Genomic DNA, 57671 nt, shown 5'->3' with positions numbered 1-57671 from the left:
GCCGCGGAAATCGTTGCGCACAAGGTGACCCTCGCCGACTTGCCGGCGGCGTATTGGTATTTGCTGGCGCGTGAATGCGCCAACGGCACCGTCGCCGGGCTTGGCCAGTTGCGTCAGGTGCACGTCGGTGGCGAGGCGATGTCTGTCGAAGGCCTGCGCCTCTGGCACGAAGCAGGTCTGAGCCATGTGCGTCTGATCAACACCTACGGTCCGACCGAGGCAACGGTGGTGTCCAGCGTGCATGAATGCCGTCTGGAAGATGCCAACGACACCTTCGGCATACCGATTGGCCAGGCCACGGCGGGCCGTGCGTTGTACGTGCTGGACGCGGCGGGCGAGTTGCTCCCGGCCGGCGGCGTCGGCGAGTTGTGCATCGGCGCGCAGGCGTGTCTGGCGCAGAGTTATTTCGATCGCCCGGCGCTGACCGCCGAGCGTTTCCTGCCCGATCCGTTCGCCAGCGAGCCGGGTGCGCGCCTGTATCGCAGTGGCGACCTGGCGCGTTACAACGCGGCTGGTGCGCTGGAGTACGTCGGACGTATCGACCATCAGGTGAAGATTCGCGGTTTCCGTATCGAGATGGGTGAAATCGAAGCCTGTCTGCAAGCCCTTGATCAGGTGCGCGAAGCTGCCGTGATCGCTCAGGACGGCCCAAGCGGCGCGCAACTGGTGGCGTATGCAGTCGCGACCGACGCTGCGCTGCTGACGGAGGAACCGGAGGCCCAGGCGGCGTGGCTCGACCAGCTGAAAACAGTGCTGCGTCAATCCTTGCCGGAATACATGGTGCCCGCGCATCTGCTGTTGCTGGCCGCGCTGCCGCTGAACAACAACGGCAAGCTTGATCGCAAGGCGTTGCCGAAGGTCGATCTGAATAAAAGCCAATACGCTTACGTGGCGCCGCAAACGGCGCTGCAACAACAGTTGGCGGCGATCTGGGAAGCGGTGCTGCAAGTCGCGCCGATTGGCCTGGCCGATCATTTCTTCGAGCGCGGCGGTCATTCGTTGCTGGCCACCCAGGTGATTTCGCGGGTGCGCCATGAACTCGAACTCGACGTGCCGTTGCGCGTGTTGTTCGAACAGCCGAACCTCGTTGGTTTTGCCGAGGCCTGCGCGGCGCTGCAAACCAGTCACGTGCTGCCGATGGTCGCGCTGGAGCGTGGTCAGCCGATGGCGTTGTCGTTTGCTCAGGAACGTCAATGGTTCCTCTGGCAACTGGAGCCGGACAGCGCGGCGTATCACGTGCCGACCGCGCTGCACCTGCGCGGGCAGTTGAATGTCGCCGCGCTGGATCAGGCTTTCCAGGCGCTGGTGGCGCGCCACGAATCGCTGCGCACAGTGTTCGTCGAGCAACCGACGCAAACCCTGCAGGTGATCCGCCCGGCCGAGCGGCTGCTGATCGAGCAGGCAAGTTTCGATGCGCAGGGCAACGCAGCTGCGCTGAAGGCGCGGGTCGAGGATGAAATCCAGCGACCGTTCGATCTGCTCCAGGGGCCGTTGCTGCGGGTGCTGTTGCTGGAGTTGTCCAGCGAACATCACGTCTTGGTCATTACCGCCCATCACATCATTTCCGATGGCTGGTCGATGCAGGTCATGGTCGATGAACTGGTGCGCCTGTACGCCGGTTTCAACGAGGCGCGCGAAGTGCCGTTGCCACCGTTGGCCTTGCAGTACGCCGACTATGCGGTGTGGCAGCGTCAATGGATGGACGACGGCGAAAGCGCCCGGCAACTGGCCTACTGGCGTGAGCGTCTGGGCGGCGAGCAACCGGTGCTGGAGTTGCCATTCGATTTCCCGCGTCCGGCACAACAGAGCTTCCGTGGCGCACGTTTCGACTTCGATCTGCCGGCCGATCTGGCGCAAGAACTCAATGCTCTGGCGCAGCGCGAGGGCGTGACGCTGTTCATGCTCTTGCTGGCTTCGTTCCAGACCTTGTTGCAACGCTACAGCGGCCAACGCGACATCCGTGTCGGCGTGCCGGTGGCCAACCGCAATCGTCTGGAGACCGAGGGCCTGATCGGCTTCTTCGTCAACACTCAAGTGCTGCGCGCCGAGATCGATCCCGAGCACGGTTTCAATCAACTGCTGCAACAGGTTCGGCAGTCGGTGCTGGATGCCCAGGCGTATCAGGACCTGCCGTTCGAGCAACTGGTGGACGCGTTGCAGCCGCAACGCAGCCTGAGTCACAGCCCGTTGTTCCAGGTGCTGTTCAATCACCAGAACCTTGAACGTCAGCCGGTCGGGCTGGCCGATTTGCAGATTGAAGGGATTGCCTGGGACAGCGCCGCTGCACAGTTCGACCTGACGCTGGACACCGCAGAAGTGCAGGGCGGCTTGTCGGCATCGCTGACCTACGCCACGGACCTGTTCAAGCGCGAGACCATCGAACAACTGGCGCGGCATTGGCTCAATGTGCTGCGCGCGGTAAGCCGCGAGGCGTCGCGATCCATCGGCGATTTGCCGTTGCTTGATCAGGCCGAACAGCAACTGATCATGGCCGACTGGAACAGTCTGGAATTGCCGCAGTCGACCGATTTCACCTTGCAGGCGCTGGTCGAGGCGCAAGTCGCGGCGACCCCGCACGCGCTGGCGATGATCTGCGGCGAACAGCAGCTGACTTATGAGCAGTTGAACAACCGCGCCAATCGCCTGGCCGTGCAACTGCGCGAGCACGGCGTCGGTGCCGAAGTGCGGGTGGGCGTGGCCCTGCCGCGTTCGGTAGAGATGATTGTTGCGCTGCTGGCGGTGCTCAAGGCTGGCGGCACCTATGTGCCGCTTGATCCGAGTTACCCGGCCGAGCGCCTGAGCTACATGCTCGAAGACAGCCGTGCGGTGCTGTTGCTGGTCGGTGCCGACGAGCAGTTGGCTTCGCTCGCGGCGCCGAGCCTGCGCGTGTTGGCCGTCGCGACGGAGGCGGATGATGTGCCGCCAGTCGACAATCTGCCGGCGCTCAGCGGCGCGGATAACCTCGCCTACGTGATCTACACCTCCGGTTCCACCGGCAAGCCGAAAGGCGTGGCGATCACGCATCGCAACGCGGCGGCGCTGATCCAGTGGGCGCACGGCGTCTACAGCCAGGCGGATCTGCAAGGGGTGCTGGCTTCGACCTCGATCTGCTTCGACCTGTCGGTGTGGGAACTGTTTGTCACTCTCGCCGGTGGCGGTTTCTTCGTCCTTGCACAAAATGCGCTGGAACTGCCGGACTTGCCGGCGCGTGATCGCGTCAGCCTGATCAACACCGTGCCGTCGGCAATTGCCGCACTGCATCAGGCCGGGCAGATCCCGCCGAGCGTGCGCATCATCAACCTCGCGGGCGAGCCGCTCAAGCAGCCGCTGGTCGATGCCTTGTACCGCCAGCCGACGCTGCAACATGTCTACGATCTGTATGGCCCGTCGGAAGACACCACCTACTCGACGTATGTGCGACGTGAAGCGGGGGGCCAGCCGAGCATCGGTCGGCCGCTGGCCGGCACCGACAGTTTTGTCCTTGATGCGCGCCTGCAACCGGTGCCGTTGGGTGTCGTCGGCGAGTTGTATCTGGCCGGCGCGGGTCTTTCCCGGGGTTACTTGCTGCGCCCGGACCTGACTGCCGAACGCTATGTGCCGAACCCGTTCAGCACCACTGGCGAGCGCATGTATCGCACCGGGGATCTGGTGCGTTATCAGGCGGACGGGCAAATCGAATACCTTGGCCGCGTCGACCACCAGATCAAGGTGCGTGGTTTCCGTATCGAACTCGGCGAAATCGAAAAACGCCTGCTCGCCCACACTGATGTTCACGAGGCTGTGGTGGTTGCTCGCGAGGGCAACAACGGCACGCAACTGGTCGGTTATGTGGTGAGCACTGTCGATGCGCGGGCGCTGTCGCTGGATGAAGTGTTGCGTGGCTGGCTCAAGGAAATCCTGCCCGAGTACATGTTGCCGGCGCAGTTGATGTTCCTTGAACAGCTGCCGCTGACGCCGAACGGCAAGCTCGACCGCAAAGCCTTGCCGGAGCCGGATTTCAGCACCGCGCAAGCCACTTATCAGGCACCGCGCAATGCGTTGGAGCAGGCGCTGGTGGCGATCTGGCAAGACGTGCTCAAGCTCGCGCAAGTGGGGATCAGCGACAATTTCTTCGAACTCGGCGGCGACTCGATCGTGTCGATTCAAGTGGTCAGTCGTGCGCGCGCAGCAGGGATTCATTTCAGCGCCAAAGAACTGTTCCAGCACCAGACCGTACAAGGTCTGGCGCGAGTGGCACGGCAGACCGAGGCCGTGGCGCTCATCGATCAAGGGCCGGTTCGTGGCGCGACGCCGTTGTTGCCGATCCAGCATGATTTCTTTGCCCAGCCGATTGACGAGCGTTCGCACTGGAACCAGTCGTTGTTGCTGCGTCCGGCGCAAGCGCTGAATGCTCAGGCACTGGAGCAGGCGTTGCTGGCGTTGCTTGAGCATCACGATGCCTTGCGTCTGAGTTTCGAACAGGCGGTGCACGGTTGGGACGCACTGCACCTGCCGTCGGATTGGCAGGAAAGTCTGCTGTGGCAGGCGGATGTCGCCGACGCGGCGGCGCTCGAAGCCCTCGGCGAAAAAGCTCAGCGCTCGCTGGACATTGAACGCGGCCCATTGCTGCGCGCAGTGCTGGCGCGGATGGCCGACGGTTCCCAGCGTCTGCTGTTGGTGATTCACCACTTGGCGGTCGACGGTGTGTCGTGGCGCATCCTGCTGGAAGATTTGCAGACCGCTTACGGCCAGCATCTGGCCGGTAAAACCGTGCAACTGCCGCTCAAGACCAGCGCCTTCAAGGCGTTCGCCGAGCGCATGCAGCAGTACGCCGTGACCGCGCCGTTGCAGGCCGAACTCGGTTACTGGCAGGCGCAAGGTGCATTGGCGGAACTGCCGTGTGACAACCCGGCAGGCAGCCTCGAAAACCGTCATGCCGTGGTGGTGCAAAGCCGCCTCGATGCGGACCTGACCCGGCAATTGCTGCAAGACGCGCCGAGCGCGTATCGCACTCAGGTCAACGACCTGCTGCTGACCGCACTGGCGCGGGTGGTCTGCCGTTGGACCGGGCAGCCGGCGACCTCGATCCAGCTCGAAGGCCACGGCCGTGAAGAGTTGTTCGATGACATCGACCTGACCCGCACTGTCGGCTGGTTCACCAGCCTGTTCCCGTTGCGCTTGACCCCGCAAGACCGCCTCGACGAGTCGATCAAGGCGATCAAGGAGCAACTGCGCGGCGTTCCGCACAAAGGCCTCGGTTTCGGTGCCTTGCGTCACTTGGGCGACGCCCGGGCGCAGGCGACACTGGCCGAAGTGGCGATGCCACGCATTACCTTCAACTACCTGGGCCAATTCGACAGCCAGTTTGATGAGCGCGCGCTGTTTGTCCCGAGCGCTGAGAAGGCCGGCGCCGAGCAAAGCGCTACTGCGCCGCTGAGCAACTGGTTGTCGCTGAATGGTCAGGTGTATGGCGGCGAGTTGAGCCTGGACTGGAGCTTCAGTCGCGAGATGTTCGACGAGGCCACCGTCCAGCGTCTGGCCGATGATTACGCCACTGAATTGAGCGTGCTGATCGCGCATTGTGTCAGCACCGAGCACGGCGGCTTCACGCCATCGGACTTCCCGCTGGCGCCGCTGCAGCAGACGCAACTGGACGGTCTGGGGCGGGTCGCCCGTGACATCGAAGACATCTATCCGCTGTCGCCGATGCAGCAGGGCATGTTGTTCCACAGCCTGTTCGCCGAAGGCAGTGGCGATTACATCAACCAGATGCGCGTCAGTGTTTACGGCCTCGATGTCGAGCGTTTCCGTGACGCCTGGCAAGCCACCGTGCAGGCCCATGAAGTGCTGCGCAGTGGTTTCATCTGGACCAGCGAGCAGGCGCAACCGGTGCAAGTGGTACAACGTCAGGCACTGCTGCCGTTCAGTGTGCAGGACTGGCGCGGTCAAACCGGGCAGGCACAAGCGCTGGAGGATCTGGCCAGCGCCGAGCGCGCTCACGGCTTTGAATTGAGCGCGGCGCCACTGCTGCGTCTGGTGCTGGTGCGCACGGCCGACGATTGTCATGAACTGATCTACACCAGCCATCACATCCTGATGGACGGCTGGAGCAATTCGCAGTTGCTCGGCGAAGTGCTGCAACGCTATAGCGGTCAGGCTGTGCCGAACCGCGTCGGTAGCTATCGCGATTACATCGGCTGGCTGCAACGCCAGGATGCGCAGGCCGGGGAAGCCTTCTGGAAAACTCAGCTGAGTTTGCTCGATGAGCCAACCTTGCTCGCACGCGTCTGGGCTGACGGTGCGGCGACTGCTGCGAGTGGCCATGCCCGCCACACGCAATTGCTCGACAGTCAGCAGACTCGCCACCTGAGCGAGTTCGCCCGACGCCAGAAAGTCACGGTCAACACCGTGGTGCAAGGCGCGTGGGTGTTGCTGTTGCAACGCTACACCGGTCAGTCGGCCGTGGCGTTTGGCGCAACCGTTTCGGGGCGTCCGGCCGATTTGCCGGGTGTCGAGCAACAGGTCGGCTTGTTCATCAACACCTTGCCGGTGATTGCGGCGGCCCGTCCCGAACTGGCGCTCGGCGCATGGCTGCAAGCCTTGCAATCGCAGAACCTGGCATTGCGCGAGTACGAACACACGCCGTTGTTCGATATCCAGCGCTGGGCCGGTCAGGGCGGTGAAGGGTTGTTCGACAGCTTGCTGGTGTTCGAGAACTATCCGGTGTCCGAGGCCCTGGACAAAGGTGCGCCGCAAGGCATGCGCTTCGGTCAGGTGTCGAGCCATGAGCAGACCAACCTGCCGCTGACCGTGCTGGTGGATCTGGGCGACACGCTGTCGCTGGAGTTCGCTTATGCACGTCAGCACTTCAGCGCCGCGGTGATCGAGCAGATCGCCGGACAAATGCACAACCTGCTGCTGCAATTCAGCGCGGCATCGGCCGAAGGGCTGGTCAGCGACGTGCAACTGATGGATGCCGCGCAGCAGCAAGCGGTGCTGCGCGATTGGAACCGCAACAGCGCGACGTTCGCGCCAACCGCCAGCCTGCATCAACTGATCACGGCCCAGGCGCATCGTGCACCGCAGGCCATTGCGCTGAGTCTCGACGAACAGCAACTGACCTACGCCGAGCTGAACAGCCGCGCCAACTGTCTGGCCCATGCGCTGATCGAGCGCGGTGTCGGCCCGGACGTGCTGGTGGGCCTGGCGGCCGAGCGTTCGCTCGAGATGATTGTCGGCCTGCTGGCGATCCTCAAGGCCGGCGGCGCTTACTTGCCACTGGACCCGCAATACCCGGCCGAGCGTCTGCAATACATGGTCGAGGACAGCGGCATCAACCTGTTGCTGATGCAACCGGGCGTGCTGGCGCATGTTAGGCTGGCGGACAGCGTCGAGACCTTGCTGCTAGGCGAGGCGGGCGCCGGGTATCCGACGACCGATCCGCAGGTGACGGTCGACAGCGACAACCTCGCCTATGTGATCTACACCTCCGGCTCCACCGGCAAACCGAAGGGCACGCTGCTCGCGCACCGGCAGGTCTTGCGCCTGTTCGATGCCACCGAGCACTGGTTCAACTTCGGCCCCGAGGACAGCTGGACGCTGTTCCACTCTTACGCGTTCGACTTCTCGGTGTGGGAGATCTTCGGTGCGTTGCTGCACGGCGGACGTCTGGTGATCGTGCCGCACGCGGTCAGCCGTTCGCCGCAAGAGTTCTACGAATTGCTCTGCCGCGAGCAAGTCACCGTCCTCAACCAGACACCGTCGGCGTTCAAGCAACTGATGCAAGTCGCCACGGACAGCCGCCAGACCGAACAACCGGCGCTGCGTTACATGGTGTTCGGCGGCGAGGCGCTGGAGGTCAAGAGCCTGCGGCCATGGTTCGAGCGCTTTGGCGACAGCGCGCCGCAACTGATCAACATGTACGGCATCACCGAAACCACTGTGCACGTCACCTACCGGCCATTGTCGCTGGCGGATTTGCACAACGAGGCAGGCAGCCCGTTGGGCGAACCGATTCCGGACTTGTCGTGGTACGTGCTGGACGCCGATCTCAACCCGGTCGCCAAGGGTTGCATCGGTGAACTGCACGTCAGCGGTGCCGGTCTGGCACGGGGTTATCTGAACCGCGCCGACCTCAGTGCCTTGCGTTTCGTGCCCAACCCGTTCAGCGCCAGCGGCGAGCGGCTGTATCGCACCGGTGACCTGGCGCGCTACTGCGCCGACGGCCGGATCGAGTACAGCGGCCGGATCGACCATCAAGTGAAGATCCGTGGTTTCCGTATCGAGCTGGGCGAAATCGAGGCGCAACTGCTCGCTGTGCCGGGCATTCGTCAGGCGGTGGTGCTCGATCAGCCGGGACCTGCGGGCGTGCAACTGGTCGCCTATATCGTCGCCGCACAGTCGGTCGATCCGGCAGAGCAGGGCGCGTGGCGTGATCAAGTGCGTCAGGCGCTCAAGGGCAATCTGCCGGACTACATGGTACCTGCGCACTTGTTGTTGCTCGACAGCCTGCCGCTGACCGCCAACGGCAAACTCGACCGCCGGGCCTTGCCGCAACCGGATGCACAACTGTTGCAAAACGCCTACGTGGCGCCGGTCAGCCCGTTGCAACAGCAGATCGCCGACGTCTGGGGCGAGGTGCTGAAGCTGGAGCGGGTGAGCCTCACCGACAACTTCTTCGAACTCGGCGGCCATTCGTTGCTGGCGACTCAGGTGGTGTTGCGTCTGCGTGAGCTGCTGGGCTTCGAAATCCCGCTGGCGAGCCTGTTCGGCAGTGCCGATCTGCAAGCGTTCAGCGACGCCGTACAAGCCCTGCAACCTGATTTGCAGCCCGTTCATGATGTTTTGGCTAAATCCTTGGAGGCTCTCAATCGTTTATCAGCAGATGAACTTGAAAAACTGATTTCCTAACGAGGACCACGGCATGCAGGAGTTGATTGAATCGGTAGGCGCGCTTTCTCCCGAGAAACGCAAGGCGCTGGCGATTCTACTGGGCAAACAGGGAGTCAACCTCTATGGCATCGCCCCGGTTTTCCGGCGTGGTGCCGATGAGCCCCTGTTGCTTTCCTATGCCCAGGAGCGGCAGTGGTTCCTCTGGCAAATGGAGCCACACAGCGCGGCTTATCACATTCCGACCGCCCTGCGTCTGCGCGGGGCGCTGGACCTGTCGGCATTGCAGGCAAGCTTCGTGGCGCTGATCGAGCGTCACGAAAGCCTGCGCACCGGCTTCGTCCTCGACGAGCAGGGCAAGGTGCTGCAAAGCATTCATGCACCGTTCGAACTGGCGTTGCCGGTGCAGGACGTGCAAGGCATTGATGACGCGGCGTTGAAGGCGCTGATCCAGGCGGAAATCGCCCAGCCGTTCGATTTGCTCCAGGGCCCGCTGCTGCGGGTGCAGGTGCTGCGCGTGGCGCCTGAGGAACATGTGCTGGTGGCGGTGCAGCACCACATCGTTTCCGACGGCGTGTCGATGCAGGTCATGGTCGATGAGTTGATTCAGCTGTATGCCGCGCTCAGTCGTGGTCACGCGGTGACGTTGGCGCCGCTGCCGATCCAGTACGCCGACTATGCGCTGTGGCAACGCAGCTGGATGGAGGCGGGCGAGCGCGCGCGGCAATTGGCTTATTGGACTGAACGCCTCGGGGGCGAGGCGTCGGTGCTGGAATTGCCGCTGGATCATCCGCGTCCGGCGAGCCAGAGTTTCCGGGGTGGCAGCCTCGACATCCATCTGCCGGGAGCCTTGAGCAAAGGTTTGCAGGAGGTCGCCCGTCGCGAAGGCGTGACCTTGTTCATGTTGCTGCTGGCGTCGTTCCAGACCCTGTTGCATCGCTACAGTGGTCAGGGCGACATCCGTGTCGGCGTGCCGATCGCCAACCGTAATCGCGGCGAAACCGCCGGTCTGATCGGCTTCTTCGTCAATACCCAGGTGTTGCGTGCCGAACTCGACGAACAGCTGCCATTCCGTGAGCTGTTGCAGCAGGTCAAGCAGCATGCCCTCGGCGCCCAGGCGCATCAGGACTTGCCGTTCGAGCAGTTGGTCGAAGCGCTGGCACCGACCCGCAGCCTGAGCCGCAGTTCGTTGTTCCAGGTGATGTTCAACCACCAGACCGCAGCGCCAGCCGAGCAGAAATCGTTGCAGATGCCGGGGCTGAGTGTCGAGCCGGTGAGTTGGGACAGCCACACTGCGCCGTTCGACCTGACCCTCGATACGTACGAATCCGCCGCGGGCCTCAGTGCCTCGTTGGTGTTCGCCACTGACCTGTTCGAAGCCGCAAGCATTTCGCGCATGGCTGATCACTGGCAGAGCCTGCTGGCCGGCATCGTCGCCGACAGTGGCCAGCGCATCGGCGAATTGCCGATGCTCGGCCGTGACGAGTTCGCGCAACTGCAACAGAGCAACGCGCTGCTGCCGATGGAACGGTTGCCGGTGCACGAGCGCTTTGCGCGCATCGCCGCGACCCAGCCGCACGCCGTGGCAGTGCGTTGTGGCGAGCTGCAACTGAGCTTCACCGAACTGGACGCCCAGGCCAATCGTCTGGCCCGGCGTCTGCAAAGCGACGGGGTCGGGCCGGAAGTGCGCATCGGCATTGCGCTGCCGCGCAGTCCGAAAATGCTCGTGGCGATGCTCGCAGTGCTCAAGGCCGGTGCGGCTTATGTGCCGTTGGACGCCAGTTATCCACGCGAGCGTCTGGCCTATCTGATCGAGGATTCGGGGATTGCCCTGTTGCTCACCGATTCGAGCCTGATCGCTCAGTTGCCGTTGCCTGCGGGTCTGGCGAATCTTTGCCTCGACACGCTGGATACCAGCGCATTCGCTGACACTGCACCCGCAGTCGAGGTGCATGAGCAAAGTCTGGCGTACGTGATTTATACCTCTGGCTCGACCGGTCAACCCAAGGGTGTGTGCGTGGCCCACGGCCCGCTGGCGATGCATTGCCAGGCCATCGGTCAGCGCTATGAAATGACCCCGGACGATTGCGAACTGCATTTCATGTCGTTCGCCTTCGACGGTGCTCACGAGCGCTGGATCACCCCGCTGACTCACGGTTCGAGTCTGCTGCTGCGTGACGACAGCCTGTGGACTGCCGAGCAGACCTACCGTGCGATGCAGCGTCATGGCGTCACCGTTGTCGCATTCCCGCCAGCCTATTTGCAGCAGTTGGCGGAGTTCGCCGAGATCGAAGGCAACCCGCCGAAAGTGCGCATCTACTGCTTCGGCGGCGATGCCGTGCCCAATGACAGCTTCGAGCGCGTGCGTCGCGCCCTGGCCCCGCAGCACATCATCAACGGTTACGGTCCGACTGAAACCGTGGTCACGCCACTGCTGTGGAAAGCTGACCGCGACACCTTGTGCGGCGCGGCTTATGCGCCGATCGGCCAGCGCGTCGGCGAGCGCAGCACCTGGGTGCTCAGCGCCGAACTCAACCCGGTACCGCAAGGCGTGGCCGGCGAGTTGTACCTCGGCGGCTATGGCGTTGCCCGGGGTTATCTTGATCGTCCGGCGATGACCGCCGAACGTTTCGTGCCGGACCCGTTCGGTGTGCCGGGCGCGCGTCTGTATCGCAGTGGCGATCAGGTGCGCCTGCGTGCCGATGGCGTATTCGACTATCAGGGTCGGGTCGACAATCAGGTCAAGGTGCGCGGTTTCCGCATTGAACTGGGCGAGATCGAAGCGCGACTGATGTCTCTCGATTCGGTGCGCGAAGCGGTGGTGCTGGCTCAGGACGGGCCGAACGGCGCGCAACTGGTCGGCTACGTCGTCGCCGCGCAGCCTGTCGATGCCTCGCAGCACGGTGCCTGGCGTGAGCAGATTCGCGCCAGCCTCAAGCACAGCCTGCCGGATTACATGGTCCCGGCCTACCTGATGGTGCTGGAGCAGATTCCTCTGACGCCGAACGGCAAGGTCGACCGCAAAGGCCTGCCGAAACCCGACGCCAGCCTGATGCAGCAAAGCTACGTTGCGCCGGTCAGCGAGCTGGAGCAGCAAACCGCGCAGATCTGGGCCGAAGTGCTCAAGCTTGAACGCGTGGGCATGACCGACAACTTCTTCGAACTCGGCGGCCATTCGCTGTTGGTCACCCAAGTGTTGTCGCGAGTGCGCCAGACCTTGCAGCGTGACGTGCCGCTCAAGGCGCTGTTCGAACACAACACACTGGGCGCTTTCTGCGCCTATCTGATCGAGGCGCAAAAGGCTGCGCAGCAACCGCCGCTGTCAGCGCTGGGACGTGGCGCACCGATGGCGTTGTCCTACGCCCAGGAACGTCAGTGGTTCCTCTGGCACATGGACCGCCACAGCTCGGCGTACCACATTCCGACCGCGCTGCGCCTGCGCGGGCCGCTGGATCAACCGGCACTGCAACACAGCTTCGACACGCTGATCGAGCGTCACGAAAGCCTGCGCACGCGTTTCCTGCAAGACGCCGACGGCACCCGACAATTGATTCTGGCGCCGTTCAGTCTGCCGATCGACACTCAGGTCCTTGCCGCCGACAGCGATGACGTTGCGCTCAAGGCTCGGGTCGAAGCCGAGATCAGCCGACCGTTCGACCTGCAGCAAGGCCCGCTGCTGCGCGCCACTTTGCTGCAAATCAACGCCGAAGATCATGTGCTGGTGCTGATCCAGCACCACATCGTCTCCGATGGCTGGTCGATGCAGTTGATGGTCGATGAGCTGATTGCTCTGTACGCCGGGTACAGCCGTGGCGATGCCGTTCAACTGCCGGCGCTGCCGATCCAGTACGCCGACTATGCGGTTTGGCAGCGCCAATGGATGGAGGCGGGCGAACGCCAGCGTCAACTCGATTACTGGCTGACCCGATTGGGTGGCGAGCAACCGGTGCTGGAGCTGCCGCTGGACCATCCGCGCCCGGCCACGCAAAGTCTGCGCGGCGGACGTTTCGAACTGGCGTTGGATACGCGATTGAGTGAGACGTTGACCAACGTTGCCCGCCGCGAAGGCGTGACGCTGTTCATGTTGTTGCTGGCGTCGTTCCAGACGTTGCTGCACCGCTACAGCGGGCAGGGCGATATCCGCGTCGGTGTGCCAGTGGCCAACCGTACCCGCGTCGAGACCGAAGATTTGATCGGCTTCTTCGTCAACACTCAGGTGATGCGCGCTGACGTCAGCGGCGGGCTGCGTTTCAGCGACTTGCTGCAACAAGTCCGGCAAGCGGCGCTCGGTGCGCAGGATCACCAGGACCTGCCGTTCGAGCAATTGGTTGAAGTGCTGCAACCGGAGCGCAGTCTCAGTCGCAGCCCGTTGTTCCAGGTGATGTTCAACCACCAGGCCAAGGCCCGTCGCAGCACGGCATTGGCGCAACTGGACCGCTTACAGATCAGCGAAGTGAACTGGGACAGCTTGATGGCCCAGTTCGACCTGACCCTCAACACCGAAGAGTCCGCTGACGGCATCTTTGCCTCGATGGTGTATGCCGCCGACCTGTTCGACGCAACGACCATCGCGCGCATGGCCATGGATTGGCAGGCATTGTTGCGCGGCATCAGTCAGCAGCCGCAGCAACTGATCGGCGAGTTGCCGATGCTTGAGCAAACGACGATCCAGCAGAATTTGCGCGACTGGAACCCGGCGCCGCAGCGCTGGAATCCGCAGCAGTCGTTGCACCGCTTGATCGAAGCGCAAGCGCACAAGGCGCCGGACGCAATCGCCGTGAGCCTTGATGAGCAGCAACTGAGCTATGGCGAACTCAATCGCCAAGCCAATCGTCTGGCCCACGCGCTGATTGCCCGTGGTGTCGGCGCCGACGTGCTGGTGGGGCTCGCGGCCGAGCGTTCGCTGGAGATGATTGTCGGAATGCTGGCAATCCTCAAGGCCGGTGGCGCCTACCTGCCGCTGGACCCGCAATACCCGGCTGAGCGCCTGCAATACATGATCGAGGACAGCGGTATTCAGCTGTTGTTGAGCGGCGCGGGCGTTGTCGATCACGTTGCGATCGGTGCACACGTGACTCGTTTGTCGCTGAGTGAAGGCGGCGAAGGGCAGCCGGACGCCGATCCACAGGTCAGCGTCGATACCGCCAATCTCGCTTATGTGATCTACACCTCCGGTTCCACCGGCAAACCCAAGGGCACGTTGCTCAGCCACGACAATGCGCTGCGCCTGTTCGCGGCAACGCAAGAGTGGTTCCAGTTCGGCCCTGACGATTGCTGGACGCTGTTCCACTCGTATGCGTTCGACTTCTCGGTCTGGGAAATCTTCGGCGCGTTGCTGCATGGCGGGCGTCTGGTGATCGTGCCGCAGGACGTCAGCCGTTCGCCGCATGATTTCTACGCCTTGCTCTGCCGCGAGCAGGTCACGGTGCTGAACCAGACACCGTCGGCGTTCAAGCATCTGATGCAGGTCGCTTGCGAGTCATCGCCGGCGTTGCAACCATCGCTGCGCCATGTGGTGTTCGGTGGCGAGGCGCTGGAGGTCAAGAGCCTGCGGCCGTGGTTCGAACGCTTCGGCGACCGTGAGCCACGACTGGTGAACATGTATGGCATCACCGAAACCACCGTGCACGTCAGCTATCGACCGCTGTCGCTGGCCGATCTCGAGAATGCCGTCGGCAGCCCGTTGGGTGCGCCGATTGCGGACTTGTCGTGGTACGTGCTGGATGCCGACCTCAACCCGGTAGCCCGTGGTTGCATCGGCGAACTGCACGTGGCCGGCGCCGGTCTGGCCCGTGGTTATCTGAAGCGCACAGACCTCACTGCACTGCGTTTCGTGCCGAACCCGTTCAGCGCCGGCGGCGAGCGGCTGTATCGCACTGGCGACCTCGCACGCTACTGCACTGACGGGCGCATCGAGTACCGGGGGCGCATCGACCATCAAGTGAAGATCCGTGGTTTCCGCATCGAACTGGGCGAAATCGAAGCGCGCCTGCTGGCGCTGCCGGACGTTCGTCAGGCCGTGGTGCTTGATCAGCCGGGTGCCGGTGGCGTGCAGCTGGTGGCGTACATCGTCGCCGCGCAGCCACTTGATCCGCTGGAGCAGGGCGCCTGGCGCGAGCAGGTACGTCTGCGCCTGCGCCAGGATCTGCCGGATTACATGGTGCCGGCGCATCTGTTGCTGCTCGAACAACTGCCGCTGACCGCCAACGGCAAGCTCGATCGCAAGGCGCTGCCGACGGCCGATGCCAGTCAGTTGCAGCAAGCCTACGTGGCTCCGGTCAGCGATCTGGAGAAACAGGTCGCGGCGATCTGGAGCGATGTACTGAAACTTGATCAGGTCGGCCTGACCGACAACTTCTTTGAACTGGGAGGTCACTCCCTGCTGGTGATAAACATTGTGTCGCGCATTCAACTTGAACTCGGTATGAAGCTGCTCCCGCAAACCATTTTCCAGTACCCGGTACTGGGCGATCTGGTGGCCCAACTGCAAGGTAACGGCGAACAGGTCACGGCCTCGAAACTGAGCCTGCTCGAAGACCTGCTCGACGAAATGGAGGGCGCGTGAATGGACATTAACGTCGCCACGCGGATTGCCCGCCGTTTCATCACCCTGCCGCTGGAAAAGCGCAAGGAATACCTCGGCAAGATGCTCGCCGAGGGTGTGTCTCCGGCCAATCTGCCGATCCCCGAAGTGCAGTCGGCGTTCGACACCCTGGGCCTGAGTTATGCGCAGGAACGTCAGTGGTTTCTCTGGCAACTGGAGCCGAGCAGCGCCGCGTATCACATTCCGATGGCCCTGCGTCTGCGCGGCAAGCTCGACGTGATGGCGCTGCAAAGCGCCTTCGACAGCCTGATCGAACGTCATCAGACCTTGCGCACGGTGTTCGTCCACGACGGCCAGCGTCCGCAGCAAGTGATCGTCGAAGACGCGTTGCTGAGCATCGTCCGGCAGAATCTGCCAGCCGATACCAGTGATGCCGATTTGCAGCGGCTCATCGAAGCCGAGATCCAGCAGCCGTTCAACCTCGCCGATGGGCCGTTGCTGCGGGTAAAACTGCTGCAACTGGGCGCCGATGACCATGTGCTGATCCTGATCCAGCACCACATCGTCTCCGATGGCTGGTCGATGCGGGTGATGGTCGATGAACTGATCGGCCTGTACGCCGGTTTTAGCAGCGGTACGCCAACGACGCTGCCGGCCTTGCCGATCCAGTACGCCGACTACGCGCTGTGGCAACGCAGCTGGATGGAGGCGGGTGAGCGCGAGCGGCAACTGGCTTACTGGGTCGAGCAACTGGGCGGTGAGCAACCGGTACTCGAATTGCCGCAGGATCGTGCTCGGCCAGCGGTGCAAAGCTATCGCGGTGCACGTCTGGATCTGGAGCTCGACGCTGACTTGAACCGTGGCCTGCAAGCCATCGCCCGGCGTGAGGGCGTGACCCTGTTCATGGTGCTGCTGGCGGCGTTCCAGACGTTCCTGCATCGCTACAGCGGGCAGGGCGATATCCGCGTCGGTGTGCCCAACGCCAACCGAAACCGCACTGAAACCGAAGGCCTGATCGGTTACTTCGTCAACACTCAGGTGCTGCGTGCGCAGCTCGATTCACGGCTGCCGTTCAACGCCTTGCTGCAACAGGTCAAGCAAGTGGCGATGGGCGCGCAGGCGCATCAGGAGCTGCCGTTCGAACAACTGGTCGAGGCGCTGGCGCCGGAGCGCAGCCTCAGCCGCAGCCCGCTGTTTCAGGTGATGTTCAACCACCAGACTGCCAGCCGCGAACAGGGTTCGAACGCCTCGCTGGCGCAGTTGCAGGTCGAACCGATGACCTGGGACACCCATCAGGCTCAACTCGACCTGACGCTGGAAACCCACGAGTCGGCGGATGGCATCGGCGCTTCGTTGATCTACGCCACCGACCTCTTCGATGCCTCGACCATTGAGCGCATGGGCCAGCACTGGTTAGCGCTGTTGCAGGCGATTGTTGCGCAGCCGGAGCAGGCCATCGGTGAAATGCCGATGCTCACCGCGCAGGAACGCCAAGCCATCCTGCAAGGCTGGAACGACACGGCGGTGAGCTACCCGCTGACCTCCAGCGTTCAACAATTGATTGAAGCGCAAGTCGCCAAAACCCCTGACGCCCCGGCGTTGGCCTTTGGCGAAACACGTCTGAGTTATGCGCAACTCAACGCCCGAGCCAATCGTCTGGCGCATCGCCTGATCGAAATCGGTGTTGGCCCTGAGTCGCTGGTGGGCATTGCGCTGGAGCGTTCGATCGAAATGGTCGTCGGTCTGCTCGCGGTACTCAAGGCGGGTGGCGCCTACGTGCCGCTGGACCCGGATTATCCGCAGGAACGCCTGCGCTACATGATCGAAGACAGCGGCGTGCAACTGCTGCTGACCCAGGCCGCGCTGCTCGACAGCTTGCCGCTGAGCGCCAACGTGCAGACCCTGGCGCTGGACACGGTTGGCGAACTGGAAGGTTATGCGGCGACTGATCCGCAGGTCGCAGTAGACGGTGAAAACCTCGCTTACGTGATCTACACCTCAGGCTCCACCGGTAAACCCAAGGGCGCCGGCAACCGGCATTCGGCCCTGACCAACCGGCTCTGCTGGATGCAGCAGGCCTATCAGCTGGGCGCTGGCGACAGCGTGTTGCAAAAGACGCCGTTCAGTTTTGACGTGTCGGTCTGGGAGTTTTTCTGGCCGCTGATGACCGGCGCACGGCTGGTGGTCGCGGCGCCGGGGGATCACCGTGATCCGGCGACACTGGTGGCGCTGATCAATCGCGAGCAAGTCACCACGCTGCACTTTGTACCGTCGATGTTGCAGGCGTTCCTGCAGGATGGCGACGTGTCCAGCTGCGCCAGCCTCAAGCGCATTGTCTGCTCGGGCGAAGCGCTGCCGGCCGATGCCCAGCAGCAGGTGTTCGCCAAACTGCCGCAGGCCGGACTGTTCAACCTCTATGGCCCGACCGAAGCGGCCATCGACGTGACCCACTGGAGCTGTGTCGAAGAGGGCCGCGACAGCGTGCCGATCGGTGAGCCGATCGCCAACCTGGCCTGCTACATCCTCGACGATGAACTGCAACCGGTGCCGGTCGGTGTTCTAGGTGAGTTGTACCTGGCGGGCGAGGGCCTGGCCCGTGGATATCACCAACGACCAGCGCTGACCGCCGAGCGTTTTGCCGTCAGCCCTTATGGCAATGGCGAGCGGATTTATCGCACCGGTGACCTGGCGCGCTACCGCGACAATGGCGTGATCGAATACGCCGGGCGCATCGACCATCAGGTCAAACTGCGTGGCTTGCGCATCGAAATGGGCGAGATCGAAGCGCGCCTGCTCGAACACGAAACCGTGCGCGAAGCGGTGGTGCTGGTCATCGACGGCAAGCAGTTGGTGGCGTACGTGGTGCTGACCGAAGAGGCTGCCAATTGGCGTGAAGCGCTGGCTGCGCACGTTCAGCAACAACTGCCGGAATACATGGTGCCGACGCAGTGGCTGGCGCTGGAACAGATGCCGTTGAGCCCCAATGGCAAACTTGACCGCAAAGCCTTGCCGAAACCCGATGCGAGTATCGCGCAGCAGCAATACCAGGCACCGGGCAACGCCATGGAACAACAATTGGCGGGGATCTGGCAGTCGGTGCTGGGCCTTGAACAGGTTGGCGTCAGCGACAACTTCTTTGCCCTCGGGGGCGATTCGATCATTTCGATTCAGGTGGTCAGCCGAGCGCGTCAGGCCGGGCTGCATTTCACCCCGAAAGACTTGTTCCAGCACCAGACCATTCGCAGTCTGGCGACGGTCGCCACACTCGGTGAAGGCGCTGTGCGCATCGATCAGGGCCCGGTGACCGGCAGCACGCCGCTGCTGCCGTTCCAGCAGCTGTTTTTCGCTACCGAAATTCCGGAGCGTCATCACTGGAACCAGTCGTTGCTGCTCAAACCCGCGCAAGCCTTGCACGGCGAAACACTGGAACAGGCGCTGCAAGTGTTGGTTCGCCACCACGACGCCTTGCGCCTTACATTCACTGCAGATGCGCACGGATGGAGTGCCACGCACCGTGCCATCGATGCCCAACAGACCCTGTTGTGGCAGACCGCGCTGAACCATGCCGATGAAGTCGAAGCGGCTTGCGAAGAAGCGCAGCGCAGTCTTGATCTGGAAAACGGGCCGCTGTTGCGCGGCATGCTGCTGAACCTTGCCGATGGCAGTCAGCGTCTGTTGCTGGTAATCCATCACTTGGCCGTCGACGGTGTGTCGTGGCGCGTGTTGCTGGAAGACCTGCAGGATGCTTATCGCCAGTTGCAGGCCGGACAACCGTTGAAACTGCCGGCCAAGACCAGCGCGTTCAAGCACTGGGCCGAGGGCTTGCAGGCGCACACGGTCAACCTCGCGGGCGAGCTGGATTTCTGGCGTGGGCAGTTGCTCGACGCACCGCAGGACTTGCCGCGCGACAATCGCGACGGTCGCCTCGACAACCATCAGGCACTGAGCGTGCGCACTCAGCTCGATAAGCAGCTGACGCGCAAGCTGCTGCAACAGGCCCCGGCGGCGTATCGCACCCAGGTCAACGATTTGTTGCTGACGGCTTTGGCGCGAGTGATCTGCCGCTGGACCGGCGACACCTCGACGTTGATTCAACTCGAAGGCCATGGCCGCGAAGAGTTGATCGACGGCATCGACCTGAGCCGCACCGTCGGCTGGTTCACCAGCCTCTACCCGGTGCGCCTGACCCCGCAGGCGCCGCTGGCCGACTCGATCAAGCAGATCAAGGAGCAACTGCGCGCGATCCCCAACAAAGGTCTGGGTTTCGGTGCCTTGCGTTATCTGGGCGATGACGCTGCCCGTGCCGCACTGGCGGACTTGCCGGACGCACGAATCACCTTCAACTACCTCGGTCAGTTCGACAGCCAGTTCGACGAAGCGGCGCTGTTTGTACCGGCGGCAGAAAGTGCCGGTCGCGAGCAGAGTCCGTTGGCTCCATTGAGCAACTGGCTGGAAGTCAGCGGCCAGGTGTATGGCGCCGAACTCAAGCTGAGCTGGACCTTCAGCCGCGAGATGTTCAACGAGGCGACGATCCAGCGTCTGGCCGATGACTATGCGCTCGAACTGGCAGCGTTGATCGAGCATTGCTGCGCCCCGGGCAACAGCGGTATCACGCCGTCGGACTTCCCGTTGGCGGCGCTGACGCAGGCGCAGCTCGACGACTTGCCGCTGGCGGTGGCCGAGATCGAAGACATCTATCCGCTGTCGCCGATGCAGCAGGGCATGTTGTTCCACACCCTGTCCGATGATGGCGATGACCTGTACATCAACCAGATCAACCTGCCCGTTGACGGCATGGACCCGGAGCGCTTCCGTCGCGCCTGGCAGCATGTGATCGGGCGTCACGCGATTTTGCGGACTTCGTTCCACTGGCAGGGCGGGCAGACTTCGCCGATTCAGGTCGTGCAGCATCACGCCGAGGTTGATCTGCAAGTGCTCGACTGGCGTGGCCAGGACATTGGCGAGCAGCGTCTGGCCGAGCGTGCCCGCGAGGAGCGTGCGCGCGGTTTCGAGCTGCACCGCGTGCCGTTGCAGCGTTTGCTGTTGATCCGCACCGGCGAAGACAGTCACCAACTGATCTGGACCAGTCACCACATTCTCATGGACGGCTGGAGCAGTTCGCAGCTGTTCGGTGAGGTGCTGCAGCACTACGCCACTGGCGAAGTGGTCGGTGAAAGCGGTCGTTACCGCGACTTTATCGAGTGGCTGCAAGAGCAGGATCAGGGGCGTCTTGAACAGTTCTGGCGCGGCCACCTGCAAACCCTGGCCGAGCCGACGGCGCTGAGCCAGGCAATGCACCCGCGTCACGTCGAGACCACGGCCGGTCACGAAGCGCTGTATACCAAATGGGACGAGCAGCAGACCAGCCGTCTGCAACAGCATTGCCGGGCGCACGGCATCACCGCCAACACGCTGATTCAGGGCGCATGGCTGTTGGTACTGCAACGCTACACCGGGCAAAGCAGCGTGGCTTTCGGTGCGACAGTGGCGGGGCGTCCGGAAGGGCTGGCCAACGCTGACAGCATGCTCGGCCTGTTCATCAACACCTTGCCGGTGATCCAGACCCTGCAACCCGCGCAACGCCTGAGTGACTGGCTGGCGCAGTTGCAAGCCTACAACCTTGACCTGCGTGATCATGCCCACGCACCGCTGGCGGATATTCAGCGCTGGTCGGGGCAGGGCGGGCAGATGTTGTTCGACAGCATCATCGTGTTCGAGAACTACCCGATCGACCGTCGTCTGGAAGAAGCCAAGGGCGGCTTGCGATTTGGCGCTTCGGCCAACCATGACGTGACCAACTTCCCGATGGACCTTGCGGTGCATCTGAACGAAGAGCTGTCCATCGAGTACCTGTTCCTGCGCGATTGCTTCAGTGTCGAAGCGGTGCAGCGAATCCGTGAAACCATGGAAATCACCCTGCAGGCAATGCTCGATACGCCGCACGAATACCTCGGCAACCTGCAACGTCTGGCGCCACAGCAATGGCAGGCTTTGCAAGCGTGGGGCAGTGAACCGGCGCCGCGTGACCAGCGCGAATGGCTGCCGCTGATGATCGCCGAACATGCGCGCAAGCGTCCGCAGGCCCACGCCGTCGAATGCGCCGGGCAAGTGCTGAGCTATGCCGAACTGGATAGCCAGGCCAACCGTCTGGCGCACCATTTGATTGCTCACGGTGCAGGCCCGGAAGTGTTGATCGGCGTGGCGCTGGAGCGCTCGCTGGACATGCTCGTGGCCCTGCTCGCCGTGTTCAAGAGCGGCGCTGCCTATGTGCCGCTGGACATCGAATACCCGCGTGATCGCCTGGCGTTCATGATCGAAGATTCGGGCATGGCGCTGATGATCAGCCGCGCTGAATTGTCTGCGCGTCTGCCTTTGCCTGAAGGCTTGCCACTGGTTGACCTCGATGGTTTTGACGGCAATGCCTACGCGGACTCGGCGCCGCAGGTGGCCGTGTGCGAAGACACCCTGGCTTATCTGATCTACACCTCCGGCTCCACCGGTTTGCCGAAAGGTGTGGCGGTCACCCATGGCCCGCTGAGCATGCACTGCCAGGCGATTTGCCAACTGTATGAGATGGATCACACCACCCGTGAATTGCACTTCATGTCGTTTGCCTTCGACGGCGCTCATGAGCGCTGGCTGACCACGTTGGCATTCGGCGGCACGCTGGTGCTGCGCGACAACGAACTGTGGACGCCGGAGCAGACCAGTCACGCGTTGCAGACTTTGTCGATCGACATTGCCTGCTTCCCGCCGGCCTATCTCAAGCAAGTCGCCGAGTATGTGCAGGCCAGTGCTTCGAGCGCGCCGACAGTGCGCATCTATTGCTTCGGTGGCGACGCAGTACCGGAGCAGACGCTGCAAGAAGTGCGCAGCATCCTCCGTCCGCAGTACATCACCAACGGCTATGGCCCGACCGAAACCGTGGTCACTCCGATGCTGTGGAAAGCCGCCAATGACGAACCTTGCGCGGCGGCCTATGCGCCGATCGGGCGCGTTGTCGGTCAGCGCTCGCTGTGGGTCCTGGACGATGATCTGAATCCGTTGCCGGCGGGCTTTTCCGGGCAATTGCACATCGGTGGCTACGGGGTTGCCCGTGGTTATCACGGCCGACCTTCGGTTACCGCTGAACGCTTCGTGCCGGATCCGTTCGGTGCACCGGGCAGTCGTCTGTATCGCAGCGGCGATTTGGTACGCCTGCGTGATGACGGAGTGATGGATTACGTCGGCCGCGCCGACCATCAGGTCAAGGTGCGGGGTTTCCGCATCGAGCTCGGCGAAATCGAAGCCTGCCTGCGCTTGCAGGACGGCGTCACCGACGCGGTGGTGATTGCCCGCGACGGCGTGTCCGGCAAGCAACTGATCGGTTATGTGGTCTGCGACAGCGATGATGAGACGCGCACTGTCGAGCGGCTCAAGACCGAACTGCGTGCGCGTCTGCCGGATTACATGGTGCCGGCGCAGATCATGTGCCTGGAACGCCTGCCGATTTCGCCCAACGGCAAACTCGATCGCAAGGCGTTGCCGGAGCCACAGTTCCAGGTTGAACAGTACGTCGCACCGCGTACCGAGGAAGAAGCCTTGCTCGCGCAGATCTGGTCCGAAGTGTTGCAGGTCGAGCAAGTGGGCCTGAGCGACAACTTCTTCGAACTCGGTGGCGACTCGATTCTGAGTCTGCAAGTGATCTCCCGGGCGCGTAACCATCCGCAGCTCAAACTCGATCTGAAGCTGCGCGACCTGATGCGTTACCAGACCATCGGCAATCTGTTCGACCAGCAAGTGGTCAACCGTGCCGCCGAGGAGCAGACGCACGTGGTGCGTGAGGGCGCGTTCCCGCTGATTCCGATCCAGCAGTGGTTCTTCGACGAGGAAATGACGGCGCCGCACCACTTCAACCAGGCGTTGATTCTGCGTTCGCGACAAGCGCTCGACGCGGTGGCGCTGGAGAAAACCCTGATGGCCATGTTGGTGCAGCACGATGCGCTGCGCCTGCGTTTTGTCCGCGAGAGCGGGGTCTGGACCCAGCATTACCAGAGCCTCGACGAATGCCGGCAGCAGGCGCAGCAATCGCCATTGCTGTGGGTGCATCAAGTGGCTGACAAGGATGAACTGGAAGTGCTCGCCAACCAGGCGCAGCGCAGCCTGAATCTGGGCGCAGGGCCTTTGGTGCGCGGTTTGCTGGCGACGCTGCCGGACGGCGAGGCGCGGCTGTTGCTGGTCATCCATCACCTGGTGATCGACGGCGTGTCGTGGCGAGTGCTGTTGCAGGATCTGCAAACCGCTTACGACGCTTATTGCCTTGGCGAAGAGCCGCAACTGCCAGTGCGTACCAGCAGCTTCCGTGACTGGGCGGAAAACCTCAGTGCGCACACTCGTACGCTGATCGACGAGGAGTTGGATTACTGGCTGCAAACCCTCGACCAGCCCGGCAAGGAGATGCGTTGCGATAACCCGCGTGGCAAGAATCTGGTGCGCCATCGTGCTGAAGCGGTGATGAACCTGGATGAGGCGTTTACCGCCAGCCTGCTGAAACAGGCGCCGGCGGTTTACCAGACGCAGATCAACGATCTGTTGCTGACGGCACTGGGCCGTGTGCTGTGCCGCTGGAACGACGAATCGTCGGTGCTGGTGCAACTTGAGGGGCACGGTCGCGAAGACCTTTTCGAAGACCTCGACCTGAGCCGCACGATGGGCTGGTTCACCACCATGTTCCCGGTGCGTCTGGCACCCGGGCACGATACCGATATCGGTGAGGCGATCATCACTGTCCGCGATCAATTGCAAAGCTTGCCCAACAAAGGTGTTGGCTACGGCGCGTTGCGGCACATGGCGGGCGCGCCGCTGGCGCAGCGTCTGGCAGCACTGCCGCAGGCGCGGGTGACGTTCAACTACCTGGGGCAGTTCGACCAGAGCTTCGACGAGCAGGCGTTGCTGGTACCGGCCGATGACAACATCGGTGACAGCTACGACATGGATGCCGGCATGGCCAACTGGCTGGAGCTGGTCGGGCAGGTCTACAACGGTCGTCTGGCGTTCCGTTGCATCTACAGCACCCGACGTTACCGGACCAGCACCGTCGAGCGGCTGATGGATGATTACCAGCGCGAGCTGCAAGCGCTGATCGACCACTGTCTGGCGCAGTCGGCCTGAACCTTTTTCAACCTTCGATAAAGGTGCGGCCCACGGGCCGCATCAGGATGTCCTTAATGTCTTTGAATCCGGAAATCGGTGCGTTTCTCGACTTGGTCGAGGCCAACCAGACAGGCGATGCCCAGGCCTTTCACCAACAGACGCCGGAACAGGCCCGGCAAGCCTTCGAACAATCGTCGGCGCGGATGCGCTGGCAGGCGCCGGAGGTGGATTTGCGTGACCTGAGTTACCCGACCCGCGACGGCGCGGAGCTGGCAGTGCGGATCTACACGCCGATCACCGATGGCAAGCAGGCGTTGCCGGTGACAGTGTTCCTCCACGGTGGCGGTTTTGTGGTCGGCAGTCTCGATTCTCACGATGGCATTTGCCGCGAGTTCTGCCAGCGCACGCCGTGTGCGGTGGTGGCGGTCGAGTATCGTCGCGCCCCTGAATTCAAGTTCCCGACGGCGCTGCACGATGCCGCCGATGCGCTGGCCTGGCTGGCGCAGCAGGCGGGTGTGCTGAACCTCGATACCTCGCGGCTGGTACTGGCCGGCGACAGCGTCGGCGCCACGTTGGCTACGGTGCTGGCGATCGATGCCGCAGCGAATCCGCAGGCGCTGCAACCGTGTCTGCAACTGCTGTGCTACCCGGTGACTGACGCGTCGCGCAGCACTGAATCGCGAGAACTGCTCAGCGAAGGCTATCTGCTGGAGAGTCCGACGCTGGAGTGGTTCTACGAGCATTACGCACGCACGCCGGAGGATCGCGCCGACTGGCGTTTCTCACCGTTGCTGGCAACGAATTTGCGCGGTGTCGCGCCGGTACATCTGGCGCTGGCGGGCTTCGATCCGTTGATCGATGAAGGCCATGCGTATGCGCAACGACTGGAAGCGAGCGGTGTGGCGGTGCAGTGCAAGGAATACACCGGGCTGGTCCACGACTTCCTGCGGATGTCGATGGTCACAGGCGAAATCGAAAGCGTCTATCAAGAGCTGACCGAGGTGCTGCGTCGGGCGTTGTACCCACAGGCCTGATCAGTCATCGCAAAAACCAAAGGCCGGAGCGGGGCAACCCCTCCGGCCTTTTTGTCTCCCGGTTTTGCAGCTCAGGGGTATTGGTGAATGGCGGGCATAAAAAAACGCACCGTCAGACGGTGCGTTTTTTCAGGCCGGGGCCAGGACTCAGAAGGTGTACTTGAAGCTGGTCATGAAGTTGCGCGGGGCGCCGTACATGCCGTCGTAGTAGACCATCGAGTAGTACTCGCGATCGAACAGATTGTTGACGTTGAGCGAGGCGCTGAGGTTCTTGGTGATGTCGTAGCGGGCCATCAGGTTGGTGACCGCGTAGCTGCCCTGCTCGTAGTAGTGCAGGTCTTCGCCGATCTTCGACTGCCAGTTCACGCCACCGCCGACGGTGACCTTGTCCAGCACGCCAGGCAGGCGATACGAGGTGAAGGTCTTGAGCATGTGACGTGGCGCGTTGGTGACAATGCGCGCGTCTTCGGCGTTGGTGGTGACGCTGTAGGCGTAACCGGCCGAGGCTTGCCAGCCTTCCGCCAACTCACCGTTCAGCTCGAACTCGACGCCCTTGGTCTCGGTGCTTTGCTCCAGACGATAAGCCTGGGTGTCAGACATCCAGACCGCGAGGTTGTCCTGCTCAAGCTTGAACAGGGCCAGGCTGGTGTTGAGTTTCTCGTCGAAGAAGGTGCCCTTGACCCCGACTTCGTAGCCCTTGCCTTCGGTCGGCGCGAGCGACTTGTTGTTGATGTCGCGAACGTAGGACGCCTGCGGGTTGAAGATCTTGGTGTAACTGGCGTACAGCGACCAGTTGTCATCGAGGTCATAAACCACACCGGTGTATGGCGTGAAGATGCCGGTTTCGCGTTCCTTCACATTGCTCTCATCACCACCGTATGGCTTGGTGTTGGTGTCACGTTTCCAGTCGGTCAGACGACCGCCGAGAATGAAGGTCAAGTCGTCGGTGACGTGGAAGCGCGAGGTCAGGTAGGTGCCGAACTGCTTCTCCTCCATGTGCCCCTTGCTCACGACCGGAGTCGCCGGTTTTGGCGAGTTGCCGTCCCAGTGACTGATGTCCGGAACCTGGAAGTTGTAGTCGCGCAGCCAGTCGCCGTAGCTCGGCGTGGCTTCCTTGTAGTTGGTCGCGGTCACACCGAGGATCAGCTCGTGCTCACGACCGAACAGCGAGAACGGACCGGTCAGGTAGGCATCGATGTTGTCCTGGCGCGGTGTGCCCGACCAGCGTACTGGCAGCAAGCCGGTGCCGGAGCCGGTGGCCTTGTCGAGGGTGCCGGTGGCGACGGCATAGAGCTGGTCGAATTTGTTTTCGGTGTGACCGTATTCGATCTTGCCGCTCCAGCCGTTATCGAACTGATGCTCGACGGAGGTGAAGAAGTTGGTTTGATCGTGGTCGTTGTACGACCAGTCCGGCGAAGTGTTGAGCGATCGGTGAACGTGAGATTTTTCGCCGTTGGTGAAATACGACGGGTAGCCGCCACGCATTGGCGAGTCGACCTGGGTTTTCTGATAGCTGAAACCAACGGTCAGCAGCGTCGCTTCGCTGAGGTCGAATTCGGTGATGCCGTAGATCAGCTGCGAATCCTGCTTGAAGCGATCTACCCAGGAGCCCTGGTTCTTGTAGTCCACGACCAAACGTCCGCGCACGTTGCCCGACTCGGTCAGCGGGCCGGAGACGTCCATGCCGGTGCCGTAACGATCCCAGCTGCCGGCTTCGGCAGTGACGCTGGCCTGGGCTTCGGCGGTTGGACGCTTGCGGATCAGGTTGATGGTCGCCGACGGGTTGCCGAGACCACTGATCAGGCCGGTGGCGCCCCGGACGATTTCCACGCGGTCGTACATCGCGGTGCTTTGGGTGTAGTTGTCCAGACGGGTGGAGGTCGGTACGCCGTCCACTTCGAAGTTCTGGATCTGCGAGCCGCGCGACCAGTAAGTGTCGTTCTCGGTGCCCATGCCGTTGCGGGTCACGGTGATGCCGGCGGTGGCGTCGAGCACGTCGGTCAGGTTGGTCAGCTTCTGGTCGTCCAGGCGCTGGCGCGTCATGACGGTCACCGACTGCGGCGTTTCCCGCGGCGTCAGGTTCAGACGGGTCGAGCTACTCGACGAATAAGTGGTGTACAGCCCGGTGCCTTCGGTCTGCGAGCCCGGCGCTTTACCGGAGATCGAGATCGCGCCCAACTGCATGGCGTTACCGTCAGCGCCGCTGATAGGAATCAACGAAACCGTGTTACCGGTAATCGAATACGTCAAGCCGCTCCCCAGCAGCAATTGGTGCAATGCCTCTTCAGGCTCAAGCGTGCCGGACACCGCGTTGGCTTTCAGCCCCTGGAGCATCTCAGGGTTGTAGATGATCTGCAGGTTCGATTGTTGTCCCAGTTGCTGCAAGGCGCTGGACAAGGGTTGAGCCGGAACGTTGATGCTGGTCGGTGCCGCAAGCACCTCACCGGCACCCAACAGAAGCAGGGTGGTCAGCAGGGCGCGAGGCAGGATCGCCTGGCGCTGGGTCTGACGCTGGATCGCCGTGGCCAGTGGTGCGCGGGACAAGGATGGGCTGTGCATTACTTCAAATGCTCCTGAGATGCGTGTGCAGTTTTGTAGTTAATGATAATTAGACGCAACAACCGAGGGAAACCGGAAAAATAAATCCCGCACACTGCGAAAAAATCGTCTATCGCAAGAGGCGGGATTGTTTTGACGCTCTATTTCGCGGTCAGGCCGGTGCCAGTTCCGTCATCACGCGGCCGGCTTCCATGCGCACCAATTGGTCGGCCACGTCGAAATAGCGGTCATCGTGGGAGATCACGATGATGGTTTTGCCCAGACGCTTGAGGTCCGGCAGCAGCTCTGTGTAGAAAATCCGGCGGAAGGTCGGATCCTGATCCGCCGCCCATTCGTCGAACACCAGCACCGGCCGTTCTTCAAGCCAGGCGTTGACCAGCGCCAGGCGCTTGCGTTGCCCGGTGGAGAGATCGGTGGTGGTGAAATTGCCGTCCTGCACGCTGACCTTGTGGGCGATTTCCAGGCGTTGCAGGTATTTGTTGGCGTCGTCGGGGATGTGCGTATCGCCTTGCACCACATCGTCGAACAGGTAGTAGTCGGCAAAAATCGTGGTGAACAACTGGCGGTAATCGTCACGGTTCTCGGCGTTTACGGTCTGGTCGTTGAGACGGATTTCACCTTGTTGCGGCGGATACAGGCCAAGCAGCAACTTGATCAGGGTGGTCTTGCCGCAGCCGTTTTCGCCGACGATGAAGATGATCTCGCCCTGTTCGATGGTCAGGTTGACCGGGCCCAGGCGGAATGCATCGCTGCCCGGTACGGCAGGGAAGGCGTAGCTGACGTCCTTGAGTTCCAGGCGAGTAACGGCCGGGGCTTTGTGGCCCTGATCATCGAGCAACAGGTGCGGTTCCGGTGAAGAGAACTGCTCGGACAATTCGGCGATACGGCGGAAGGCGATTTGTGCGCGGCTGACGATCGGCAGAGTGCCGACCAGATGTTCCAGCGGGCCTTTCATGTACAGCAGCACCAGCACGAAACCGCTCATGACGGTTTTGTCGGCGCTCGGCCAGTAGGTTTGCAGGGCGAGGGCGAGGCCGATCACCACGAAGAACAGCATCGAGCCGAAAGTCTTGGCGATCACGAAGGTGTTGATCGAGCGGATTTGCGTGCGGCAGATGAATTCGGCAGTGGCCTTGATGCCCGAGACGAACATGCGCTGGCGGCGTGGCCGATGGATGCGCAGTTCCTTGGCGCCTTCGGCGATGGCGTTGTAGTGTTTTTGCAGTTCGTCTTCGGCGTCACGCGCGGCCATGAAACCCTGGATGCCGCGGCCTTGGGCGAAGTACTGAATGCCGGTGCCGATAATGATCGCCACCACCATGATCAGGAACATCGGCCACGACAGCATCGCCAGATAACCCATGCAGCCAAGGGTCACGGTCAGTGAAATCGCCAGCGGTGCGAAGGCAAAGGCGAAGTCGCTGATGGTGTCGACGTCGTGGGTCAACACCGGGATCAGACGATGACTGCGGTAGCGCTCGATCTGTTCGATCGGGGCCGACAGCACTTTCTCGCCGAGTTGTTTGCGCAGGGTCGCGATGATGTGTTGACCGACGAAGTTGGTGCCGATGTCCGAGCAGATCGAACTGAGCAACGCCAACAGGCAGAGCCCGGCGAACAGGGCGACGACGCCCTGGGTCAGGCCGGCTTCGGAATGCAGCGCCGAGTTGATCGTCGCCAGCAGCACCGTCACGCTGAGGCCGCCGACCATGCCCAGCAGGATCGACACAATGACGACGAGCCTGAAGGGCTTGAGCAGCGTGAACAATTCGTGGATGGCACCGCGTGAGGGCTGGGACATGGGGGAACAGTTCCTTGGGTCGTAGAGACAGATACCCAGTAGAACGTCTGGTCAGGCGCTTAATTTAGACCGCCACCGACTGACGGTGACTTGTAGCCAAGGAATGCTCGCGCAAATGGTCTGTGGGGCATCAGTTGCGAGGGACAACGTTTTTATCATCCTTGGAGCTGCGGCACGCTGCGATCTTTTGATCTGTTTTTAACAAACTACATCAAAAGATCGCAGCCTCGTTTCACTCGACAGCTCCTACAGGGGAGGGCGGGGTGTGATCGGTTCGCGATCAGAGATCGCGGACTACGCGAAAGCCGATCCAGTCGCCACGGGTGGAGGGATAGATGTTGTTGCGATTGCCGGAGCGCGAGAACACCGGTGCTTCGCCCCAGTCGTTGCCGCGAATGTTGTAGGACTCGCAACCCGGTTCAACCCAAGCGCTGCCATCGGTTGGCGCGCCGACGTAGTTAGGGTGCTCGCAGTCAGCGATCCATTCGTAGACGTTGCCGTGCATGTCGTACATGCCGAAGGCGTTTGCTGGATAGCTGCCCACTGGCGAGGTGAAGCTGTAACCATCGGTCGGGCCATAAGTGTTGGCATGCTTGGCGATGCTGTACTCGGTGCCTTCATCGAACGGGAACGGGAATGGCCCGGTCGAGCCGGCGCGGGCGGCGTACTCGCGTTGTGCTTCGCTGACCATGCGGTAGTTCTGCCCGGTTTTTTTCGACAGCCAGGCGACATAGGCCTGGACGTCGGCGAAGTCCATGCACACTGCCGGTTGCCGTGGTTCCTGTTTGTAGCGCGGCTTGCTCGCCACGCATTCGCGACCCGGACGAGTATCACCGTTGGCGATCTTCACCCCGGTTTCCTTGACGTAGCTGTCCCACTCGCCGGCGGTGATCTGGAAGCGGCTCATGGCGAACGCCTTGGCAAAAGTCACTTCGTGCATCGGGCCTTCGTCCGGCTCGCGGCCGACTTCGGTTTCCGGGGTGCCCATGGTGAATTTGCCGGCCGGCAGGACGACCATTTCCGGGCAATTCTTGCAGTCCTTGAACACCTTGCCCGCCGGCAACGGTTCGGCGGCAGCGGCGGTGCCCGGCAACAGGCCTGCGAGCAATGCGGTCAGCGCCAGCCCGGCGAGTATTTTCAGGGTCGGGAGGTGTCGCGGTCGTTTGAGCATTTCACTGTTCATGAGGGGTCTCGATCAGAAGGAAAGCAAAAGTCGTGAAGGTCATAGCTGCGTGATCAGCAGCGTCATGAATCGATCAATTTCGGCTTCGGTGTTGAGCAGCCCCGGGGCGGTGCGCACCACCGGCCCGACATCGCGGTCCACGGCATCGACCACTACGCGGTTCTTCATCAGGTACGCGGCGATCTTGTCGCAGTCGCGATCCTTGACCCGGAAGAAGGTGAAACCTGCCGAAAGCGCCGGGCTCAGTGGTGTCACCAATTCGATCTGCGGATGCTCTTGCAGGCGTCGCTTGAGATACGTGTTGAGTTGATGGATGCGCGCCTGAACCTCGGCCTTGCCCAGTTGCAAGTGCAGCTTGAACGCTTCGCTCAATGCCCAGCGATGTTCGAAGGCGTGATAGCCGCCGGGCGACATGCTGGTGGCGAAATCAGTGTCCTGAGAGAACGTCGGGACCGTCGGCGTGACGTCCTTGAGCTGTTCCGAACGGGCGCAGATGATCCCGGTGCCACGTGGGCCGAACATCCATTTATGGGTGCCGGCGATAAAGAAGTCGCAGTGCATGTCAGGGAAGCTGAGGTCTTCGACGCCAAAGCCGTGGACGCCATCGACCACGTACAGGATCTTGTCCTTGTCGGCGCGTTTGCGATTGACCTCGTCGACCAGTTTGCCGATCTCGCCGATGGGCAGTTTCACACCGCTGCCCGATTGCACCCAGGTCATGCCCAGCACGCGCGTATTGGGGCGAATGGCCTGGCGGATGGCGCTCAACACTTCGTCCGTCGACACCCGATTGGCGTCCTCGAACAGCTTGATCTTGCGAACCTGTGTGCCTTCCTTTTTTACCCGGAAATCCAGGGTGAATTCGGTCGAATAATGCTCGTGAACAGTGGTGAGGATTTCCTGATCCGGGCGCACATGAATGCCACCGTAAATAGCCGCGAGGCCTTCGGTGGTGCTGCCGGTCAGGGCGATCTGCCCCGGTTTGGCTTGCAGGTAGCGCCCGGCCCACTCGCGCACGTCGGCCTCGTGTTTCCAGGTTTCTTGCAGATCCCAGTCCATCATCAGGCCGGGATTACGGTCGATGGTTGCGCGATGACGGTCTATGGCTTCCTGCACCGGACGTGGGTGCGAGGTGATCAGGAAGTTGGAAAAATGCAGGTAGTCGGGGTCCTGATTGAACAACTGGCGCAATTGCGCCCACTTGTCCTTCGGCACTGCTGGCGGAATCGCGGCGGCGCTGGACGCAGAGGCTGCCTGGGCGTGAACGGCAGCGCCCAGCGGCAGGCTGGCGGCAAGAATGCCGGCCTGTTTGAGAAAGGTACGACGGTCAGTCATGGGTGCAATTCACTTGTGGTCGCAAAGGAGAAATTCATCGGCTGGCTACTGGCTTGGCAGCTTTCTGCACCTGGTCCCAGACCCGCAGGAAGTTGCCGCCCCAGAGCTTGGCGATATCGGCTTCGGAGTAGCCACGTTGCAGCAGTTCGGCGGTGACGTTGCGGATCTCGCCGACGTTCTCCCAGCCTTTGACGCCGCCGCCTTCGTTGAAGTCTGAAGCGATGCCGACGTGGTCGATACCGATCTTGCGCACGGTGTAATCGATCGCATCGCCAAGGTCCTTGAGCGTGGCCTTCGGCTCTTCGTCGAGGATTGCGTACAGCTGGCCGGCGTACTGGCCGAACTTCTGTTCCGGCCACGCGGCGATGATCGGGTCGCCCGGCATCAGCGCCATGGCGAGGTTCGGCAGCGGCGGCAGATCAAAGCGTGCGCGCAGGGCGTTGAGCTTGTCCTGGGTGCCTTGGGTCAGCGGTCGCAGGTAGGCGGAGAAGCCGACCACTTGCACCACACCGCCGCTTTGCTTGATCAGCTGCATTTCCTTGTCGCTGAGGTTGCGCGGAATATCCACCGAGGCTCGCGGCGCCGAGTGCGAGGCGACCATCGGGGTGCGGCTCAACTGCGCCACTTGCTCCAGGGCTTTGGTCGACATTTGCGAGACATCGATAATCACACCCAGGTCGTTCAGGCGATGTACGGCTTGCTTGCCGACATCCGACAGGCCGTTGAGGGCGTCCGGCGAATCATTGAAAAACGGCAATGGTCGCGACGAATCGCTCCACTGGTTATTGCCGATGTAACTGAAGCCGAACATGCGCATGCCGCGCGCGGCCCAGGTGTCCAGCAGGTTCAGGTCGTTGCCCAGTGGATAGGCGTTGAGCATGCTGATGAAAATCGCAAACTTGCCTTCGCCGTGCAGGCGACGGAAGTCGTCAGGGGTGTAGGCGATGGCCACTTGATTGGGGAAGTCGCGGACCATGCCGGAGATGATCTTGTAGCGGACTTCCTGTTGATTGCGCGCTTCCTCGACAAAACCGTCGGTAGGCTTGTGCGGTGCGTTCGGGCCGTTCCACATTTCCGGCCAGCCGAAAATCGTCAGCGCCGCACCGGACAGGCGTCCGCGATTGGCCTTGGCGAGGTCGAACTGACCGCTGCCGTCCTTGTCGACTTCGTTGCCGGCGGTGCCGAAATCCAGCGGCACGGTGATGTGGCTGTCGAACGAGAGCAGCCGGTCCTGCAGTTCATCGGCCTGTTTGAGGACTTTGCTCGGGTAGCCGGGATTGTCCTTGAACCAGTAATCCCAGGCTGCAAAGCCTGCACCGGCGCTGATCGCCAGAGCTAGCGGCAGGCCGATGTATAGAGCCTTTTTCGAACGTGGTTTTGTCATTGCCATCTCAGTCAGTTCGCCGTCGAGGTGCAGGCGCAGAGGCCTTTGCTATCTGGAAAGAACGAGTGATTGGCGGTGAAATTTAGGCTCGCAAACCTGTGGCGAGGGGATTTATCCCCGATCGAGTGCGAAGCGCTCGCCCGGCGCCAGTGGCGATACTTCTAATGGCTTGCGGTGAGTGGTTTTTGGGGGCGCTACGCGACCCATCGGGGATAAATCCCCTCGCCACGGGGATCGGTGTGTCTCGGCTAAATTTGCCCGAGCAGCAAACGTTCTAGCTTGGATAAAGCCTGCTTCATGGCTGACACAGGTAGGGCAATGAAGATTTCTCGACGATGGTTCATGGCAGGCCTGGCGCTGACCGGCGCTGCCGTGCCGGCCGCTATTTACGGGCATCGCGAATGGACGAAGCCGGATCCGACGATCACTCCCGGCGAAGCAACGGTCGATCTGGCGGACACTGCCGGTCAACAATTGGCGAACGCATTGCGCGGTGTCTGGAGTATTCGTTTCGAAGGTGCGCAAATCGGCTTCGACGATTTGCCGCTGCAAGGACTGGAACTGTTTCTCGATGTTGCCCAGCGTGGGCGCGGTTTGCGCGGCTACCTGGATACAGCACAACGCTTGCGGGGTGACGATGAGCCGCGTTACCGGATCATCGGTGACCTGGTGCAGGCGAAACCGTCCGAGCTGTACTGGCGCCTGATTGATTCGCGGGCGGCAGACGGCGCGCCGGCCTATGAACTGGCCGTGGTGCTGGATGAGGTCTGGGCCGACTTCGGCAATGCCGGCAGTGGCACGATCAGCGGGCGCATTCTGCGTCTGGATCGACCGCTGGGTTTGCCCGAGCAGAACAATCGTTTTGTCGCGCACAAGCAATTGTTTCCCGAGGCACGCCAGCGTATCGGTCTCAATCCGACTTTGCTGGCCTGGCTGATTTCTCCCGAACATCGCCTGTTTCACCAGCTCTGGCACGCGTCGCGTGACAAGTGGCACACCTTGCCCGAAGACAAGCGCGAAGCCTTGCGCGGTATCGGCTGGCAGCCAGGGCCGCGTGACAAGGAGCGTGATGCGCGCGGGCCGCGTAAAGATCGCAATGGCTCGGGCATCGACTTCTTTTTCATGCACCGGCACATGCTCGGTACGGCTCGCTCGATGCAGGACTTGCCTTCGTGGCCGGCGTTTCCGATGCCTCAGCCGGCACTCGAGCGCGATCGCCAGGGCTTTGCGCGTTATTTCGATAACCATGACGGCTACGCCTTGCCACCGACCTGGATGGCCAGCGATGACGCCGACTACACGCAGTGGGTCAGCGACATCAAAACCGCCGAGACCTATCACAGCAACTTCGAGGTCTGGGAGTCGCAGTACCGCGATCCGCGTTATCTGTCGAAGCTCACCCTGGGGCAGTTGGGGTCAGAGATGGAGCTGGGTCTGCATGACTGGCTGCACATGCGCTGGGCCTCGGTGCCGCGTGATCCGTCCAACGGTCAGCCGGTGCCGTTCGCCCGCGATCCGGCGGATTTCTCCGCGCGCTGGTACGCCGCTGAAAACGACTTCCTCGGCGATCCGTTTTCCTCCCATGTGAATCCGGTGTTCTGGCATTTCCACGGCTGGATCGATGATCGCCTCGAAGACTGGTTCAGGGCGCATGAGCGTTTTCATCCGGGCGAAGTCAGCCGTCAGTCGGTCAACGGCGTGGCCTGGTTCGCACCGGGACGCTGGGTCGAGGTCGATGATCCCTGGCTGGGTCCGGTCACCCATGGCTGCAGTACGACGCCGGGATTGCAGGTCGGCAAGTCGATGGAGATGGACCCGGAAACCATGAAGCTGGCGCTGCGCATCACCTTCAGCGAAGACGAGAAAATCCTCGCCGGGTTGTTCCGTCGCGTGCCGAAACGGCCGTGGTATGCGCGCCATCTGAAGGTCAAGCAGCGCGAAGCTTAGAAGCCCTCACAAAACATCCCTTGTAGGAGTTGCGGCACGCTGCGATCTTTTGATGTTGATCTTTACAATCACATCAAAAGATCGCAGCGTGCCGCAGCTCCTACGGGTTTTTGTGTGGGGTGAATTATTCGGTTTGCCAGCCGCCACCGAGTGCCTTGTATAAGGCAATGCTCGCCTGCAGGCGCGACAGTCGCAGTTGCACATTGAGGTCTTGCGCCGCGTACAGCGTGCGCTGGGTTTCCAGCACCGTCAGCAAGTCTTCGGCACCGGCCTGGTAGCGGCTCTGGGCGATGTTGAAAGCGACCTGGGCCTGATTGAGTTCTTCGCTCTGCCACTGGCGCTGCTCGTCGAGCCCGCGGATGCTGCTGAGGGCTTTTTCGACGTCGGCGAAACCATTGATGATCGCGCCACGATAGTTCTGCAACAGCTCTTCCTGGCGGGCACTGGCCTTGTCGCGTTCTGCGCTGAGGCGACCATTGTTGAAGATCGGCGCCACCAGTCCGGCGGTCAGGTTGTAGAAAGGGCTGCGCAGCATGTCGCTGAACCTGTCGGAGCCAGAACCGAGTTCGGCGCTGAGGGTCACCGTGGGCAACATCTTCGCCCGGGCAACGGTAACGTCGGCGCGGGCGGCGGCCAGTTGCGCTTCGGCGCGGGCGATGTCCGGACGGCGATTAAGCAGCTCGCTCGGCACACCGGCACCGATGGCGGGCCATTGCAGTTGATCGAAGCTTTCCTGGCTGGCCGGCAGTTCCTGCACCGGGCGGCCGAGGAGGGCGGCCAAGGTGATTCTGGCCGTTTGCGCCTGTTGCTGCATCAGCGGCAATTGCCGTTGTTGCGCTGCCACCAGACTCTTCTGTTGCGCCAGTTCGAGGGCGGTGGCGGAACCGGAATCAAAACGCGTCTGCACCAGTTTGAGTACGCTCAGGGCGTTGTTCAGATTGAGCTCGGCGATACGGCTCTGCTCGCTCAGCGACAGGGTTTGTGCATAGCTGTCGGCGACGCTGCCGAGCAAAGTCAGCTCAACCGTGGCCTGATCGAACTCACTGGCGCGCAGATTGAATTGCGCGCTGTCGCGACTGGCGCGTTGTCCGCCCCAGAAGTCGATTTCGTAGCTGGCGTTGAGATTGGCGTCAAAGTAATCCACAGCCTTGTTGCTGCTGTCGGCGTCGAGTTGACTGTAGCCACTGCCGCGCAGCAATTTTTGCCGATTGGCGTTCATTCCGGCCTTGACCTCCGGCAATAACGAGCCGCCGGCAATCACGGTTGTGGCGCGGGCCTGCTGTACGCGGGCGATAGCGGCGGCAAGGTCGAAGCTGCCGGCCCTGGCCTGGCCGATCAAACGATCAAGTTCCGGGCTACCGAATTGCGTCCACCACTGCGCGTCGTTGCGCATGAGGCTGTCGCTGTGCGGCATCTGCCAGGCGGCGGGCGGCTGTAGGCCGCTCTGCGGACGCTGGACGGGACTACCGCAGGCGCTGAGCAACAGGCACACGGTCAAGAGACTGAGACACGGTTTCATAGATCGATCATTCACTGGTAAGGGCCGTGACCGGGTCGAGCCGGGCAGCTTTGCGAGCGGGCATGAAGCCGAAGACAACACCGGTGACGAGTGCGCAGCCAAATGCGCCGAGCACTGCCAGCAAGGAAAACGCGACGGCGATTTCGCTAAGCACCAGCACTCCGCCGACCAACAGTGCCAGCGCGATGCCGGCCAGTCCGCCGACCACCGAAAGCATCACCGCCTCGGTAAGGAACTGCCGCAGGATGTCGCGTTGCCGCGCCCCCGTGGCCATGCGGATGCCGATCTCACGGGTACGTTCGCGCACGGTCATGAGCATGATGTTCATCACGCCGATCCCGCCCACCAACAGCGAGATCGCCGCAATCGAGCCGAGCATCAGCGACAGAGTGTTCTGCGTGCGGGCTTCGGCCTGGATCATTGCCGCGTTGTTGGTCAGTTCGTAATCGTGTTTGCCATGCAGACGGCGCATCAGGTCGTCGATGGCCAGTTCGGCCTCTTTGACCTTGCGCGCATCACTGGCGGCGATCACCACGTATTCCGGGTTGTGTCCGCCGAGCAGGCGGATGGCGGCGGCGGAGTAGGGCACGGCAATCCGGTTGTCGCTGTCCTGATCGCCGGAGCTGGAGCCCTTTTCGGCAAGCACGCCGACCACCTGGAACGGCACGTTCTCGATCAGGATGTATTGACCGATCGGGTCGGCGACGCCCTTGAGCAGTTTGTCGCGAATCTTCGTGCCGATCACCGCAACCGCCGCCGCGTTGCGCTCGTCAGCGTCGGTGAAGTAGCTGCCCTGAATCACCGGCCAGTTGAAGATGCTCGGGAAATTGGTGTCATTGCCGCCGACATAGGCGCTCTGGTCGACGTTGCCGAAACGCACAACAACCTCGGCGCCGGCCACCGGCATGATGCGTTTGACCTGCGGCAGGGTTTTCAGCGCAGCCACGTCATCCAGAGTAATGACGCCCAATGGCGATCGCGGATTGGCTGAGGCGCCACTGAGGTACAGAAGGTTCGAACCGAATGCGCCCATTTGCGCCATGACCTGGCGCTTGCTGCCTTCACCGACCGCGAGCATCACCACCACCGAGGCGACGCCAATGACGATGCCGAGCAAGGTCAGGGCGGTGCGGAAGCGGTTGATCCACATGATCCGCCACGCCGCTTGCACGGCGTCCACCAGTTCGCCTTTCCAGGCGCCAGTGGCTTCGGCGCCTTCGCTGAGGCGTTTGCGCAAGTCCACGGCCTGCAAGGCGCCGGGATTGGCCGAGGTCTGTGCCTGAGGGTTTTCCCGGGCGCTGTCGCTGATGATCAGCCCGTCACGAATCTCGATGATGCGTTTGGCACGGGCGGCGACTTCGCGGTCGTGGGTGATCAGGATCACCACATGGCCCTGGCTCGCCAGTTCGTCGAGCAGGGCCATGACCTCCTTGCCACTATGGCTGTCGAGCGCACCGGTAGGTTCATCGGCGAGGATGATGTGGCCGCCGTTCATCAAGGCCCGGGCAATCGAAACCCGCTGTTGCTGACCACCGGATAATTGATGCGGGCGATTGCCGGTGCGCTCGGCCAGACCCAGGCGTTGCAGCAGGGCGGCGGCATGGGCATGGCGCGCGGCCGCCGGGGTGCCGGCATAAATGGCCGGCATCTCGACGTTTTCCTGCGCGGAGCTGGACGGGATCAGGTGATAACCCTGGAACACAAAACCGAAGGCTTCGCGGCGCAGCCATGCCAGCTCATCGCTGCTCAGGTGCGCGACGTTTTCACCGGCGAACAGATACTCGCCCGAGGTCGGCCGGTCGAGGCAGCCGAGGATGTTCATCAGCGTCGATTTGCCGGAGCCGGAAGCACCGACGATCGCGACGAATTCTCCGGCGTGGATCGACAGGTCGATCCCGCGCAGCACATCGACTTTCGGGGTGTCCTGGCCGCCGTAGGATTTGCGGATGTCTTTGAGGTCGATCAGCGGCGTTTGCATTCAGCTTCCGCTACCTTCGGCCGGGCCGATCAACAGGTAATCGCCTTCCTTCAGGCCGTCGAGGATTTGCACCTGCAAGCGGTCGCTGAGCCCGGTGCGCACCTGACGATGTTCAATGTCGCCGTTCTTTGCCACCACTCGCGCGGTCTGGCTGCCGGCTTGCAGGCCGTCGCTGTGCAAGGCCGCCACCGGAGCGGTCAGCACGTCTTTGGCGGCGCCGGCGACGAAGAACACCTGAGTGGTCATCTCGGCCATCAGCGCGTTATCGCTGTTTTCGACGTCGAGCAGCACGGTGTAGAGCACCACGCGGCCGCTGCCACTTTTGTTGGTGCTATTGGGGCTGCCGCCGCCCTGGCTGGTCTGGTCCAGAGGTTTCGGCGGCACCGGCAGGATCTGCCGCACGGTGCTGCTCCAGCGCCGGTTGCCACCGCTAAGGGTGGTGAAGTAGGCGGTCATGCCCGGTTTGACGTGGCCGATGTCGGCCTCGGAAACTTCTGCCCACACAGTCATCGGCGACAGTTTGGCGATGCGCAGGATCAATGGCGTTTGCTGTTGTGCGTTAAGGGTCTGGCCTTCGCGGGCATCGATGTTGACCACGGTGCCAGACATCGGCGCGTAAATCCGCGTGTAGCCCAGCTCCGCCTGATCACTGCGCAGGCTCGCCTGAGCCTGACGGATCTGCGCCTGGAACATGTCGATGCGCGCCTGCGTGGCTTTCAATTCAGCGCGAGCGGTCTGCACGTCTTCTTCACGCGTTGCGCCACCGGCGGCGAGGTTTTGCTGGCGCTGGAATTTCTGTTGCGCCAGTTCGTGCTGGGCGCGTTGTTCCTGCAACTGAGCCTTGAGGTTCTCGATGGAAAACTGCCCGGCATCGAGTTTGGCCTTTTGCGTCGACGGGTCGATTTCCACCAGCAACTGACCTTCCTTGACCACGTCACCGACTTCCACATGGATTTTCTGGATCTGGCCGGAAGCTTGTGCGCCGACATCCACATAGCGGCGTGGTTGCAGGGTGCCGAGCGCGGTAACGCTACTTTCAATATCGCCACGGGTGACTTGCACTGTGGCGAATTTATCCCGGCCCGGCGGCATGATTTGCCATGCGGCGTAAGCGACAACGGGGATCAGACAAAGGACTACGAGCAAGGCGCGTCGGGCGGGGCGGGGACGTTTCATGCAGGGTTCCGGCCAGTGGAATTCGGCCCGTCGTTCGGCTGGCACACAGTTGGGGGCAGCGTTGAACGCTGTCGCAGGACGCGACAGACACGGGGAGCTGTCCTGTAAACGAGGAAAGAGCCCGGGAATTTAGGTGCTGAAACACGAAGTAACAGCTATAGCGCAGCACTATTTATCAGGCAACGACAAACACCACTTTAAATCTATATGAGAATTACTATAAATTACGCGCCTCAAGCTGCCACTATCTTGCTACTGCGTTCCACGCGTTCGTAGATCAGTGTGCTCAGGACAGAACCCGCATGTTTGCGGCCGGGAGTCATGTTGGAAAACTACTATCGCGAGCTGGTGTGTTTCCTCAACGCCAAGCTGGGTAACCGTCAGGTTGCCGAGGATGTGGTGCATGACGCCTATCTGCGGGTGCTGGAACGTTCCAGCGACACGCCGATCGAGCAACCTCGGGCCTTTCTCTATCGTACGGCGTTGAATCTGGTCATCGACGATCATCGACGCAATGCCCTGCGTCAGGTCGAACCGCTGGAAGTGCTCGACAACGAAGAGCGCTATTTCGCCCAGTCTCCTCATTGCCCGCTCGATCACGGCCAACGTCTGGAAATGCTCCAGCGAGCGTTGGCAGAACTGTCGGTGGCCTGTCGTGAAAGTTTTCTGCTGCGCAAGATCGAAGGGCTTTCGCATGTGGAAATCGCCAGTCAGCTCGGTATTTCCAAGGCTCTGGTGGAAAAGCACATCGTCAACGCGATGAAACATTGCCGCCTGCGCATCAAACAATGGGATGCCCATTGAGCCGTCGCCGTTAAATTTTATTTCACTGTCCTCGTTCCTACTCAACAGACGACCTGCTGTCCTGCTCAAGGCCGGTCAGGTCACTTAGGCTCTCCTTGCCCCTTGTTGAGGGGTTCATCCAGAGGACACTGGAAATGACACAGGCAATTGCATCGCCCATCGTTCACGACCTGATCGGCGTCGGTTTCGGCCCTTCGAACCTGGCGCTGGCCATCGCTCTGCAAGAGCGTGGCCCGAGCCTGGGCGAACTGGATGTGCTGTTCCTCGACAAACAGGCCGACTACAGCTGGCACGGCAACACCCTGTCGACTCAGAGCGAGTTGCAGATTTCCTTCCTCAAGGATCTGGTGACCCTGCGCAACCCGACCAGCCCGTACTCGTTCGTCAACTATCTGAAGTACCACGGTCGTCTCGTCGACTTCATCAACCTGGGCACCTTCTACCCGTGCCGCATGGAGTACAACGACTACCTGCGCTGGGTCGCCGGGCAGTTCACCGAGCAGAGCCGTTACGGCGAAGAAGTGCTGACCATCGAACCGGTGCTGCACAACCATCAGGTTGAAGCGCTGCGGGTGATTTCCCGCGACAGCCAGGGTCAGCAACATGTGCGCACTACCCGTTCGGTAGTGGTCAGCGCCGGCGGCACCCCGCGTATTCCGGAAGCGTTCAAGGCGCTGAAGGGCGACAGCCGCGTGTTCCACCACTCGCAATACCTGTCGCAAATGGCTAAACAGCCTTGCGTGAATAACCAGCCGATGAGCATTGCGATCATCGGCGGCGGGCAGAGCGCGGCGGAAGCCTTTATCGATCTGAACGATTCGTTCCCGTCGGTGCAGGTCGACATGATCCTGCGCGGCTCGGCACTGAAGCCTGCGGACGACAGCCCGTTCGTCAACGAAGTGTTTTCGCCGGAGTTCACCGATCTGGTGTTCCAGCAGAACAGCGCCGAGCGCGAGCGTCTGGTCAACGAGTACCACAACACCAACTATTCGGTGGTCGACATCGATCTGATCGAGCGCATCTACGGCATCTTCTACCGCCAGAAGGTTTCCGGGATTGCCCGTCATGCGTTCCGCACCCTGACCACCGTCGAGAAAGCCACCGCGACCGAAAACGGTATCGAGCTGGCTGTGCGTAACAACGCCACTGGCGAAGTCACCGTGCGCCTATACGACGCGGTAGTGCTGGCCACCGGTTACGAACGGCAGATGCACCGCAAACTGCTGGCGCCGCTGGAAGAGTACCTCGGCGACTTCGAAGTGGACCGCAACTACAAACTGATCACCGACGAGCGCTGCAAGGCCGGCATCTACATGCAGGGCTTCTGCCAGGCCAGCCATGGTCTGAGCGATACATTGCTGTCGGTGTTGCCGATTCGTGCGGACGAGATTGCCGGCTCGCTGTATGAGCATGGCAAGAATCGCGGGCATCGTTCGATGGCGGATCTGTTGTTGGCGACTGCCAGCTAACACCTGCGGCGCCTGATACACCGCCATCGCGAGCAGGCTCGCTCCCACACTGGATCTACATTCAACACAACTTCTGTGTTCGCTGGAGATTCCCTGTGGGAGCGAGCCTGCTCGCGAAGGGGCCATTTGAAGCACCGCAAATCTTCAATCCTGAACCAATCCTGAAGCCCCCTGAAATTTCCCGACACACTTCCTTTTGCGGGTTTACTCTCCAGACATCGGGGCGTAAGCTTCGCGCGTTTTCATCAATAGCGGAGACCCACAGTGGGTACTTGTTCGAGTGACAGTTGTCGGCCGGTCTCGGTAACCGGCAGATTCTCGGCAAGATAACGCGCCTCTTTTGCGCCGTTGTCTCGCCGTAACAGCGAGCAGCGGCATCCCGTGCATGGCCCGTCCGTGGTCATGTCTAGACGTCCTTCTCATCGACACTGAAAGAGCGTGATTTCGACTTTATTGTCGTCATCGCAGCCCTATCGACACGCCTGTCTTTTCTGACCGGCGCGCCAAGCCTTGCCGTGCCGGTTTTCCCGGCGGACGAGGCGCGGCCGTACCTGCTTGACGGTTTCCCGGCTGACCATAGGGGCAACAGCCATGAAACTTACGCTCAAGGAATTTTTCGCAGGTTTTCTGCGGACCCGCCACATCGCCCGGCACTTCCGTCGCCTGGCCTTGCTGGAAACCATCAACGACACCACGGTCAGCCGTGAGGTGCCGCCAACCCTGGCCAACACGCTCGTCGATGCCGCGCATTGCGACAGCGGTATGTTGCTGTCTTCAATGGGCACGCATTCCGACGGCCTCACCGATTTTGAAGTCGACGCACTGCGCGCGCAGTACGGCCTCAACGAAGTCGAACACGAGCAACCGCTGCCATGGTGGACCCACCTGTGGCACTGCTACAAAAACCCGTTCAATTTGCTGCTGACCTTGCTGGCCGTCATTTCCTGGCTGACCGAAGACCTGAAAGCGGCCGTGGTGATTTTCTCCATGGTGGTGCTGTCGACGCTGCTGCGCTTCTGGCAGGAAAGCAAATCCAACCAGGCCGCCGATGCACTGAAAGCCATGGTCAGCAACACCGCCACGGTGATGCGCCGGGATGCGCCGCGCAGCGAATTGCCGATCAAGCAATTGGTGCCGGGGGATCTGATCGTGCTGTCGGCCGGTGACATGATTCCCGCCGATTGCCGGGTGCTCAGCGCCAAGGACCTGTTCGTCAGTCAGGCCGCGATGACCGGTGAATCGATGCCGGTTGAGAAGTTCGCCCGTCAGGCCGATCGCGACACACGCAATCCGCTGGAACTCGACAACATTCTGTTCATGGGCACCAACGTCGTGTCCGGTACGGCGGTGGCGCTGATTCTCACCACCGGCAACAGCACTTATTTCGGTGCTTTGGCCCAGCGGGTCGGTGCCACTGATCGTGCGGTGACTTCGTTCCAGCAAGGCGTCAACAAAGTCAGCTGGCTGTTGATCCGCTTCATGTTTGTCATGGCGCCGCTGGTGCTGTTCATCAACGGTTTCACCAAGGGCGACTGGACTGAAGCACTGCTGTTCGCGCTGTCGATTGCCGTGGGCCTGACCCCGGAAATGCTGCCGATGATCGTCACCTCGACGTTGGCCAAAGGTGCGGTGTTCCTGTCGCGTAAAAAAGTCATCGTCAAACGTCTTGATGCGATCCAGAACTTCGGCGCCATGGACGTGCTCTGCACCGACAAGACCGGCACGCTGACTCAGGACAAGATCTTCCTGGCGCGTAACGTTGATGTCTGGGGTGAAGACTCCGACGACGTGCTGGAAATGGCTTACCTGAACAGCTACTACCAGACCGGCCTGAAAAATCTGCTCGACGTCGCGGTGCTGGAACACGTGGAAATCCACCGTGAACTGAAAGTCGGCACGGCGTTTCGCAAGGTAGATGAGATCCCGTTCGACTTTAATCGCCGGCGCATGTCGGTGGTGGTCGAAGGACGTGGCCAGCCGCATCAACTGATCTGCAAAGGTGCGGTGGAAGAAGTACTGGCGGTGTGCAGCCGCGTGCGTCACGGCGATATCGATGAAGCCTTGAGCGATGAATTGCTGACCCGGATTCGTCAGGTCACCGCAGCATTCAACGCTGAAGGCTTGCGCGTGGTGGCCGTGGCCGCCCGCTCGATGCCTGAAGGTCGCGACACTTACAGCCTGGCTGACGAAAATGAACTGACGCTGATCGGCTACGTGGCGTTCCTTGATCCGCCGAAGGAAAGCACCGCGCCGGCGCTCAAGGCGTTGGCCGAGCATGGCGTGGCGGTGAAAGTGCTGACCGGCGACAACGAGTTGGTCACCGCGAAGATCTGCCGCGAAGTCGGCCTCGCTCAGCAAGGCTTGCTGTTGGGCAACGATGTTGAACGCATGAGCGATGCCGAACTGGCGGTGGCCGTGGAGAAGACCAACGTCTTCGCCAAACTGACGCCGTCGCACAAGGAACGCATCGTGCGCATCCTCAAGGGCAACGGTCACGTTGTCGGTTTCATGGGCGATGGCATCAACGATGCGCCGGCGCTGCGTACCGCCGACATTGGTATCTCGGTGGACAGCGCGGTGGACATCGCCAAGGAAGCGGCCGACATCATCCTTCTGGAAAAGAGCCTGATGGTGCTGGAGGAGGGCGTGCTCGAAGGACGTCGGACCTTCGCCAACATGCTCAAGTACATCAAGATGACCGCCAGTTCCAACTTCGGCAACGTGTTCTCGGTGCTGGTCGCCAGTGCGTTCATTCCGTTCCTGCCGATGCTGCCGATGCATCTGCTGGTGCAGAACCTGCTCTACGATATTTCGCAGATCGCCATTCCGTTCGATAACGTTGATGAGGAGATGCTGAAGAAACCACAACGCTGGCAGCCGGGTGATGTCGGGCGCTTCATGCTGTTCTTCGGGCCGATCAGTTCGATCTTTGACATCACCACGTTCGCCTTGATGTGGTACGTATTTGACGCCAACACCCCGGATCACCAGACGCTGTTCCAGTCCGGCTGGTTCGTGGTCGGGTTGCTGACCCAGACGCTGATCGTGCACATGATCCGCACGCCGAAGATTCCGTTCCTGCAAAGCCGCGCAGCCATGCCGTTGCTGGTGATGACCGGGATCATCATGGCTGTGGGGATCTTCCTGCCGATGGGGCCGCTGGCGCATTACTTCAAATTGCAGGCGTTGCCATCGCTGTACTTCGTGTTCCTGCCGGTGATTCTGCTGGCGTACATGGCGCTGACTCAGGCGGTGAAAGGCTTCTACATCCGCCGGTTCGGCTGGCAATAACAGCAGGACAACGCTGTTTCCCCCTGTGGGAGCGAGCCTGCTCGCGAAGGCGTCGTGTCAGTGCTATGTCTGTTGGCTGACACACTGTTTTCGCGAGCAGGCTCGCTCCCACAAGGGACTATGTGTTTTCAAGGATTTCATCATGCAAGCCATCAACAACCTCAACCTCGATTCACTGCTCGACACCTTGGTCAGCCTCAGCGCCGCCTTCATTCTCGGCGGCCTGATCGGCTTCGAGCGCCAGTACCGGCAACGCACCGCCGGCCTGCGCACCAACGTGCTGGTGGCGGTCGGTGCGGCAATTTTCGTCGACATGGCCAACCGTCTCGCCGGTGCCGAAGGCGCGGTGCGGGTGGTCGCTTACGTGGTCTCCGGCATCGGTTTTCTTGGCGCCGGGGTGATCATGCGCGAAGAAGGCAACGTGCGCGGCCTCAACACCGCCGCGACCCTGTGGACCTCAGCAGCCGTCGGTGCCTGCGCCGGTGCCGACCTGCTCGCCGAAGCTGTGCTCGGCACGCTGTTCATCCTCGCCGCCAACACCTTGCTGCGGCCGATCGTCAACAACATCAACCGTCAGCCACTGGACGTGGTCTCGGCGGAAGTCACCAACATCGTCTATGTCATCGCCCGGCGCTCCCAGCAGAAAGCCGTGTTCGCCTTGCTCGAAGCCGAACTGGAGCGCAGCAACTACCCGGCCAGTGATGTTGATGTGCACGCTTTCGGTGCCGACGAAATTGAAATCGAAGCGACGCTGGCGACCACCTCGGTCGATGGCGATGAACTGGACGCACTGGTGGCGCGGATCTCGACCTCGGCGCTGGTGGTGCAGGCATTCTGGAGTCCGAGTACCACTGAGTAGGTTTTTTGGGTGTCTCCTGCGGTTCCACGGATCAATCTGGCAATCCGCGCCGGTGATCTTGTCGGTTTTTGGGAGATTTCCGACCGCATTTAAGAATTGTCCTACAGAGGTTTGAAAGAGAGACGGTTAGCGTAGTCAGCACATTTTTCCCACGCTGTTAAATCCTATGTCCTACAAACGCTGGCGAGTGGTCATTGCCGAAGAGCAAAGCGTTCTGCAGAGCAGAATCGCGAGGATCTTCAACGAACTGGGTTATCGGAATCTCACCCCGGTGGGTTCTTTTCGTGAACTGCTGGCCATGACTCACTACGCCCATGACCCGTTCCAGTGCTTTGATCTGATGGTGATCAACGGTGAGTTGATCGCGGCCGCCGGTGTCGATCCGGTGGGTTTTTTCCAGAGCAACCCACAGATTCGCCACTGTGTCATTCACGATGCGCGGCGCGGTCAGCCGCAGGCCGAGACCATCTACGCCAACCATCAACGCCAGTTGCACCTGACCCGCACACCGGATCGACGCACGCTGGGTGCGCTGCTGGAGCAGCTTGATGTCTAGAGGAGAAACCACGCCATGTGCAGATTGCCGCTGCGCGTATTAGTGCTTGAAGACCACCCGTTCCAGCGTGCGGTTGCGGTCAGCATGTTGCAAAGCCTGGGCTGCCACGAGGTGTTCGAAGCCAGCGACGGTGCGCAGGCGCTGGCCCTGCTGGATGAAATCGGCAGCGTCGACATTGCCCTGTGCGATTTGCAAATGGAGGGTATGGACGGCCTGGAATTCCTGCAGCGGGTGGGCGCTTCCGGGCAGGTGAAGTCGATCATCATCAGCAGTTCGTTGTCCGCCGATTTGCGCCGTGCGGTGCATCAAATGGTCAGGCTGCTCGGTCTGGACCTGTTGGGCGATGTCGGCAAACCGTTGCATGCGCAAGTCCTGGCCGATCTGCTGAACAGATTTGTCAGCGGCTCAAGCATCGGCGAATGCCCGTCGGCGGCCGTCGCCATGGCCAGCGAGGAGTCGGTGCGCCGGGCTCTGGAGGCTGGGCAATTGCACGCCTGGTATCAGCCAAAATTCAACCTGCGCAGTGGTGAAATCTGCGGGGTCGAGGTGCTCTGTCGCTGGCTGCATCCGACTCGGGGAATCATCGCACCTGCGTTGTTCGTGCCGGTGCTGGAGCGCTGCGGCTTGCTTGACGAGTTGCTGTTCTTGCAACTCGAACAAGCCCTCAAGGTGCAGCAAAGCGCCCGCGAGCAGGGTTTCGTCTTGAACCTGGCGTTCAATCTGCAAGCCTCGCAGTTAGCCAACGCAGGGTTGACGGCCACCCTCAAAACCATTCTTTCGCGCCACGCCGCGCGAGGCTCTGGCCTGACATTTGAACTGACCGAAAGCGGCTTGCTGGAAGCGCCGGCCACCAGTTTCGAAAGCCTCGTGCGAATGCGCATGATGGGCTGCCGCTTGTCGATTGATGACTTCGGTGCGGGGTTTTCCTCGCTACAACGCTTGTGTCAGCTGCCGTTCAACGAAATCAAGCTCGACGCCGACTTCGTGCGCAACCTTGAGCACGAACCGCGTTGCCGGGCGGCGATCAGCAGCACCCTGGCGCTCGGCGAAGCCCTCGGCATGGCCGTGGTCATCGAAGGCATCGAAACCGATGCGCAGCGTCGTGAATTGCTCGCGCTGGGCTGCACGCAGGGGCAGGGCTACTGGTACGCACGACCGATGGCCGGGAGCGATTTGTTGCATTGGCTGCAACAGCGCAGTGCGCGACAGGTCCCGGATGATTGACTGGTTTTTTGGGAAAAGTCCTACAGAACCTGCCTTTGAGTTTGCGTAGTCTCGCCGCACTCAGAACCCTGCTTCTCTGGAGATTGAGCATGACTAACAAAGCCCTGCGTATCCTGATCGCTGACCCGCAGCATTTTCACCGGATGAAAATCGAGCGCCTGTTCAACGCTCTCGACTATTACCGCGTGGCCCCGTTGCAGAACCTCGCCGAGTTGCTGACGCTGGTGGATTACGGTTGCGAACCGTTCGATGTCGTGGTCATTGACGCGGGCCTGGCGGCAGGTTCGCTGGATCTGCTGGGGTTTTTCCTCGATAACCCGCAGGTGCGTCATGCGTTGATCTACAACGAACCGTCGGCGCCTCTGCAGGCGATCTCGGGTTTCGCTCAGGACAATGTACTGATCAGTCACGTGCCGTTGCCCAATGAACAGGCAATCAGGCGCTTGATGGCTCACGTCGACGTTGCGCAGTGGAAGCCGAAGCAAACCGTACAACGCCGGGCGTATGCATAGAAGTACGCTGACCGCAACTGTCAGATCTGACAGGTGAATCCCTTCCCGTTCCATGTAACAGTCTCTGCGCAGCCACTGAGTCCGGATCAATCCACACCGGTGGCCTCATCGTCAGAGTCTGCCCTGGGAGTGGTCATGAAGTCAGCGCTGATCGTCGACGATCATCCGGTGGTGCGTGCCGCCATACGTCTCGTGCTGCAAGCGGAGGGTTTCAAGGAAATCCATGAGACGTCCAATGGCAACGAGGTCTTGCAATTGATCCGCGAGCACAAGCCCCGGCTGGTGGTGCTCGATTTGCGTTTGCCGACACTTGATGGTCTGGAAGTTCTGACCCGCATCAGAGTCAACGACTTTGATTGCCGCACCCTCGTTTTCAGTTCCCACGATCCCCTGTTTTATCAGGAGCGCTGCCTGCGCGCCGGGGCAATGGGCTACGTGACCAAAACCAATCAGTTGGAACAACTGCACAAAGCCATTCAGGCGGTGATGTCGGGTTACACCTATTTTTCCGCGATGCCGGACAACGTCAGCGCGTTGAATGCCGTGCAAACCACGGAAAAGCAAATGATCGACCAGCTCTCCGATCGCGAATTGAACATTTTCGAGCAACTGGGCCAGGGCAGGGCCAACAAGGCGATTGCCGAGGAGATGCACCTGAGCCACAAGACCATCAGTACCTACAAAACCCGTCTGATGAAAAAGCTCGGGGTGAGTTCAGCGGTGCACTTGCGCGATTTCGCCAAGCGCAATCATTTGATCTGAGCGGCCGGTCATGATCCGCGGCGTTCAGGTTTGCGGGTTGTGGCTGAGCCTCGTGGTCTCTTGTTGGGCCAATGAAACGCCACAGGTGCTGGAGGTACTGACCCGCGCCAGCGTGGAAAATATCAAGGTCCGTCTGGACGAACAGGATCGGCAATGGTTGCGTCAGCATCCGGTGTTGCGCATGGGCATTTCCGGGCCCGATTACCCACCGTTCGAGATCACTCGCAATCAGCATGAGCTGGAAGGCCTCACGGCCGATTACGCCGACCTGCTGGCGCAACTGCTCGGCACCGGTATTGAAGTGCGGCGCTTTGCCAACCGGGATTTGGTGATGGCAGCACTCAAGCGCGGCGACCTCGATCTGTTGGGAACGTCGAACAGTTTCGAGACAGCCGATCCCGCGTTCATTCTGTCCCGCGCCTACGCTGAAGATCAGCCGATGCTGGTGACCCGGCTCGACGAAACCTTGCCCGCGAACCTGGCGGGCAAGCGCGTCGCCATGGTCGAGGATTATCTGCCATTGGCAACTGTGCAGGCGTTCTACCCCGAGGCGAGTGTGCAACGCTACCCCTCGGCGATGGACGCTCTAGGCGCTGTGGCATTCGGCGCCGATGACGTGTACCTGGGTGACTTCATCAGTGCCAACTATTTGATCAACACCAATTATCGCAACGACTTGCATCTGGCGGGACCGGCCGGGCTTGATGCCAACGCGTTCGGCTTTGCGATGTTGCGGAGCGAGGCGCGCCTCAAACGCCTCGTCGACAAGGCGTTGGCCAGCATCCCCATGAGCCAGCGACACCGCATAGAGCTGCGCTGGAGTGCCGGACCTGCCGAAATGGCCGGGCAGGCACGGGTGCAATTGAGTGCCGCCGAACAGCATTGGCTGGATCAACATCCGGTGGTGCGCGTGGGCGGCATCGAGGACTTCGCGCCGCTGACTTTTTTTGATGCCGATGGCCGATTCAGCGGGTTGTCGGCGCAACTGCTGAGCCTGATCAGTCAACGCAGCGGATTGAATTTCGACATCGTCCGTGGCGTCTCACTGGATCGCCAGATTGTGCAGTTGCAGGCCGGTGAACTGGATGTGCTGCCCGTGGTGACACCCAGCAGTGAGCGGGAAAGCGAACTGCAATTCACCCGCGCCTATCTGAACAATCCGTTCGTGCTGGTCGGTGCAACGACTGCGCAGAGCCCACGCAATCTTGACGATCTGGCGGGCAAACGCCTGGCCATTTATCGCGGTCACCCCTTGCGCGAATACCTGCAGGAGCGCCTACCGCGAATACGCTTCATCGAAGTTGCGAGCCCCGCCGAAGGCATGGCACTGGTTGCCAAGGGACAGGCTGACGCCACCGTAAGCTCATTGCTGGTGGCGCGTTACCTGATCGCCCGTCTTTACCGCGAGCGTCTGCGCATCATCAGCACCGTCGGTGATCAACCGGCACGTATCGCACTGGCCACTGCGCCGCAGGCTGCAGCGTTGAATTCGATCCTGAACAAGGCCCTGCTGAGCATCGCTCCGCAACAGATGGACGAATTGGTTGAACGCTGGAGCCATGATGTGGTGGTCGATGACAGCTACTGGCTGCGTCATCGCCGCGAGATAATCCTGGGATTTGCCGGTGCGGCGGGCTTGCTGATGCTGGCGCTGGGCTGGATCGGATTTCAGCGCTGGCAGATCCGTCAGCGTCAGCAGTGGTTGCAGCAATTGCAGCAAGCCAAGGAAGCGGCAGATGACGCCAACCGGGCCAAGACCACGTTTCTGGCGACCATGAGCCATGAAATCCGCACACCGATGAATGCGTTGATCGGCATGCTCGAACTGGCCTTGAAACGGGCCGAGGAGGGCGTGACCGATCGCCTGGCGATTCAAGTGGCCTCCAACGCCGGGCAACAATTGCTGGCATTGATCGGCGACATTCTTGACATCGCACGGATTGAAGCCGGGCATTTGTCCCTGGCCCCTGAGCGGGTCAATCTGCGTGAACTGGTGGTGTCGGTCTGCCGGGTGTTCGAGGGACTGGCGCGGCAGAAGCGCCTGCTGTGGCACATCGAGCTCGATGCATGCAGCGACGTCGATGTGTTGATTGATCCGACGCGCTTCAAGCAGGTGCTGTCGAACCTGCTGAGCAACGCCATCAAGTTCACTGAACAGGGCGAGGTGAGTCTGCGACTTGCGCTGACGGTGACCTCCGCCGAGCGCGTGGCGGTGAAGGTGTTCATCGAGGACAGCGGGATCGGGATCAGCGCGCAGGATCGGCAGCGCTTGTTCAGCCCGTTCGTGCAAGCGAGCAATACCGCGCAACCGCTGCGCACCGGCGCCGGGCTGGGCCTGGTGATCAGTCGCAGTCTCTGCGAAATGATGGGCGGTGAGTTGCGCCTGGACAGCGAGCCAGGTCACGGCACGCAAGTTGAAGTCAGTCTTGAACTGCCGCTGCTGGCCGCACTCGCGCAAGCACCTGCGCCCGTTGCAACACCGGACGCCGGCGGATGCTCACTGAGCGTTCTGGTGGTCGACGACCATCCGGTTAACCGTTTGTTGCTCTGCTGGCAGTTAAGTGAACTCGGCCACCGCACGGTTGATACCGAGGACGGCCATGCAGGGCTGGAGCGTTGGCGGGTACAGCCGTTCGATGTGGTGATCACCGACTGCAACATGCCCCGGCGCAATGGCTACGAGCTGGCTTTGGCCATTCGTGAGGAAGAGGCTGCGAGCGGGCAGGCACCTTGTCTGATCCTCGGGTTTACCGCCAACGCCCAGGTTGAAGAAAAGCTGCGTTGTCTCGAAGCCGGCATGGACGAATGCCTGTTCAAACCGATTCGCTTGCATGATTTGCAGCAGGCGTTGAATGGCGCCAGCCGTTGCGACATAGAGGTCGAGCCGATCGAGGAAGATCCACTGACAGAAATTGATCTGAGTACGCTGGAACAAATGGCGGGCAGCAATCGCTCGCTGATCGAGCATCTGCGCGGGGAAGTGCTGAGCAGCCTGCACCATGATCTGCTGCGACTGGACGATCTGCACCATGAGCATGACCGCGAAGGGTTGCGCGAGCTGGCCCACCATATCAAGGGCGGCGCGCAGATGGTCGGCGCGGCGCGGGTGGTATCGGCCTGCGCTGATCTGGAGCAGGCCTGCCGCGAGGCCGAGGCTGAAGCCGGGGCCATGGGGATGGCGATCGATGTGCTGCGCGAGGCCATGCATGGCCTCGCGCAGCGCCTTCAGGGCTGAACCGTCAATCCCAGACAGGCGCAATGCCTTTCGGGCTGGTCAGGCGATGGCCGCGATCCAGCGTGGCGATTTGCGCCATGTCAGCCTCGCTCAGCGTCAGTGCCGTGGCGCCGAGGTTGCTTTGCAGGTTGGCGCGCCGGGTCGATGATGGAATCACCGCGTAACCCGATTGCATGGCCCAGGCGAGAGTGACTTGCGCCGGGGTGGCGTGCAGGCGTTCGGCGATCTGCTGGATCAGTGGGTCCTTCAGCACTTCGCCGTAAGCGAGGGTCATGTACGAAGTGATGTGGATGCCCTGGCTCTCGGCAAACTCCACCACTTTGCGGTTTTGCAGGTACGGGTGCAGTTCGATCTGGTTGGTCGCGATATGCTCGGCACCCACCGCAGCAATCGCCTGTTTCATCAAGTCGATGGTGAAGTTGGAAATGCCGATCTGTCGGGTCAGGCCCAGACGCTTGGCCTCCAGCAGCGCACTCATGAATTCTGCTACAGGCACCTGATCGTCCGGCGAAGGCCAGTGGATCAGCGTCAGGTCGAGATAGTCGGTCTGCAGTTTTTGCAGGCTCTCCTTGAGGCTGTCGATCAAGCGATCGCCGGCAAAATTGGCGATCCAGATCTTGCTGGTGATGAACAGTTCTTCTCGGGGAATACCACTGGCGGCGATAGCCTGGCCGACATCGGCTTCGTTTTCGTAGATCTGTGCGGTGTCGATGACCCGGTAGCCGAGCTCAAGGGCGGTGCTCACCGAATCGATGACCACCTGACCTTGCAGGCGAAACGTACCAAGACCGAAAGCGGGGACAGACATGCAGGACTCCAGGGTTGCAGTGGGAATGGGCAGGAGTATCCGCGTCTGCATCCATGAGAAAAACCGTCGGTGGAACAAAGCACCTTTGACCTCAGGTCATGAATCATTTCCAGGACTAATGTTGTCTGGACTGGCTTCATCGCTGGCAAGCCAGCTCCCACAAGGATTCATGTGGTTAATGAAATGATGTGGCCACCTCAAAACCCGTGGGAGCTGGCTTGCCAGGGATAGCCGCGCCGCCGATTCAAGCGATATCGCTGTGGGCAAATTCTTCGCCCAGGAAATCGATCAACGTACGCACCGATGGCAACAGCCCCCGCCGTGACGGGAAAATCGCATGCACCACCCCGCACTTTGGCGCCCACCCCGGAATCAACTCCACTACACGTCCCGCCGCAATGTCTTCGCGCACAACCACACTCGGCAAGTGCGCAATGCCCACCCCGGCAATCACTGCCTGGCGCAGGGCAATCAAATCATCGGTGACCATCCGCGGCGTATGGCGGATCAGCGCGGTGTTGTCATTCGGCCCGAGCAGTTCCCACTGGTACTCGCGTTGTGCCGCGCCCCAATGCAGGCTCGGCAAGCCGTTGAGGTCGGCGGGCGAGGGCGGTGACGACAGGCGCTCTAGGTACATCGGGCTGCCCACTACAGATTGGGTGCTGTTGCCCAGGACTTTCATCACCATGTCAGTATTTTCCAATGGCGGAAAACGAACCCTCAGCGCAATGTCGAAACCTTCGTGCAATAGATCGACCCGGCGGTTGGTGCTCTCGATGAACAGCTCCACCAGCGGGTACTTGAGCATGTAACGGGTGAGCATCGGCCCGACCCATGAGTTAAGCAGTGCCGTCGGGCAACTCAAACGCACCAGTCCCTGAGGCTCGGAGCGATTGCGCTCGATCAGTTCGGCGGCGCTTTCGGCTTCCACGCGCATAGCCAGACAGCGCTGGTAATACGCCTGGCCGATTTCAGTCAACGAACAATGGCGGCTGGTGCGGTGTAGCAGGCGCACACCGAGGCGTTCTTCCAGTTCGGAAATGCGTCGACTGAGTTTCGACTTGGGCATGTCCAGCGCGCGCCCGGCAGCGGCGAATCCGTGATGCTCCACCACTTGGGTGAAGTAGTAGAGGGTGTTGAGGTCTTCCACCATCGTTCTCCATATAGAACGCTAAGGCTGATTTTTGCAGTCTAGTGCATTAATGGTCATGGATTTAAGCTTGATCCATCGCGTCACTCACCCAAATTGGAGACAACCATGAAAAACATCATCGGTATCTACACCAGCCCTCGCGGCCACTGGGTCGGCGATGGTTTCCCGGTTCGCACGCTGTTTTCCTACGACAACCTGGGCAAACACATCAGCCCGTTCCTGCTGCTTGACCACGCCGGTCCTGCTGACTTCACCCCGACCGCCGAGCGACGTGGCGTTGGTCAGCATCCGCACCGTGGTTTCGAAACCGTGACTATCGTCTATGAGGGCGAAGTGCAGCACCGCGACTCCACCGGCAGTGGCGGCACCATCGGTCCGGGCGATGTGCAATGGATGACCGCTGCTTCCGGGATCCTCCACGAGGAGTTCCACTCGGAAAACTTCGCCAAAACCGGCGGCAAACTGGAAATGGTCCAGCTGTGGGTCAACCTGCCGGCCAAGGACAAAATGGCCGCGCCGGGCTACCAGACCATTCTCGACAGCGACATCCCGAGCATTGAGCTCAAGGACAACGCCGGCCGTTTGCGTTTGATCGCCGGTGAGTTCGATGGCCACAAAGGCCCGTCGCGCACCTTCACACCGATTGACGTGTGGGACCTGCGCCTGAACGCCGGCAAGTTGCTGACGCTCGATCTGCATGAAGGCCGTAACACCGCGCTGGTGGTGTTGAAAGGCTCGGTGCAGGTCAACGGTCTGGAATCAGTGCGCGAAGGACAGTTGGCACTGTTCGAGCGCAATGGCCATCAACTGACCCTCGAAGCCAGCCAGGACGCGGTGGTGTTGCTGCTCAGCGGCGAGCCGATCGACGAACCGATCGTCGGCCACGGCCCGTTCGTGATGAACACCGAGCAGGAAATTCACCAGGCCTTCGCCGACTTCCAGTCCGGCCGCTTCGGCCAGATGCACGCCTGACGCAACACCACTCCGCTCTACACAGGACGCGTAGGCCGGTTCGAAGGCCAGGGATGGCTGTTGCCTAAAGAAAGAGGAAACGCACATGAACACTGTCAATGCAGCGAATTTCAATGGCCAGAAACCGACCATCGATCCCAACGACAGCGCAATGTTGCTGATCGACCACCAGAGCGGCTTGTTCCAGATCGTCAAAGACATGGACGTACCACAACTGCGCGCCAATGCCGTGGCGTTAGCCAAGGCGGCGACCTTGCTGAAAATGCCGGTGATTACCACGGCGTCTGTACCGCAGGGGCCGAACGGGCCGTTGATTCCGGAGATTCACGAAGCCGCACCGCATGCGCAATACGTGGCACGCAAAGGCGAGATCAATGCCTGGGACAACCCGGAGTTTCATGCTGCCGTCAAAGCCACCGGCAAGAAGACGTTGGTGATTGCCGGGACCCTGACCAGCGTCTGTCTGGCGTTCCCGTCCATCGCCGCCGTGCACGAAGGCTACAAGGTTTTCGCCGTGGTCGACGCGTCCGGCAATCACTCCAGACTGGCCACTGATCTGACGATTGCCCGTTTGGCCCAGGCCGGGGTGGTGCCGATCGACATCATGGCGACGCTGTCCGAGTTGCAAGGTTCGTGGAACCGTCCCGATGCCGAGCAGTGGGCCGCCGTCTACGCCCAGGCCATGCCGCATTACCAATTGCTGATCGAGAGCTATCTCAAGGCTCAGCAAGTCGCGAATGAACACGAAGAGCTGGATTCACAGCGCTGATCGGCTCACCCACGCCGACCGCCGGTCGGCGCCTATACCACGCGAGGATTACTGTAATGAGCACTCAATACAAACGTCTGGACAAGAACAACGCTGCCGTTCTGTTGGTCGACCATCAGGCCGGACTGCTGTCGCTGGTACGCGACATCGAACCGGACAAATTCAAGAACAACGTGCTGGCGCTGGCTGATCTGGCCAAGTACTTCAAGTTGCCGACGATCTTGACCACCAGTTTCGAAACCGGCCCCAACGGTCCGTTGGTGCCGGAACTCAAGGCCTTGTTTCCCGACGCGCCGTATATCGCTCGTCCGGGCCAGATCAATGCCTGGGACAACGAGGATTTCGTCAAGGCCATCAAGGCCACTGGCAAAAAGCAACTGATCATTGCCGGTGTGGTGACTGAAGTCTGCGTGGCATTCCCGGCGCTGTCGGCGCTGGAAGAGGGCTTTGATGTGTTTGTGGTCACCGATGCGTCGGGCACGTTCAATGAAATGACCCGCGATTCGGCATGGAATCGTATGTCCAGCGCTGGCGCCCAGTTGATGACCTGGTTCGGCCTGGCCTGCGAGCTGCACCGCGACTGGCGTAACGACATCGAAGGGCTGGGCACCCTGTTCTCCAACCACATCCCGGACTACCGCAACCTGTTCACCAGCTACAACAGCCTGACCAACGACAAATAACCCGTCGCACCCGCAATCCCCTGTAGATACCGTCTTGCCCCTCATCGGGCAAGTGCAAATTTCGGGTCAAATGGTTGGCCCGATTTGAGAACGGCGTAAACGAAATGCAGCAGC

The 57671-nt window shown here is 61.3% G+C and carries 27 protein-coding genes (1 of these 27 running past the window's edge); 17 read left to right on the top strand and 10 right to left on the bottom strand.

The annotated features are described in order from the left end of the window. The 4 genes in view from ACIOWE_RS17285 to ACIOWE_RS17270 are tightly spaced (at most 56 nt apart) and all read left to right on the top strand, a layout consistent with a single transcriptional unit that may run on beyond the window. Positions 1-8889, top strand: partial view of a non-ribosomal peptide synthetase gene (locus ACIOWE_RS17285; RefSeq protein ID WP_401393695.1) — the 3' portion only. It extends 6675 nt beyond the left edge of the window; 8889 of the gene's 15564 nt are visible here — the last part of the coding sequence; the start codon falls outside the window, past its left edge; it ends in the stop codon at positions 8887-8889. 13 nt (positions 8890-8902) lie between these two features. Continuing rightward, positions 8903-15433 (top strand): amino acid adenylation domain-containing protein, encoded by a 6531-nt coding sequence (locus ACIOWE_RS17280; RefSeq protein WP_401393692.1) that lies wholly within the window; start codon positions 8903-8905, stop codon positions 15431-15433. Next, a complete protein-coding gene (locus ACIOWE_RS17275; protein ID WP_401393689.1) occupies positions 15434-24562 on the top strand; it encodes an amino acid adenylation domain-containing protein in 9129 nt (3042 codons plus the stop codon). Between the two features lie 56 nt (positions 24563-24618). Next, positions 24619-25578 (top strand): alpha/beta hydrolase, encoded by a 960-nt coding sequence (locus ACIOWE_RS17270; RefSeq protein WP_401393687.1) that lies wholly within the window; start codon positions 24619-24621, stop codon positions 25576-25578. Positions 25579-25725: 147 nt separating this feature from the next. Here ACIOWE_RS17270 and ACIOWE_RS17265 read toward each other — a convergent pair whose 3' ends face one another. The 5 genes from ACIOWE_RS17265 to pvdM form a co-directional block, all read right to left on the bottom strand. Further along, a complete protein-coding gene (locus ACIOWE_RS17265) occupies positions 25726-28137 on the bottom strand; it encodes a TonB-dependent siderophore receptor (RefSeq protein ID WP_401393684.1) in 2412 nt (803 codons plus the stop codon). A gap of 151 nt (positions 28138-28288) precedes the next feature. Beyond that, positions 28289-29938 (bottom strand): cyclic peptide export ABC transporter, encoded by a 1650-nt coding sequence (locus ACIOWE_RS17260; RefSeq protein WP_401393682.1) that lies wholly within the window; start codon positions 29936-29938, stop codon positions 28289-28291. Between the two features lie 280 nt (positions 29939-30218). Next, positions 30219-31121, bottom strand: a complete 903-nt coding sequence (locus tag ACIOWE_RS17255; protein WP_401393680.1) for a formylglycine-generating enzyme family protein — start codon at positions 31119-31121, stop codon at positions 30219-30221. A 39-nt stretch (positions 31122-31160) separates the two neighbouring features. After that, positions 31161-32456: an aminotransferase class V-fold PLP-dependent enzyme gene (locus tag ACIOWE_RS17250; RefSeq protein ID WP_401393677.1), complete on the bottom strand. Its 1296-nt coding sequence runs from the start codon at positions 32454-32456 to the stop codon at positions 31161-31163. A 34-nt stretch (positions 32457-32490) separates the two neighbouring features. After that, the gene (pvdM, locus tag ACIOWE_RS17245; protein ID WP_401393674.1) at positions 32491-33840 is read right to left on the bottom strand and encodes a pyoverdine-tailoring dipeptidase-like protein PvdM; all 1350 of its coding nucleotides are present in this window, start codon (positions 33838-33840) and stop codon (positions 32491-32493) included. 318 nt (positions 33841-34158) lie between these two features. Here pvdM and ACIOWE_RS17240 point away from each other — a divergent pair, with 318 nt between their 5' ends. Then, the gene (locus ACIOWE_RS17240) at positions 34159-35787 is read left to right on the top strand and encodes a PvdJ/PvdD/PvdP-like protein (RefSeq protein WP_401393672.1); all 1629 of its coding nucleotides are present in this window, start codon (positions 34159-34161) and stop codon (positions 35785-35787) included. 124 nt (positions 35788-35911) lie between these two features. On the opposite strand, the gene ACIOWE_RS17235 is transcribed toward ACIOWE_RS17240, so the two are convergent. The 3 genes from ACIOWE_RS17235 to ACIOWE_RS17225 are packed head-to-tail and all read right to left on the bottom strand — an operon-like array spanning position 35912 to position 40460. Further along, the gene (locus tag ACIOWE_RS17235) at positions 35912-37306 is read right to left on the bottom strand and encodes an efflux transporter outer membrane subunit (protein WP_401393669.1); all 1395 of its coding nucleotides are present in this window, start codon (positions 37304-37306) and stop codon (positions 35912-35914) included. 7 nt (positions 37307-37313) lie between these two features. Then, entirely contained in the window at positions 37314-39284 is a 1971-nt protein-coding gene (locus ACIOWE_RS17230) for a MacB family efflux pump subunit (protein ID WP_401393667.1), read from the bottom strand. Continuing rightward, entirely contained in the window at positions 39285-40460 is a 1176-nt protein-coding gene (locus ACIOWE_RS17225) for an efflux RND transporter periplasmic adaptor subunit (RefSeq protein ID WP_401393664.1), read from the bottom strand. 321 nt (positions 40461-40781) lie between these two features. Between ACIOWE_RS17225 and ACIOWE_RS17220 the strand changes: the two genes are divergently transcribed. The 9 genes from ACIOWE_RS17220 to ACIOWE_RS17180 all read left to right on the top strand — a co-directional run bounded on the left by ACIOWE_RS17220 (position 40782) and on the right by ACIOWE_RS17180 (position 53172). Next, complete coding sequence (locus ACIOWE_RS17220; protein ID WP_401393661.1) at positions 40782-41264, top strand: sigma-70 family RNA polymerase sigma factor; 483 nt, start codon at positions 40782-40784, stop codon at positions 41262-41264. Positions 41265-41398: 134 nt separating this feature from the next. After that, on the top strand, positions 41399-42733 hold the full coding sequence (locus ACIOWE_RS17215) for a lysine N(6)-hydroxylase/L-ornithine N(5)-oxygenase family protein (RefSeq protein ID WP_401393658.1): 1335 nt from the start codon (positions 41399-41401) through the stop codon (positions 42731-42733). A gap of 591 nt (positions 42734-43324) precedes the next feature. Beyond that, a complete protein-coding gene (mgtA, locus tag ACIOWE_RS17210) occupies positions 43325-46024 on the top strand; it encodes a magnesium-translocating P-type ATPase (protein WP_201239096.1) in 2700 nt (899 codons plus the stop codon). A gap of 142 nt (positions 46025-46166) precedes the next feature. After that, positions 46167-46883 (top strand): MgtC/SapB family protein, encoded by a 717-nt coding sequence (locus ACIOWE_RS17205; RefSeq protein WP_008084043.1) that lies wholly within the window; start codon positions 46167-46169, stop codon positions 46881-46883. Between the two features lie 166 nt (positions 46884-47049). Next, positions 47050-47439 (top strand): hypothetical protein, encoded by a 390-nt coding sequence (locus tag ACIOWE_RS17200; RefSeq protein ID WP_401393654.1) that lies wholly within the window; start codon positions 47050-47052, stop codon positions 47437-47439. A gap of 15 nt (positions 47440-47454) precedes the next feature. Continuing rightward, positions 47455-48663, top strand: a complete 1209-nt coding sequence (locus ACIOWE_RS17195; RefSeq protein ID WP_401393651.1) for an EAL domain-containing protein — start codon at positions 47455-47457, stop codon at positions 48661-48663. A gap of 89 nt (positions 48664-48752) precedes the next feature. Beyond that, on the top strand, positions 48753-49175 hold the full coding sequence (locus tag ACIOWE_RS17190; protein ID WP_401393648.1) for a chemotaxis protein CheY: 423 nt from the start codon (positions 48753-48755) through the stop codon (positions 49173-49175). Between the two features lie 135 nt (positions 49176-49310). Next, positions 49311-49937 (top strand): response regulator, encoded by a 627-nt coding sequence (locus ACIOWE_RS17185; protein WP_401393646.1) that lies wholly within the window; start codon positions 49311-49313, stop codon positions 49935-49937. A 10-nt stretch (positions 49938-49947) separates the two neighbouring features. Next, a complete protein-coding gene (locus tag ACIOWE_RS17180; protein WP_401393644.1) occupies positions 49948-53172 on the top strand; it encodes a transporter substrate-binding domain-containing protein in 3225 nt (1074 codons plus the stop codon). 4 nt (positions 53173-53176) lie between these two features. Here the strand turns inward: ACIOWE_RS17180 and dkgB are convergent, their stop codons facing one another. Next, a complete protein-coding gene (gene dkgB, locus ACIOWE_RS17175) occupies positions 53177-53980 on the bottom strand; it encodes a 2,5-didehydrogluconate reductase DkgB (RefSeq protein WP_401393641.1) in 804 nt (267 codons plus the stop codon). A 244-nt stretch (positions 53981-54224) separates the two neighbouring features. Beyond that, entirely contained in the window at positions 54225-55133 is a 909-nt protein-coding gene (locus ACIOWE_RS17170) for a LysR substrate-binding domain-containing protein (RefSeq protein ID WP_401393638.1), read from the bottom strand. Positions 55134-55238: 105 nt separating this feature from the next. On the opposite strand from ACIOWE_RS17170, the gene ACIOWE_RS17165 reads away from it, so the two are divergent. From ACIOWE_RS17165 to ycaC, 3 genes are all read left to right on the top strand, one after another. Continuing rightward, positions 55239-56105, top strand: coding sequence for a pirin family protein (locus ACIOWE_RS17165; protein ID WP_401393635.1), 867 nt, complete (start codon positions 55239-55241; stop codon positions 56103-56105). Positions 56106-56190: 85 nt separating this feature from the next. Next, entirely contained in the window at positions 56191-56874 is a 684-nt protein-coding gene (locus tag ACIOWE_RS17160; protein ID WP_401393632.1) for an isochorismatase family protein, read from the top strand. A 56-nt stretch (positions 56875-56930) separates the two neighbouring features. Continuing rightward, the gene (ycaC, locus tag ACIOWE_RS17155; protein WP_401393629.1) at positions 56931-57557 is read left to right on the top strand and encodes an isochorismate family cysteine hydrolase YcaC; all 627 of its coding nucleotides are present in this window, start codon (positions 56931-56933) and stop codon (positions 57555-57557) included. Positions 57558-57671 lie beyond the last annotated feature (114 nt).

It is taken from the genome of Pseudomonas sp. NPDC087598 (assembly GCF_044743525.1).
Lineage (GTDB): Bacteria > Pseudomonadota > Gammaproteobacteria > Pseudomonadales > Pseudomonadaceae > Aquipseudomonas.
The sequence above is the reverse complement of the archived record's forward strand: the minus strand, read 5'-3'. Positions and strand labels throughout refer to the sequence as shown.

Bases quoted from the DNA above. Each gene is read 5' to 3' on its own strand.
- ACIOWE_RS17280 (WP_401393692.1), top strand. From the start codon at position 8,903: ATGCAGGAGTTGATTGAATCGGTAGGCGCGCTTTCTCCCGAGAAACGC.
- ACIOWE_RS17275 (WP_401393689.1), top strand. From the start codon at position 15,434: ATGGACATTAACGTCGCCACGCGGATTGCCCGCCGTTTCATCACCCTG.
- ACIOWE_RS17270 (WP_401393687.1), top strand. From the start codon at position 24,619: ATGTCTTTGAATCCGGAAATCGGTGCGTTTCTCGACTTGGTCGAGGCC.
- ACIOWE_RS17265 (WP_401393684.1), bottom strand. From the start codon at position 28,137: ATGCACAGCCCATCCTTGTCCCGCGCACCACTGGCCACGGCGATCCAG.
- ACIOWE_RS17260 (WP_401393682.1), bottom strand. From the start codon at position 29,938: ATGTCCCAGCCCTCACGCGGTGCCATCCACGAATTGTTCACGCTGCTC.
- ACIOWE_RS17255 (WP_401393680.1), bottom strand. From the start codon at position 31,121: ATGAACAGTGAAATGCTCAAACGACCGCGACACCTCCCGACCCTGAAA.
- ACIOWE_RS17250 (WP_401393677.1), bottom strand. From the start codon at position 32,456: ATGACTGACCGTCGTACCTTTCTCAAACAGGCCGGCATTCTTGCCGCC.
- pvdM (WP_401393674.1), bottom strand. From the start codon at position 33,840: ATGACAAAACCACGTTCGAAAAAGGCTCTATACATCGGCCTGCCGCTA.
- ACIOWE_RS17240 (WP_401393672.1), top strand. From the start codon at position 34,159: ATGAAGATTTCTCGACGATGGTTCATGGCAGGCCTGGCGCTGACCGGC.
- ACIOWE_RS17235 (WP_401393669.1), bottom strand. From the start codon at position 37,306: ATGAAACCGTGTCTCAGTCTCTTGACCGTGTGCCTGTTGCTCAGCGCC.
- ACIOWE_RS17230 (WP_401393667.1), bottom strand. From the start codon at position 39,284: ATGCAAACGCCGCTGATCGACCTCAAAGACATCCGCAAATCCTACGGC.
- ACIOWE_RS17225 (WP_401393664.1), bottom strand. From the start codon at position 40,460: ATGAAACGTCCCCGCCCCGCCCGACGCGCCTTGCTCGTAGTCCTTTGT.
- ACIOWE_RS17220 (WP_401393661.1), top strand. From the start codon at position 40,782: ATGTTGGAAAACTACTATCGCGAGCTGGTGTGTTTCCTCAACGCCAAG.
- ACIOWE_RS17215 (WP_401393658.1), top strand. From the start codon at position 41,399: ATGACACAGGCAATTGCATCGCCCATCGTTCACGACCTGATCGGCGTC.
- mgtA (WP_201239096.1), top strand. From the start codon at position 43,325: ATGAAACTTACGCTCAAGGAATTTTTCGCAGGTTTTCTGCGGACCCGC.
- ACIOWE_RS17205 (WP_008084043.1), top strand. From the start codon at position 46,167: ATGCAAGCCATCAACAACCTCAACCTCGATTCACTGCTCGACACCTTG.
- ACIOWE_RS17200 (WP_401393654.1), top strand. From the start codon at position 47,050: ATGTCCTACAAACGCTGGCGAGTGGTCATTGCCGAAGAGCAAAGCGTT.
- ACIOWE_RS17195 (WP_401393651.1), top strand. From the start codon at position 47,455: ATGTGCAGATTGCCGCTGCGCGTATTAGTGCTTGAAGACCACCCGTTC.
- ACIOWE_RS17190 (WP_401393648.1), top strand. From the start codon at position 48,753: ATGACTAACAAAGCCCTGCGTATCCTGATCGCTGACCCGCAGCATTTT.
- ACIOWE_RS17185 (WP_401393646.1), top strand. From the start codon at position 49,311: ATGAAGTCAGCGCTGATCGTCGACGATCATCCGGTGGTGCGTGCCGCC.
- ACIOWE_RS17180 (WP_401393644.1), top strand. From the start codon at position 49,948: ATGATCCGCGGCGTTCAGGTTTGCGGGTTGTGGCTGAGCCTCGTGGTC.
- dkgB (WP_401393641.1), bottom strand. From the start codon at position 53,980: ATGTCTGTCCCCGCTTTCGGTCTTGGTACGTTTCGCCTGCAAGGTCAG.
- ACIOWE_RS17170 (WP_401393638.1), bottom strand. From the start codon at position 55,133: ATGGTGGAAGACCTCAACACCCTCTACTACTTCACCCAAGTGGTGGAG.
- ACIOWE_RS17165 (WP_401393635.1), top strand. From the start codon at position 55,239: ATGAAAAACATCATCGGTATCTACACCAGCCCTCGCGGCCACTGGGTC.
- ACIOWE_RS17160 (WP_401393632.1), top strand. From the start codon at position 56,191: ATGAACACTGTCAATGCAGCGAATTTCAATGGCCAGAAACCGACCATC.
- ycaC (WP_401393629.1), top strand. From the start codon at position 56,931: ATGAGCACTCAATACAAACGTCTGGACAAGAACAACGCTGCCGTTCTG.